Annotated in this window: 44 protein-coding genes and 1 pseudogene; 21 read left to right on the top strand and 24 right to left on the bottom strand. The window is 69.4% G+C overall.

All coding sequences use genetic code 11. From position 1 onward, the window contains the following. Positions 1-2: 2 nt before the first annotated feature. The 11 genes from ADL05_RS18610 to ADL05_RS18560 form a co-directional block, all read right to left on the bottom strand. A complete protein-coding gene (locus ADL05_RS18610) occupies positions 3-368 on the bottom strand; it encodes a hypothetical protein (RefSeq protein ID WP_053618263.1) in 366 nt (121 codons plus the stop codon). A gap of 270 nt (positions 369-638) precedes the next feature. Continuing rightward, entirely contained in the window at positions 639-1,292 is a 654-nt protein-coding gene (locus ADL05_RS18605; protein WP_053618262.1) for a hypothetical protein, read from the bottom strand. A gap of 177 nt (positions 1,293-1,469) precedes the next feature. Beyond that, a complete protein-coding gene (locus ADL05_RS18600; protein WP_053618261.1) occupies positions 1,470-2,675 on the bottom strand; it encodes a hypothetical protein in 1,206 nt (401 codons plus the stop codon). A 142-nt stretch (positions 2,676-2,817) separates the two neighbouring features. Continuing rightward, on the bottom strand, positions 2,818-3,675 hold the full coding sequence (locus ADL05_RS18595; protein WP_053618260.1) for a phosphoadenosine phosphosulfate reductase family protein: 858 nt from the start codon (positions 3,673-3,675) through the stop codon (positions 2,818-2,820). A gap of 82 nt (positions 3,676-3,757) precedes the next feature. After that, on the bottom strand, positions 3,758-4,450 hold the full coding sequence (locus tag ADL05_RS18590) for a hypothetical protein (RefSeq protein WP_053618259.1): 693 nt from the start codon (positions 4,448-4,450) through the stop codon (positions 3,758-3,760). Between the two features lie 61 nt (positions 4,451-4,511). Beyond that, on the bottom strand, positions 4,512-4,937 hold the full coding sequence (locus tag ADL05_RS18585; RefSeq protein WP_053618258.1) for a hypothetical protein: 426 nt from the start codon (positions 4,935-4,937) through the stop codon (positions 4,512-4,514). Positions 4,938-5,007: 70 nt separating this feature from the next. Further along, positions 5,008-5,910 (bottom strand): hypothetical protein, encoded by a 903-nt coding sequence (locus tag ADL05_RS18580; protein WP_053618257.1) that lies wholly within the window; start codon positions 5,908-5,910, stop codon positions 5,008-5,010. A 104-nt stretch (positions 5,911-6,014) separates the two neighbouring features. After that, entirely contained in the window at positions 6,015-7,625 is a 1,611-nt protein-coding gene (locus ADL05_RS18575; protein WP_231640808.1) for a DNA cytosine methyltransferase, read from the bottom strand. Positions 7,626-7,703: 78 nt separating this feature from the next. Continuing rightward, entirely contained in the window at positions 7,704-8,204 is a 501-nt protein-coding gene (locus tag ADL05_RS18570; protein WP_053618256.1) for a hypothetical protein, read from the bottom strand. A gap of 855 nt (positions 8,205-9,059) precedes the next feature. Next, a complete protein-coding gene (locus ADL05_RS18565; protein ID WP_053618255.1) occupies positions 9,060-9,608 on the bottom strand; it encodes a hypothetical protein in 549 nt (182 codons plus the stop codon). 185 nt (positions 9,609-9,793) lie between these two features. Next, positions 9,794-11,056 carry a hypothetical protein gene (locus ADL05_RS18560; protein ID WP_156365918.1) on the bottom strand — a complete coding sequence of 421 codons (1,263 nt, stop codon included), beginning with the start codon at positions 11,054-11,056 and terminating at the stop codon, positions 9,794-9,796. Between the two features lie 68 nt (positions 11,057-11,124). Here ADL05_RS18560 and ADL05_RS32170 point away from each other — a divergent pair, with 68 nt between their 5' ends. Then, on the top strand, positions 11,125-12,354 hold the full coding sequence (locus tag ADL05_RS32170) for a MinD/ParA family protein (protein WP_082376554.1): 1,230 nt from the start codon (positions 11,125-11,127) through the stop codon (positions 12,352-12,354). A gap of 6 nt (positions 12,355-12,360) precedes the next feature. Here the strand turns inward: ADL05_RS32170 and ADL05_RS18550 are convergent, their stop codons facing one another. Both ADL05_RS18550 and ADL05_RS18545 read right to left on the bottom strand, forming a co-directional pair. Continuing rightward, a complete protein-coding gene (locus ADL05_RS18550) occupies positions 12,361-13,413 on the bottom strand; it encodes an NlpC/P60 family protein (RefSeq protein WP_053618252.1) in 1,053 nt (350 codons plus the stop codon). A 1-nt stretch (position 13,414) separates the two neighbouring features. Beyond that, a complete protein-coding gene (locus ADL05_RS18545) occupies positions 13,415-14,029 on the bottom strand; it encodes a hypothetical protein (RefSeq protein WP_156365917.1) in 615 nt (204 codons plus the stop codon). 109 nt (positions 14,030-14,138) lie between these two features. Here ADL05_RS18545 and ADL05_RS18540 point away from each other — a divergent pair, with 109 nt between their 5' ends. The 14 genes from ADL05_RS18540 (at position 14,139) to ADL05_RS30630 (ending at position 39,533) form a co-directional block, all read left to right on the top strand. Continuing rightward, complete coding sequence (locus tag ADL05_RS18540) at positions 14,139-14,612, top strand: hypothetical protein (protein WP_053618250.1); 474 nt, start codon at positions 14,139-14,141, stop codon at positions 14,610-14,612. 2 nt (positions 14,613-14,614) lie between these two features. Next, positions 14,615-14,911: a hypothetical protein gene (locus ADL05_RS18535; protein WP_053618249.1), complete on the top strand. Its 297-nt coding sequence runs from the start codon at positions 14,615-14,617 to the stop codon at positions 14,909-14,911. After that, positions 14,911-15,639, top strand: coding sequence for a hypothetical protein (locus tag ADL05_RS18530; RefSeq protein ID WP_156365916.1), 729 nt, complete (start codon positions 14,911-14,913; stop codon positions 15,637-15,639). The genes ADL05_RS18535 and ADL05_RS18530 overlap by 1 nt, the downstream gene beginning before the upstream one ends. A 47-nt stretch (positions 15,640-15,686) precedes the next feature. Then, on the top strand, positions 15,687-17,087 hold the full coding sequence (locus ADL05_RS18525; RefSeq protein ID WP_053618247.1) for a hypothetical protein: 1,401 nt from the start codon (positions 15,687-15,689) through the stop codon (positions 17,085-17,087). Then, on the top strand, positions 17,087-18,562 hold the full coding sequence (locus ADL05_RS18520) for an SCO6880 family protein (RefSeq protein WP_053618246.1): 1,476 nt from the start codon (positions 17,087-17,089) through the stop codon (positions 18,560-18,562). The genes ADL05_RS18525 and ADL05_RS18520 overlap by 1 nt, the downstream gene beginning before the upstream one ends. A 12-nt stretch (positions 18,563-18,574) precedes the next feature. Then, positions 18,575-20,104, top strand: coding sequence for a hypothetical protein (locus tag ADL05_RS18515; protein ID WP_197285848.1), 1,530 nt, complete (start codon positions 18,575-18,577; stop codon positions 20,102-20,104). Beyond that, the gene (locus ADL05_RS18510) at positions 20,101-21,906 is read left to right on the top strand and encodes a type IV secretory system conjugative DNA transfer family protein (RefSeq protein ID WP_053618245.1); all 1,806 of its coding nucleotides are present in this window, start codon (positions 20,101-20,103) and stop codon (positions 21,904-21,906) included. Before ADL05_RS18515 ends, ADL05_RS18510 begins: the two co-directional genes overlap by 4 nt. Beyond that, on the top strand, positions 21,903-22,469 hold the full coding sequence (locus tag ADL05_RS18505) for a DUF4913 domain-containing protein (RefSeq protein WP_156365915.1): 567 nt from the start codon (positions 21,903-21,905) through the stop codon (positions 22,467-22,469). Before ADL05_RS18510 ends, ADL05_RS18505 begins: the two co-directional genes overlap by 4 nt. Before the next feature lie 107 nt (positions 22,470-22,576). Next, the gene (locus ADL05_RS18500) at positions 22,577-22,945 is read left to right on the top strand and encodes a hypothetical protein (protein ID WP_053618244.1); all 369 of its coding nucleotides are present in this window, start codon (positions 22,577-22,579) and stop codon (positions 22,943-22,945) included. Between the two features lie 14 nt (positions 22,946-22,959). Next, the gene (locus ADL05_RS18495) at positions 22,960-37,119 is read left to right on the top strand and encodes a DEAD/DEAH box helicase family protein (protein ID WP_053618243.1); all 14,160 of its coding nucleotides are present in this window, start codon (positions 22,960-22,962) and stop codon (positions 37,117-37,119) included. Next, complete coding sequence (locus ADL05_RS18490) at positions 37,116-37,520, top strand: DUF6292 family protein (RefSeq protein WP_053618242.1); 405 nt, start codon at positions 37,116-37,118, stop codon at positions 37,518-37,520. Before ADL05_RS18495 ends, ADL05_RS18490 begins: the two co-directional genes overlap by 4 nt. 40 nt (positions 37,521-37,560) lie before the next feature. Then, positions 37,561-37,869: a type II toxin-antitoxin system Phd/YefM family antitoxin gene (locus tag ADL05_RS18485; protein WP_053618241.1), complete on the top strand. Its 309-nt coding sequence runs from the start codon at positions 37,561-37,563 to the stop codon at positions 37,867-37,869. Between the two features lie 9 nt (positions 37,870-37,878). Further along, positions 37,879-38,388, top strand: a complete 510-nt coding sequence (locus ADL05_RS30635) for a hypothetical protein (protein WP_156365914.1) — start codon at positions 37,879-37,881, stop codon at positions 38,386-38,388. 446 nt (positions 38,389-38,834) lie between these two features. Continuing rightward, entirely contained in the window at positions 38,835-39,533 is a 699-nt protein-coding gene (locus tag ADL05_RS30630) for a hypothetical protein (RefSeq protein WP_156365913.1), read from the top strand. A 605-nt stretch (positions 39,534-40,138) separates the two neighbouring features. Here the strand turns inward: ADL05_RS30630 and ADL05_RS18475 are convergent. Continuing rightward, positions 40,139-40,645 carry a hypothetical protein gene (locus tag ADL05_RS18475; RefSeq protein ID WP_053618239.1) on the bottom strand — a complete coding sequence of 169 codons (507 nt, stop codon included), beginning with the start codon at positions 40,643-40,645 and terminating at the stop codon, positions 40,139-40,141. Between the two features lie 223 nt (positions 40,646-40,868). Here ADL05_RS18475 and ADL05_RS18470 point away from each other — a divergent pair, with 223 nt between their 5' ends. The 3 genes from ADL05_RS18470 to ADL05_RS18460 all read left to right on the top strand — a co-directional run bounded on the left by ADL05_RS18470 (position 40,869) and on the right by ADL05_RS18460 (position 43,378). After that, positions 40,869-41,612: a hypothetical protein gene (locus tag ADL05_RS18470; RefSeq protein WP_156365912.1), complete on the top strand. Its 744-nt coding sequence runs from the start codon at positions 40,869-40,871 to the stop codon at positions 41,610-41,612. 14 nt (positions 41,613-41,626) lie between these two features. Further along, complete coding sequence (locus tag ADL05_RS18465) at positions 41,627-42,940, top strand: hypothetical protein (protein WP_053618237.1); 1,314 nt, start codon at positions 41,627-41,629, stop codon at positions 42,938-42,940. 126 nt (positions 42,941-43,066) lie between these two features. Further along, complete coding sequence (locus tag ADL05_RS18460) at positions 43,067-43,378, top strand: hypothetical protein (protein WP_053618236.1); 312 nt, start codon at positions 43,067-43,069, stop codon at positions 43,376-43,378. A gap of 270 nt (positions 43,379-43,648) precedes the next feature. Here ADL05_RS18460 and ADL05_RS18455 read toward each other — a convergent pair whose 3' ends face one another. Then, positions 43,649-44,260 carry a hypothetical protein gene (locus ADL05_RS18455; RefSeq protein WP_197285847.1) on the bottom strand — a complete coding sequence of 204 codons (612 nt, stop codon included), beginning with the start codon at positions 44,258-44,260 and terminating at the stop codon, positions 43,649-43,651. 230 nt (positions 44,261-44,490) lie between these two features. Between ADL05_RS18455 and ADL05_RS18450 the strand changes: the two genes are divergently transcribed. Continuing rightward, complete coding sequence (locus ADL05_RS18450; RefSeq protein WP_053618235.1) at positions 44,491-45,159, top strand: hypothetical protein; 669 nt, start codon at positions 44,491-44,493, stop codon at positions 45,157-45,159. Positions 45,160-45,217: 58 nt separating this feature from the next. On the opposite strand, the gene ADL05_RS18445 is transcribed toward ADL05_RS18450, so the two are convergent. The 8 genes from ADL05_RS18445 to ADL05_RS18415 all read right to left on the bottom strand — a co-directional run bounded on the left by ADL05_RS18445 (position 45,218) and on the right by ADL05_RS18415 (position 52,414). Continuing rightward, positions 45,218-45,697: a hypothetical protein gene (locus tag ADL05_RS18445; RefSeq protein ID WP_053618234.1), complete on the bottom strand. Its 480-nt coding sequence runs from the start codon at positions 45,695-45,697 to the stop codon at positions 45,218-45,220. Between the two features lie 170 nt (positions 45,698-45,867). Continuing rightward, entirely contained in the window at positions 45,868-46,002 is a 135-nt protein-coding gene (locus ADL05_RS32165) for a hypothetical protein (protein ID WP_255351849.1), read from the bottom strand. A 575-nt stretch (positions 46,003-46,577) separates the two neighbouring features. Beyond that, the gene (locus ADL05_RS18440; RefSeq protein WP_053618233.1) at positions 46,578-47,516 is read right to left on the bottom strand and encodes a hypothetical protein; all 939 of its coding nucleotides are present in this window, start codon (positions 47,514-47,516) and stop codon (positions 46,578-46,580) included. A gap of 347 nt (positions 47,517-47,863) precedes the next feature. Beyond that, positions 47,864-48,184, bottom strand: a complete 321-nt coding sequence (locus ADL05_RS18435; protein WP_053618232.1) for a hypothetical protein — start codon at positions 48,182-48,184, stop codon at positions 47,864-47,866. Positions 48,185-48,261: 77 nt separating this feature from the next. After that, positions 48,262-49,905 (bottom strand): 3'-5' exonuclease, encoded by a 1,644-nt coding sequence (locus ADL05_RS18430; RefSeq protein ID WP_197285846.1) that lies wholly within the window; start codon positions 49,903-49,905, stop codon positions 48,262-48,264. 130 nt (positions 49,906-50,035) lie between these two features. Then, on the bottom strand, positions 50,036-50,506 hold the full coding sequence (locus ADL05_RS18425) for a hypothetical protein (protein WP_053618230.1): 471 nt from the start codon (positions 50,504-50,506) through the stop codon (positions 50,036-50,038). A 97-nt stretch (positions 50,507-50,603) separates the two neighbouring features. After that, a complete protein-coding gene (locus ADL05_RS18420; RefSeq protein WP_156365909.1) occupies positions 50,604-51,524 on the bottom strand; it encodes a hypothetical protein in 921 nt (306 codons plus the stop codon). 140 nt (positions 51,525-51,664) lie between these two features. After that, a complete protein-coding gene (locus tag ADL05_RS18415) occupies positions 51,665-52,414 on the bottom strand; it encodes a hypothetical protein (protein WP_053618228.1) in 750 nt (249 codons plus the stop codon). Positions 52,415-52,634: 220 nt separating this feature from the next. Between ADL05_RS18415 and ADL05_RS18410 the strand changes: the two genes are divergently transcribed. Continuing rightward, on the top strand, positions 52,635-53,552 hold the full coding sequence (locus ADL05_RS18410) for a hypothetical protein (RefSeq protein ID WP_156365908.1): 918 nt from the start codon (positions 52,635-52,637) through the stop codon (positions 53,550-53,552). Between the two features lie 383 nt (positions 53,553-53,935). Beyond that, positions 53,936-54,070, top strand: coding sequence for a hypothetical protein (locus ADL05_RS32160; RefSeq protein ID WP_255351848.1), 135 nt, complete (start codon positions 53,936-53,938; stop codon positions 54,068-54,070). 629 nt (positions 54,071-54,699) lie between these two features. On the opposite strand, the pseudogene ADL05_RS31185 reads toward ADL05_RS32160, so the two are convergent. Continuing rightward, positions 54,700-55,589: pseudogene (locus ADL05_RS31185) on the bottom strand (hypothetical protein); the annotation flags it as partial.

The following is a 55,589-nucleotide window of genomic DNA, read 5'->3' as shown; positions in this document are numbered from 1 at the left end:
GTCTAAGGAAGGCGGGGGCTGGCGAACAGGCCAACCCACTTCTCCTGCTCAGGGTGGTCGTGGTGCTGCTCGTAGTGCGGCTTGATCTCGCGGCGGGGGTGCTTGAAGTCCTTGTGCGCGAGGACGTAGTGACCAGGGCCCAGGCAGTTCTCGCTGTGGGTGTAGCTCCACCAGGTCTCCAGTACGTCCCAGCCGGTGATGTCGCCGTCCGCGTCGACGATCGGCTTGGTGGCGCCGAAGTACTCGACCCAGCGGTTCTGCCCCAGGTGCTGGTACCAGTCGCCACGCCCGATTCCGCTCTCCCAACCGTTGTCGTCGGCCAGGGACCGAAAGCCCGCGAACTCCTCGGGGATGAAGGGAAGGTACATGGTCACGCTCCTGTCTGCTGCGGTGGTTCGGGTTGGGCGGCGGGGTGGTGGGCCCGCCGCCTGGGGCGGCCTCGTGGCGGCGCGGGGCCGCCCATGAGGCCGCGTGCTTGGGGCGCGAGGGTGCCTCGTTTGTCCACTGTTGAGTTCTCAAAAACCATGCGCACGTGGCGCCTCTGAGCTGGTGTTTTCCCTCTCCTGCTCTATGTACAGTTTAGCCCCTTTGGGGGTGGTGGTGCAACCCGGAAACCGTGCCAGTCCCCGGGTGAGTGTTCAGTCCTGCTGTGGCGCGGTCCCGGGCTCGGTCCGGCGTCCCTTGCCGGGGCGCGTGCGTAGGAACGCGGCGACCTTGGCCGGGTGGTAGGTGGCGGCGCGGTCGCCGGGCTGGCCGGTCTCAGGGGCGGGGAACTCCACGACAACGCCGCCCACTTTGCGGGGCTTGCCCTTGGCCACCCGCTTGGCGCTCTGCTCGCGCTCCCGGCGGATGTCCCGGGGCGTCATCTCGACGACCTTGGCGATATCGGGCAGCCTCATGGGCTCGGTCATCGCCGCCAGAGCCTCCAGACCGGGATTGGGCTGCGGGCCCTGCGGAGCGTGCTGCGCGGCCCACGCATCCAGCTCACGCCGGGAGTGGATCGCGGGAGCGATGGGCTTGAGACCGTCCTCGCGCGGTGCCGGGGGCGGGGAGGCAATGGCGGGCCGGGGCTTGGGCGTGTCGTTGCTCCGGTAGGGCCACCGCCGGATGGTGGCGGCGCGGGCCTGGAGCTGCTCGGGGTCGGTGATGCGCTCGGCCTTCGCGCGGTGCAGGCACCACTCGTCCCACGTGGTCGCGTCGTCGGGGAAGGCGGGGTCGTCGGCGACCGAGTCGTCGATGTCGTGGGTGCGCAGGAAGGCAAGGCGCGTGGCGTGGTCGGCGGTGCGGTTCATGGGTTCGGTCCTTCTTGTACGCTGGTGGATGAGTCATCGTGCGCAACGTTCTCCGTTGCGTGTGGTGGTTCGGGGTAGGCGGTTCCGGGGTGGTGGGTCCGAAAGGACTTCCCGGGCCGCCGCTTTTCGTTGTGGGGGCCGCCCGCTGGCCGGGCGGCCCCCACACGTGTATAGCGCCTAGAACAGGGCCTGTTGGGCCTGGTCGGCCCACGCCCTGGGGAAGGTGCGCCCCACCTTGTGGCGGGCGGTGGCCGGCGCGGTGGTGTAGAACTCCTCGGCTCCGGGGCCGGCCACCGAGCTTCGGCGCTGGACCCACGCCCTGGGGTGGTCGGCGTCGCTCATGTCGACCTGGACGGTGTGCTCGAAGGCGGTGGCGGCCAGCTGCGCGCGCATGCGCCCCCGGCTGCCGGTGGCCATGATCTCCACCGCGCGCGCGGCCCGCCCGGCGCGGGCGGGTGCCTCGCGCTTGGGCGGCCACACGCGGCGCACCCGGTACAGGGCGTGTTCGGCGTCGGCGACCTGGGCGGCGAACCGCTCCAGTGTGGCGCCCATGCTGGGGAAGCCGCGGGCGAGGTCGATCAGGCGCGCGGTGGGCAGCAGCCCCTGGCGGGGGTTGAGCGCGGTGGCGGTGTGCTCCATCCGCAGCGCCAGGCACGCCGGTTCGGGCTCGGTGGTGAACCGCTCCAGGGTGCGCGCCCGGCCTTCCTGGTTCGACAGTGAGAAGGGGCAGAAGCTGCATGCGCTCTTGGGCCACCACTGGCCGGTCTCGGCGAAGATCCGCTCCAGACAGTCGGCGCGGTCCCACTTCCAGGTGATCAACGGGTACTCGCCGTGCCGCTGGTCGGTGTCGTAGGTGCGGTCCTTGTCGGCGCGGCGGCACTCGCCCGACTCGAACCCGAGCACGTGCCGGTATGGGCGGCTGCCGACCAGGTGCGCGATGACCAGGTCATTCGGCTCTCCTTTGGCGTGGATTGAGCAGATACGCGTGCCTCCCGTCTGAGGTACCGTGCCCGCCGCGAACATCTCGTCCGAGAGCTTGTACGTGCCCTGGCTGTAGAGCGTGCGCGGCGCGCGGGAGTCGTCCAGGACGACCACGCCGTCGCGCGCCAGGGACGGGCCCCGGCGCGCGACCTGGACCAGGCGCACACCGGCCGCGCGCAGGCGCGGCAGGATGTGCTCGGTGACCAGGGCGCCGGTGTTGGCCCACTCATCTCCGGTGTGGGCCACGACCACGGTCAGGTGGCTGAGCGGGAAGTCGCGGCTGGCCGGTTCGCTGAGCCAGCGCAGCAGGATGGCGGTGGAGTCGACGCCGAGCCCGTAGCTGAGGATCACGGGACGGTCGACGTGGGCGGGGACAGGCGGGATCGCGGTCGGATCGAGCACGAGTTCCTCCGAGGGTGTCGCGATGTGTGGTTCGGGGCGGGGCGGGGTGGTGGGCCCGCCCCCGGGGATGTGCGATCAGCGTTGGTCAGGTGTGCTGGAGGAGCCGCGCCAGGGTGGTGCCTGGCGCGGCCGGATCAGGGGTTCAGCACAGGGTGAGCTGTCCGTGTGCGGGCTCGTCGCCGCCCGCGAGGGTGTCGGCCAAGGAGCGGTGGTTCTGGAAGCGGTGGCCGATGCGCTCCTCGATCTCCAGGTACCGGTCGCCCTTGGCCGGGTTGAGCCGGTAGGCGCAGCGCAGGTCCTTCGCGGAGGCCAGCGGGCAGTAGGTGCAGCTGAGCCTCGACATCCCTTCGTCGTAGGCCCAGTGGTGGCGGGTGCCCCCGGCCTTGATGCCTGCCCAGACCTGGCGCAGCGACCAGGCGTGCACGGGCAGCCAGACGTCGACGTGGCGGCGGCCGTTGCTGGCGCGCTGGTCGTGCCGGTAGGGGATCTTCTTGGCGCGCTCGCCGGACTCCTGGGCGCGCATGCCCATGATGTTGAGGACGCGCACCGGTCGGCCGGTGACCTTGCCGGACTCGCGCATCTCCTTGACCAGGGCCGTCATCAGCTTGGCGGTTGGGGCCGTCTTGTGGTCCGAGGTGCACCACCGTGCCAGCTTCGGGCCGGGCCACCGGCCGCGCGCTTGGCTGCGTTCCAGGATCGTCTCGACCTGTCCGTCGGCGCGGTAGCGGCCCACGATGTGCAGCGCGCGGTCGTAGTGGCGGGCGTGCTCGGCCGCCAGTGCGCGGGCGTCCTCCCACTCGGCGTCGCCGAGGTCGGCATGGACGACGATCAGCCGCTCGGGGACTCCGGCGCGCTCGAAGGCATGCACGGCCTGGGCGAGGGCGACTTGAGAATCCTTCCCGGCCGATATTTGGGCCATCCCGAGGTCGTAGTCGGCCGGGTCCGGCAGCGGGCCCGAGGTGATGGTGGCCGGCGCGGGGCGGTTCTGGGGTGTGGGCATGCGTCCCTTCGGAAGCGGGTGTGCGGTTCGGGGTGTGCGGCCGGGGGCGGGGTGGTGGGCCCGCCCCCGGCCGGGGTGTGGGTCAGGTCCGGAGCGGGCTCCGGGCGGCGGTGGTGATCGCGGTGACCGCCTCGCGCACGTCGCGGACGGCGTCGGTGGACCGGGAGTCGTAGACGGTCTCCCAGCAGCCGAGGTCGTCATCGGGGTAGCGGCAGACCAGCAGCCCGGTGTGCTCCCGGGCGGGGTAGCCGATGCGGGTGCCCTCGGGGTCGGTGATCAGCAGGTGCGTGCCGTCCCTGAGGTCGACGTACACGCCGGTGGTCCCCCCGCCCAGGGACGTGAACTCGCCGGTCAGGCCAACGGGGTCCAGTGCGTTGATGAGCAGGGTGCTCACCGGCGGCACCTCCAGCGGGCGGGCCGCCTCGGCGACCACGGCGCGCAGCATCGCGGCCATGTCGGCCAGGACGGCGGGAAGCTCTGCGTGGCGCAGCGAGTCCGGGGTGCTGAAGACCACGCGCTCATGCTCGGTGTCGGTCGCCCCGGGGTCGTCGGGATCCACGTGGTGTCCGTAGCGGCAGACCAGCAACCCTTCGTACTGGGACAGCGGGGTGTGCAGGTTGTCGCCGTCAGGGTCGTTGATGACGATCACGGTGCCGTCCTGGGCGGTGACCAGCACACAGTTCTCGCGGCGGAAGTCGTAGAACCTGGGGCGCAGCCCCTGGTGCTCCAGTGCCTTGTGCAGCACGTCCAGCACGGTCGTCTCGGGTACGGGCATGAGATCCCTTCGTCGTGTGTGGTCCGGGGTGCGGGGCGGGGTGGTGGGCCCGCCGGGCGGTTCAGTCGTGTGCGTAGAAGAGGGCGTTGTCGAGCTGGTCGATGGTGCGTTCGGCGTCGGCGCCTCGGGCGGTGAGCGCGCACATCAGGTCGGTGGCGAACTCGGCGGCCGTCACCAGCGGGTCAAGCTCCTCAGGCCAGGGCCAGCCGTTCAGCCAGGTCCGGCGCTGGATGGCCAGCAGCGGCGAGCGCGCTTCGTTGACCAGGTAGGAGAACGTCCACTCCAGGTCGGGCGTAGGGGGACCGTCCATGAGGAGCAGGTCGTAGCGGCCACCGGCTTCCCAAGCGACGTCGGGGTCGTCGGCGCGTTCCAGGACGCGCTTGAGCAGGTCCGACAGGCCGGTGATGTCGGTGGCGCAGCCCACGGCGGCGGCCAGTTCCTCGACGGCCCGGACGCGCCGGTCACGGGCCTGGACAGAGGTGGTCATCGGGTCCTCTCCGGGGTGTGGGCCGGGCGCCCCGATGGGGGCGCCCGGACGGTTCAACGCAAGGTCGGGTTCAGGCGCACAGGCGGCACGCCGGGTGCCGGTGGTCGAGGCCGGCGCACACCCCGCACGGGTCGTAGAAGCGCCACCCACCCGAGTGCGGCGGCGCGGGCAGGAGATACAGGACTTCGTCGGTGAAGATCGGGCCGACGAACTCTTCTTTTCCGATCCGGGCGGCGCCGGGCCAGGACACGCTGTGGCCGCAGCCGGTGAGGTCCTCGGCGGTGGCATCCGCGATGTTCTTGGCGACGTAGCCGGTGGTCTCGTCCCACACCTGCAAGGTCAGCATCACCCGCTCGGCGTAGAAGGCCGTGGGGTTGTAGGCGGCCAGGGCGTCCCGGTAGGCCAGCAGCGCGTACCGGTCGAACATCAGGTAGGGGAACCCGGTGGCGGTCTCCAGCGCGTTGACCAGGCCGGTGATGGGGCCGGTGACGCCGGGGATGTGCATACGCCTGGGGACCCAGACCGCGTTCAGCGGAGCGCTGGGGTCGCCCGGGTCACGGCTGGAGACGGCCATCAGGGTGGTCGCCTCGCTCAAACGCGGTTGGACGTGGTCGTAGGTGCCCTGGTCCACGATGGTGCCGTCGTGGGCGACCGCGCAGTAGAGCAGGCAGCCGTCTTCGTGGCCTTCGGCGCCCTCGACGGTGCCGCACAGGCCGCTGGCCTGTACGCGGTCCAGCGGCGGCACCGGGATGAGCCCTTCGGCCTCGTAGGTGATGGGCGGCATGGGCGCGTCGTCGGTGATGAAGGTCCGGGTCGCGGTGCGCGGGTCGGGCCCCTCGACCTGGACGGTCCGGATCATGTCCTCGTCGCCCAGACAGAACCATGGCTCGCGCAGACGGTCCTGTTCGGCTCCCACGTGGCGGATCTCGGTCCAGTGGTGACGGGTGAGCAGGTGGAGCTGGTAGACGGTCATCGCGGCCTTTCTCGCGTGTGCGGTTCGGGGCACGGGGGCGGGGTGGTGGGCCCGCCCCCGGGTGGGCGGACCACCCGACTGGGTGGTCCGCCCGTGGGTGTTGGTCAGGCGGCCAGAACCATGCGCTCGTAGGCGTCCCAGCCGGACTCGCGGTACTCGCCGGTGATCGCCTCGACCAGCGGGGAGAGCAGGATCTCGGCGGCGGGCGGGGTCACGGCATTGCCCAGAAGGCGGGCCTGATCGCGCTTGGAGTACTCCAGGAGCCGGTACGCCTCATCGAAGGCCATGGCCCGCTGGATCTCCTCGATCGTGAGCATCCGGAACAGCACCCGGTCGATGTCCACCGGGCCCGGGGGCGGGGTAGCCACGCCGTAGCGCTCCTTGGTGGGCAAGGTCCCGATGGGACCGCTGGCCGGGAGCGTGCGCCCCTTGCCGTAGTACTGCACCAGCAGCGGGTCGACGCCCCGGGGGCCGGTGGCCAGACCGTGGTGGAAACCCCCGGCCGTGACCGTGTGCAGCGGACGGTCGACGCCGTAGGCGTTGTGAGCGTCGCCTCCGCCCCGCAGCGGTGTCACGAACGGCGGCGGGAAGGCCACCGCGTTCTCCTGTCGACAGGTCTGGGTGCGGATCGGCGCCTCGACCGTGGTGGCCTGCTTACCGTCGCGGCCCTCCATCGGCACCACCAGCGGGGGCACGGCGAGCCCGTCACTCTCGCGGGTAGTGCGGGTGGGCATCGGCTGGTCGAGCCGTACCGCGCCATTGCGCCAGGTCCCCCCGGTGGGGGTCAGCAGCGGCTCCCAATACCGCTCCATGCCCACCCGGATGCGGGCCAGCGTCTTGTCCTTGAGCGGGCGGGTGCGCTCCCCGATCGGGGTGCCGGGGTTGGACCAGTCGATGACCGCTGAGGCGGGCAGCGCCTCGGGTTCCACGACCCTGTTGCGGCAGCTCACGCGGGGGCACCGGTAGACGTACTGGGCGCGGTAGCGGCCCATGTCCGCACCGCTCCGTTTGAAGCTCTGGATGCACCGGACGTAGGTCTCGCAGTCCGGGCACCAGGCCACCGGCCGCAGCCACCGCCCGAATTCCGGAGTGCGGGCCAAGCTCTTGTGCCAGTAGGCGACGTAGAGCCGGTCACGCGACTGCGGGCACCGGGGGGAGCGCGGGGCTAGTGCGTGCATCGAGTTGAGCGCGATCACGCGCACCTCGTAGCCCTCGGCTCGGATCTCGCCGATCCACCGGTTCCACTCGTCCCACTTGCGGCACTGGATGACGTTCTCGACCACACCGACCAGCACGGGGTCGTTGGTTGCGTTGCAGGCGCGCAGGTAGTTGACGACCTCCTCCATGAGCGCCCGGGATCGGGTGGCCTTGGCCTCCTCCTCGGTCATCGGGGCGCCCCACAGAGCCAACTGGTTGGTGCGGTCGAAGGTGCGCTTCACGCCCCGTGCGTCGCTCCAGGCAGGGCAGGCGGGGGAGGCCCAGTAGACCTTGACGCGGGGGAAGACGTCGGCGACGCGGATCTTCTGCACGTCGCCGGTGTAGTGCTCCACGCCCGGGTGGTTGGCGCGGTGGGTCGCGATGGCCTGCTGGTTGTGGTTGGCGGCCCAGACCGGCACCAGGCCGGGGACCTGGGTCGCCCCGGCGGTGCTGCCTCCCATCCCGCAGAACTCGTCCAAGTAGGTCAGTTCGTCACGGCTGTGAACCTTGACGGGCAAGGAAACTCCTCGTTGCTGTGTGTGGTTCGGGGTCGGGCGGCGGGGTGGTGGGCCCGCCGCCCGGGGGCGGTGTCTGGCTCAGTCGGTCCACAGGGCGTTGCGCAGGTGCTGGACTCCGGCGAGGAGTTCCGCGTAGTCCTGCATGCGCAGCTCGGCGATCACTGAGGTCGGGTGCGCCTGGCAGCCGCTCAGGACCTGCGGGGGGTGGGTCTGTCCGCTGAGCAGTGTGAGTCCGGCCAGGACGCGGGCGGGGTCGATCGGCACGGCCAACAGGTCCTCGCGCGGGTCCGCCGGGGTTGCCTCCATGTCGCATGTGTCCCACTCGTCGGTGAGGACGATGAACTCCGCTTCGGCGGCGATGTCCTCCCTGGGGAAGCCGGTGGTGGCCTCGGCTGCGGCCTCGATCCTGGCCACGAACCCTTCCGGGTCCGTTTCCATGCCCATGGCTTCCATCAGGTGCAGGGTGCGGGCGGCGCGGATGATGACCGGACTGTCCTGCGGTTCGAGGGGCGGCCACCAGGGTGCGACTCCGGCGGGGCCGCAGTGCGGCTGGTCGAGAAGCTGGGTTTCGTGCTCCATCGTTCTCCTTGCGGTCGGTGTGTGATTCGGGGTTGGGCGGCGGGGTGGTGGGCCCGCCGCCCGGGGCGGCCTCGTGGGTGGCGCGGGGCCGACCACGAGGCCGCGCGTCTGGGGCGCGAGGGTGTCTCGTTTTCCACTGTTGAGTTCTCAAAAACCACGCGCACGGAGCGCTTCCCGAGTGGGAGTTCGGGGGGCTTCCCCCTCCCTCCTGCTCTATGTACAGTTTAGCCCCTTCGGGGGGTCGGTGGCAACTTGATATGGGCTCTGATCTGGGCTTTCTTGGGTCTGACCTTTGGGAACAGGGCAGGCAAGGGGGCGGGGCGCGGGGGCTCTGCCCCCGCGCCCCGCCCGGGGTGCCCCCATCCCGTCGCCCGTCATCCGCGCGTAGCGCAAGCGCGCCGCGTGGCGGTCTGCCACCGAGCGCAGCGAGGCGTGACCCCCAGAGCGGTGCCGGGTGACCGGGTGGAGCGCGACGCTGTGAGGCACGAGCGGCGGCGCGCGGAGGCCGCAGCGCCCGGTGCCGTGGCGGGGGTTGGCTGGCCGCCGCGCGGTGTGCTGGTCTGTGACCGGATGACGGGTGGCGGGATGGGGGCACCCCCTACCTCAGCCACGCGCCGTGCCGCACCCGACAGCGCTCCCCCTCCCCCATCTTGGCCGCTCGGGGCTTCCCCGCCGGAGGCTCTTGCGCAGCCGCGGTGAGAAGTCTGGGGAGGGAGGCGCGCACGGCCTGATGCGGATCGCTGTCAGGGCTGGGCCGGCGCCGGTCGCTCCTTCGGGTATCCGCTGCTGCCGTACATGGCGGCCGCGGTCCACGGCGCTGCGGCTAACAGGAACTCGTGGGAGGGTGCGCGCTAGTCAGGTGGGTGTGCCGCCTGAGCATGTGGCAGTGGCGCGTTCGCGTACCAGTTTCGCGGTGGTGGGGTAGCGGCTGTAGAGCGCGTTGAGTTCGCGTTGGGCCGCGGTGTCGTCCTGCGCACCCGCGATCTGGGTGTCGATGGCACGGCGTACTGCGGTGGCGAAGGGTGGCGGCCATGTCACGGCAGACCGCGCGGTGATCACCCCGCTCAGTGCGTCGACCAGGTCGATGACCACGGGGAGAGGTCCGCCTGCCGCAGGCAGGCCGGGCGGGTACTCGGTCTCCTGGCGCGATGCCTGCCAGACGCCTTCCATCCATCCGGTGCCCTCGAACCGGACCGCCAGGATGAGGACGTCGGGTTGCTCGACCAGGGCGAAGCGTGGCGGGCCAGTGCGCCCCTCTACCGCCGTGATGAGGTGCTGGTCCGGGGCGTTGAAGCACAGCAGCAGTTCGGCCTCCCGCTGCGGGGACAGTCTCCACGAGGCCGTTTCCGGGTAGCGGGATCGCCGGGGATCGTAGAGTTCACCGACTGCTGGACGCTGGGGCACGCGTCCATCTTGGTCTGCGCGGCCATGGCCCCGCTGGAGACACGCGGCACGCTCGGTGCCGGGCCGCGATGCCCTGCGGGGCCGGGGCCGTGAGACACCGCAGATGCGTGGTGTGGAGCCTCTGGGGCTTGTGGATCCCGCGTCCCTGCCCCTGCGCCCCGCAGGGACAGGGACGCGGGCGGTGATCAACGACCAGTGCCTGCTCCCCGGAGGGGTGCGGGGGCCGTGCCCGTGCGCGGACGGCCGCCGCCTACGACATGGGGGGCCTTCGGCCTGGGCTTGCCTCCACTGAGGCGAGGCCGGTGCCCGCTCTTCCCGCGAGAGCCTTTGGCGGCCGCGGGAGCCGACTTGGGGCCAGCGGCCGTTTTGGGGCCGGTGGGCGCGGGGCCGGCGGCAGCCGCAGAGGCCGGTTTCGGGGTGGCTGGCTTGGGGCCGGCGGCAGCCGCGGAGGCCGGTTTCGGGGTGGCTGGCTTGGGGCCGGTGGGCGCGGGGCCGGCAGCGGCCGCGGAGGCCGATTTCGGAGCAGCAGACGCCTTGCTCGCCCGATCCTCCTGGATGTCGAACTTGGCCTGCTGCACCGCAGGGGCGGGCTTGTACTTCTCGGAGAAGACGTTGTCGACCATCTCCTTGGGATAGACCTTCTTGCCCTCAGCGTCGGTCCGGTTGCCGAACTCCTTGCGGAGCTCGTCGTTCGACAGAGCAGGCTTGCCCTGTTCGGCACGCGCGCGCTGGGCCTGGTCGACCTGGTCCAGGAGGTGCCCCTCCAGCCTGTTGGCCTTGGCCCCCTGGCGGCTCTTGTCGTAGGTCTCCATGGCGGCGCGGAACGACTCACCCGCCGCAGGGTGGGCGCTGACCGCCTGGGTCATCGCCTCGCCCCGATCGGCCCCGTTCTTGCGTGCCGCGTCGTAGCTCTTCATCAGCTCCGGATCGAGCTCGCGCATGCGGCCCTCAGCCAGCGTCGTGGCGTGCTCGGCGAAGCGATGGTCCTTAGCTTCCTGAGCGCACAGCCCCCACACCTTGGCAGCACCATCGATGTCCACGTGCGGCATCATCTTCTCGACGGCCTTTCGGGCCAACGCATCGTCAACTTTGGATGACTTGCCCCGATTCTTGCCGTTCGACTCCTCTTTCCCCTTCTTCTCATCTGGTCCATTCTTCTTATCTTCTGCCCTTCCTCGTCGTTCTTCTACAGCTTTGCGGAAGCCTTGGACCGTAGACTTCCCCTTGCCGAAGAGGTCCCGGATCGCCTTGAGGAGGTCTGCGACCTTCTTTGCAGCGTCCCGTGGATCGAACCCTCGTTTAGAATCGGGCGCCTTGAGGCTCTGTACTGCGGCGGCGAGGATTTTTCCCGTGGTCACCCCGGCAGTGGTGGTCTGCACTGCCGCCTCACTGAGAGGTTCGTGGTGTTTCTCGACGTGCTTGTTATCCAAAGGCGTGGTGTCTGTCATGAGGTCACTCTACGAGGGCACGCTTTCAGGGGCGGAGAACACGGGTGGAATCTGTCATTATCAGTGCTATGACTTCTCACCTCGGCCTGCCAACGGCCACCCCTGTCGGTGATGCGTACACCCCACCTTTGAAGAAGACGTCCGTTTCATCCACCTCGCCCCCTCAAATTCCGGAATTCCAGCACGACGAAGTCGAATCGGCCGGGCCAGCCCCGACGCCCCCCAGTTCGACGGTCGACACGTCCACTCGCGCTGAGGCCGACTCGCCCCCTCCGGCCCGCGTCCCTGCCGCGCGCCCGCATCCGACGGCACCCGCCCCCCGCCCTGCCAAGGGGCGGGAAGAACGCCCGGGGGCCACGACCGTACGGGCGTCCGCACCGGCATCTGGCGAGCAGCTCTTTGTCAGCACCGCGCCGTCCGGCAGGGCCGGTTCGTGGACCTCGCCTCGTTGGTGGCTCTCCAGCCTGTCCGGAGGTCGTATCCCCCCGGAGTCACGCCGCCGGGCACGGCTGCGTGCACTCAACGAGCAGATCACCATTCCGCTGGGCGAGCACCACCGCACGGCGGTACTCAGCCTGAAGGGCGGGGTGGGCAAGACGACCACGGCCGTCGGCGTGGGGTCAGTGCTGGCCTCCCTCCGAGAGAGCAGGGTGATCGCCGTGGACGGCAACCCGGATCGCGGCACCTTGGGAGATCGTGTCAGGCGCACCACCGACCTGACGGTGCGCGACCTCAACCGATCAGTCCATGAGATCCAGCGCTACACCCGTATGCGGGCCTTCACCTCGGTCAACGATTCTCGCCTGAACATCCTGGCCAGCGGTACGGCAACAGCGGGGCACGACCAATACGACGCGGACTCGTACAAGGTCACTGCGGACCTGCTCGAGAACTACTACGACCTGGTCCTGACCGACTGCGGTACCGGCCTGCGCCATTCGGCAATGAGCTCAATCCTGGAACTGGCCCACCAGGCCATCATCGTCCTGGAGCCGGCGGTCGACGCGGCCCTGTCCGCCTCCTCCACGCTGGACCTCCTCCAGGAGCTGGGGCACGAAGACCTGGCCGGGGGCGCGATCGTGGTGATCTCGGGTGTGAACAGCTCCACCAGGCGCGCGGTGAACCTGGACGAGATGGTGCATCACTTCAAATCGCGGGGGCACGGGGTGGTCCAGGTGCCCTTCGACGACCACCTGGACGCTGGCGGCATCTTCGAGTGGGACGCCCTGCATGCTGCGACCCAGGAGGCCTACATGGAGGTGGGAGCTCTGCTCGTCCGTCGGCTGACCGAGGGATGAGTCGCCTCACCCCTGCACGGGAACCACCCGGCGAACCTGGCCGGCCCACCCGGGGGAGAGGTGGTAGCCGGTGTCGACGATCTCGACCGGCCGGCCCGGGCGGGGGGAGTGGACGGTCTGCCCGCTGCCGATGTACATCACGACGTGTTGGGGTACCCCCCGGCTGTCATGGGTCGCGGAGAAGATCAGATCGCCGGGTTGGATCTCGTCGAGGTCCACCCGGACCCCGTCATGGACCTGGTCGCCGGTCCATCCTCCGATGGTGATTCCGGCGTGCTCGTAGGCCGCCCGGATGAGAGAGGCGCAGTCGCAGTTGTGGCTCCAGGTCTGGGCCCCTCCGGGGATGTCGCCGGGCCGGCGGGGGTCGTCGCAGGTCCCGCCCCAGAAGTAGTAGACGCCGACTTGGGAGGTGGCCCAGTCGATGGCCTGTGCGGCGATCTCGTGGGCGGGCTCCAGGGTGTGTGCGTAGCGGCCCGCCATCGCCATGACCTTGTCCACGTACCACCAGGCGTGGTTGTAGCCGTACAGGGCCGTACGGATGTCCTCCAGGGTGCCGCCGTCGGCGCCGTGGTCGCACAGGTAGTTGGCGGCCGCTGGGATGGCGTCTGCGGGGTCGTAGACGCTGGTGACCCCGTCGTCGTCGCCGTCCATGCCCCATCCCTGGTCGGGCCGGTCGGCGGTGTCCATGATGGGCTGCCCACCCCAGGAGTTGCCCGCGGCTGAGCCGTCCAGGGCACCGAACTGCATAGGGCCCGCGGCCCCCCAGTCGTTGTGCCCGCTGGTGATGCCCTTCCCCGGCCAGCGGCCGTGGTCGCTCTCGATCTTGCCGACCGCGGCCAGGACCGCCCACGGGATGGGGCAGCTCTGGGAGGTGGCGGCGTCCTGGTACAGCACCAGGTAGTGCGGGGGGATGTCCTCCAGGGCGAACTCGGTGGGTGCCCCGCTGAGGCCGCCCCGCCCTGAGAGCGTCTCGTCCTCGGGGATGAGGGTGAGCAGGAGCATGAGGCACATGAGCGCGTAGACGAGGCCGCAGACGCCGAAGATCTTGAAGAGCGGCATCTCAGCGGAGGAACTCGTTGACGTACCAGGCGCCGTCGTGGTTCACCAGGGACAGCACCTGGGTGGGCAGCGGTTCGGAGCGTTCGCCGTCACCTGTGGTGATGGTGCGGGTGCCCTCGATCAGCAGCATCGTCATGAGGTCGTTGGGCTCGGGGGCTGAGGGGTCGCGGTAGGCGCGCGGCTCGGTGATCTGCACCAGCTCGTCGTTCTCCTGGGCACGGGACCACTCGGCGGACGGGGGGCGCGCCCCCTGTTCCTGTGTGAGCAGTGCGCTGGTCGCGTAGGGGCGGATGCGCTCGGTCCGGCTGTCGGCTGTGTCGCTCCGGGCGTCGTAGGACCAGTAGGCCACCACGAAGGACTCGGCGACCTCGGTGGCCGAGTCGGGGTCGCTGGCGGGGATGCGCACGCGGCCTTCGGGCGGCGCGGAGGTGGGTTTGGGACTCGGTGTGACCGCGGCGGTGGCTGTGGTGGCGGAGGGTGCGGGGTTCGGCGGCGGCACGGTGTGCGTGTGGCACCCGCTCAGCGCGGCCACGGCCATGAACACGGTCACCGACCAGACCCTCCTGCCGGGCCGCCCCTGCCGGGTCTGCCCGGGGGACCAGGGCGAGCTGAACACGAGCACTCCTTGCGCAAACCGTCGGTGACATCGGTAGGCTACCGCCTGAATCACTGTGAGTAATCATGGAATTTCATTCTGTGATGCTTGTCCGTATGGGAGTGGGTTCATGGCAGAAGAGACCGGTTCGGAGCCGGATGAGGCGCCCGGCGTCGTCATCGTGGGAGCACACGGCGGTTCAGGGGCCAGCACGCTGGCTGCCATGCTGCCGGACCCCGTCTACGACGTGGGACCGCTCATGGCCCCCGACGGCCGGGTTCGAGGCGTTCACGCTCACGGCCGCCCCATCGTGCTGACCTCGCGCAACACCGTGCGTTCGGCCGAGGCGGCCTCGGCCGCCATCAAAGGGCTGCGCGAGCAGGGCCTGGAGGCCGCCTGCCTGGTCGTGGTCGCCGACGGTGTGGGAAGCGAGCCGCGCGAGGCGCGCGTGCGCTTTCGCATGCTCGAAGGCCACACGACCGTGCACCGCATGTCCTACCTCTCGCTGCTGCGCACCAGCGAGAGCGTGCCGCCGCTGGAGGAACTGCCTCGCAAATCCCAGTCCGAGATCAGCCAAGTGCTAGAGATTGTCCAGAAAGCCTAGCGATGATCGATATTCTCTCGACCCCCGTGGATTCCTCCCTCTTCTACTTGGCGGTCCCCAATCCCGCCCCCGCTGTTCCAGAGGGCCTACAAGGGCCTGTGAACCAGGTGATCTCTTATGCCAAATGGATCGTCATGTCGTTGGGCATGCTGGGGATCCTCTACTGCGCTGGCCAGATGATCATGGGTCGGCGCAATCGACACCAGATGTCCGCGGACGGCGCCATGGGAATCCCCTGGGTTATCGGAGGGATTTCCCTGCTGGCAATCGGCGCGCCACTGATCAACTCGTTCCTGTGATGCGCCGATCGACGTTCGCGCCCTATGAGACCCCTGGGCCGGACAAGAAGAAGATGTGGATGCTGGCTGGGGCCGCGCTGGTGGTCGTGGCGCTCGCTTTCGGTGTCGGACGCACCACCGCAACCGCGCCCACGCAGGAGAACACCACCCAAGCGGACACCGAGCAGACCACCTCCACCGCCCAGGAGGAGACGCTCGATGTCCAGGGCCTGGCCTGGCGCGAGCACGGCGGCATCACCCTGCCCTTCTCCGCCGAGCACGGGCCTCTGGAGGACGACCAGGGCTGGGTACGCGGGTTCACCCGCACCGAGAGCGGCGCCGTCCTGGCGGCGCTGCACATCTTCTTCCAGGGGGACCGCAGCGCCGACCTGCCAGAACAGGTGATCCGTACCTCGCTGGAGGAGCAGTGGACGGGAGAGCATACCGAGGAGCGCATCGCCGCGATGGACCGCCTCGGCTTTGAGCCCAACCCCGATCGCGGATCGCTGGAGCCCCACGGCTACCTCGTGCACGAGTACAGCGAGTCAGGTGCGGTCATCGAGCTGGCTGTGAACGCGCACACCGAGCAGGGAGACGGTTCCCCCACGACGAGCGGAATGCTGGTCACCCTGCTGTGGGCCGATGGCGACTGGCGCAGGCTCGTCCCCGAGAGCGACATGGACCACGTGCGCCTGCTGGATGCCGAAGAAATGATCACCCACGGATTCACCGAGTTCGCCCATGAATAGCGGTCGCCATGCCTGAATCACTCGAAGAGTGCCAAGGCGGAGACATCATGGTGAACCTCGGAGACTGCCTTTCCCTGCACATGGACAGTCTGAGGGAAACCGTCGAGGGAAACCTCCGGGATGCTGTGACCAACACGGTCAGGGGGGAGGCTGAAGCCGCCATGGAGAACCTGGCACAGATTATCAACGAGGGTGTCGCCACCGTCCTGAACCTTCTGGTCGGTTGGATCGTCGCCCCGGATAGCCTCAACCTCTCGACGGGGGCAGCGGGGTCGACTATTGACACGATGGGCGGCTACCTATCGCCCATCATCTATCTCGTGGCGGCCCTCGGTGTTGTCGTCGCCGCCGGGAAAATGGTGCTGAGCAGGAAAGCGAATCCGCTCCTGCCCCTGGGTACCGGCCTGTTGGTGCTGATCGCCGTGCAGGTCATCGGTCTGCCGGTCGCCAACGCCTCGATCAACTTCGCCGACCAGCTATCCCAATGGGTGATCCAAGGCACCCGCACCGAAGAACTCGAAGACCGGCTCGTGTACGTGCTGACCTTCGGCCAGTACTCCGGGGGAGAGATCGATCCCGACGCCAACATCGCGGGGTTGTGGGCCGGTCTCGGCATGATCATCATCTTCGGCCTGGTGGTGATGGTCGTCGCCGCGGTCCAGGTCATTCTCCTGGTCTTCCGCGAGGCGGTCATCATCATCCTGGCCGCCCTTTTGCCGCTGGCGGCGGCCGGGATGTTGATGAAGGCGACCTCCCCGTGGTTCCACAAGGTCACTGGCTGGCTCCTGGCGCTGATCCTGTACAAGCCCACGGTCGCCTTCGTCTACGCGACCACCTTCACCTTCATCGTCGAAGGCGAGGACCTGACCACATACTTCTCCGGTCTGATGATGCTCCTGGTCTCACTGGTCGCATTGCCCGTCCTGACGAGCCTGTTCTCGTGGGCGTCCGGCTCTGTCGCCGGCCCGGGAACCCCGGGGATGGGCGGCGGGGGAATGGCCGCGGGCGCGCTCGGTGCCTCAGCTTCCTCCGGGGGTGGTGGCGCCTCCCAGCAGGCGGCCTCCACCAACCAGCGTCTGGGCAGCGCCGAACAGACCCACTCCACCGGCCGCGGAGGCCTGGGAGGCGGCTCTCAAGCAGGAGGGACCGGGCCCACCGGCGCCAAGGAAGACGCCTCTGGCAAGCAGCCCACCCAGAGCTCCGATACCCCGCCAGCGGGCGCCAAGCCCTCTTCCTCCTCCACCGGAGGTAATCGTCCCCACAATCCGTCGTCGGGGTCGTCGGGTTCGAGCGGCGGGCTCACCAAGGCGGCCTCGACGGCGGCCACCAGCGCCACACCGCTGGCAGCAGGAGCCAAAGTCGCCCAGCAAGGCGCTTCCTCAGGCGTCAACTCAGCCAAGCAGGCCGCGGGCTCATCGAGTGCAACAACAGGAAAGGGCGGAAAGTAATGGAGGACTCCTCCCCCCCACGCACCTACGGCGGGTGGCGGCGCAGCCGCGGCGTCGGCTTCTTCGGGCTGGGCATGGGCGGCACCCTCACTCTGTTGGGTGCCTTCATCGTGCTGATCCTGACCGCGCAGATCTCACCGCCGCTACTGCTGTGGGTGACCCCGCCGGCGCTGCTGGTGGCCGCCGCAGTGCTCATCCCCGTCCACGGAGAGCCCGTCGGCATGGTCCTGGTGCAGCGCCTGCGTTGGGCCATGTCGACCATGCAGGGCCACAACCGCTACAAGTCCGGGGTCCTGACCGATCACCCCCACGCCTTCCAACTCCCGGGACTCTTGGCTCCGTTGCAGCTCAAGAGCGCCAGCGATGGCCTGGGCTCCGACTACGGGGTCGTCTGGAACCGTCGCACCGGTCATCTGACCGCGACGCTGAGGGTGGCTCCCTCCTCGATCTGGCTGGCCGACGTCGACGAGGTGGACACCTGGGTCGCGAACTGGGGCAACTGGCTCAGCGGCCTGGGCCACATGCCTCAGGTGCTGTGGGTGGCGGTCACCGTGGACACCGCGCCTGAGGCCGGCTCCGTCCTGGCCGAGCGGGTGTACGCCTCGCTCTCGCCCGAGGCCCCCGAACGGGCCCGCGACATCATGACCGAACTGGTGCACACCGCTCCTGCTGCGGCCGCCGACGTCGAGACGAGGGTGACGATCACCTTCGACCCCGGCCAGTTCCCCGCCCGGCCCAAGACGATGGAGGAGGCCATCGGCGAGGTCGGCCACAGCTTGAGCCAACTGGAGACGTCCTTGGCCGGATGCGGGGTGGCCGTGGTGGGCCGGGCCAGCGCCGCCCAGGTGGCCGCTGCGGTACGGGTGGCCTTCGACCCGGATGCGCGCGGCCCAGTGGACCAGGCCTTGGACGAGAACCCCGACCATGTCATCTGGGAGGACGCGGGTCCCATCGGCGCCCACGAGCACGCACGCCACTACGAGCACAGCGGCGCCCTGAGCGTGAGCTGGGCCTGGAACGAAGCGCCCAGGCAGAACGTGCAGTCCCAGATCCTGGCCGGCCTGCTCTCACCGACCCGCGACCCCAAGCGAGTCACCCTCTTCTACCGCGCCTACAGCGCCCAGAACGCCGCTCGCATCCTGGAGTCGGAGGTCAACGCGGCCGACTTCCGGGCCGCGGTGCGCTCTCAGCAGGGCCGCGATGAGAGTGCCCGCGATGCCGTGGACCAGGCCAGGGCCCGCCAAGCCGCCCAGGAGGAAGCGGCCGGGGCCGGGGTGAGCCTGATGACGGTCTACGCCACCGTCACCGTCACTGACCCGGAGCAGCTGCCCCGCGCCGTCGCGGAGATGGAGGCGTCCGCCGAGACGTGCAAGATCCGCCTGCGACGCCTCTACCACTCCCAAGCCGCGGGGTTCGCGGCCACACTGCCCTGCGGCATTTTCCCGCCCGCGCTCGCCTACGAACTGCGCAACTAGAAAAGGCCAGACGTGTCCCTGCTACGTCGCCGCTCCGAGAAGCCCGCAGCCTCGGTGCAGCACCCCAAAGACGCCCCGCCCCTGTCGCACCTGGACCCGGACGTGGATCTGTCCCACGTGGCGCCCCTGTGGGGGTGGCGCCATCCCAACAGCGGCCGGGTCGCCCACATCACGCCCGGAGTGGAGATCCAGGGGACGACCACGCAGCTGTGCGGGATGTTCCCCTTCACGGCAGGAGCGGGGACCCCCACCGTCGGCACGCCGATCGGCCGCCACCAGTTGCACGGCGAAGTCGTGTGCATGGACCCGCTGGAGTGGCTCCGGGCCGGGTTGGTCACCAACCCGGGGGTGTTCGTACTCGGCCAGCCCGGCACCGGCAAATCGACCTTCGTGAAGAGGTTGATCACCGGCGCGGTGGCCCGCGGCACCCGGGCCCTGATCCTGGGCGACTCCAAGCCCGACTACACCGACCTGGTCGACTTTTTGGGCGGTCAGGTCATCAGGGTCGGCCGCGGCCTGGACCGGATCAACCCCCTGGACGCCGGGCCATTGGGTCGGGCCCTCAAGCGCATGGAGGGCCCCGATGCCGAGAAACTGCGCTGGGAGGTACGCTCCCGGCGGCTGTCGTTGCTGCTGGCGCTGTGCACACTGGTCCGGGAATCACCGCTGACCAACGCCGAAGAGGTCCTGCTCGGCAGGGCCATCGACCTGCTCGACGCACGCTCCGACGAGTCCGAGCCCACCGTGCCCGACGTCCTGCGGGTGATCGGCGAGGCCCCCGATGACCTGGTCACCTCCTCACGCTCCCGCACGCGGGAGGACTACCTGCGGCGTACCGATGAGCTGGTGTTCACCCTCGACCTGCTCTGCACCGGGTCCCTCGCCGGCGTCTTCGACGATCAGACGACCCGCCCCATCGACCTGGACGCCCCCCTGGTGAGCGTGGACATCTCCGCTACCGGCGGCGCCGGGGACAAGCTCCTGACCGCCGCGATGCTGTGCACCTGGGCCTACGGGTTCGGCCTGGTCGACGCCTCTTCGGCCTTGGCCCAACTCGGCCTGGCCCCGCGCCGCTTCTACATGGGCGTCATGGACGAGCTGTGGCGGGCCCTGCGCGGCGCCCCGGGCCTGGTCGAGCACGCTGACGCACTGACCCGGCTCAGCCGCTCCAAAGGGATGGCGTCGGTGATGGTGACTCATTCCCTGGCCGACCTGGACGCCCTTCCCACTGAGGAAGATCGGGCCAAGGCGAGGGGGTTCGTGGACCGCTCCGCGATCACCGCCATGGCCGGGCTGCCCCCGCGCGAGCTGGAGCGCGTGCACGCGATCATGCCGATGACCGCACGGGAGCGGGCGATGATCACCCGCTGGGCGGCGCCCGACTCCTGGCAGGCTGAGGCGCGCCACCCCGGGCGCGGCAAGATCATGCTGAAGGTGCAGGGCCGCCAGGGCCTGCCCATCGACCTCACGCTCACCAACGCCGAACGCCGCCTGTACGACACCGACCAGGCCATCCGCGCCACCCCCGGGGAGGCGGCGTGAGCGGCTCCCTGGGACCCAAGAGCGGGCCCCTGCACTCCCAGCACGGGCCGTGGATCGTCCTGGGCCTGCTGTGGGGCGTGGTCGGCCTGTTCGCGTGTGTGTGGGCGGCCGCGTGGGTCGCCGCGGCCCTGACCGGCGGTAGTGTCGCGCCTTTCAGCGGGCAGTGGGTGGGCGCTCTGGTTCGCGGCCACACCGAGCAGACCTGGCCGGGGACCCCTACCCCTGCGGTGATCGCGACCGGGATCGTCGTCGTCGCTGCGGCTTCGACCCTGGTGTTCTTCGTGATGCGGGCGGTCCTGTCGCGGCGCAGCGCACCGGACGACCCGGTGGCCGCGATCAACCGGGAGAACACGATCGTGTCCGAAGCCGGGTACGAGGCGACCCGAAAGCGCGCCGTCAGCTTGCGCAAACCCCTGTCGCAGCTACCACCGAAGGAACAGGCCAAGCTCCCCGAAGGCAAGATCGGCCTGGCCCTGGGGGACGTGAAGCTGCCCGGCAAGCGCCGCGGGCCCACGATCTATGCCTCCTGGGAAGACACGATCCTGGCCATCATGGCCCCCCGAGCGGGGAAGACGACGTCGCTGGCCATCCCGCACATCCTCTCCTCCAAGGACAGCCCCGTCCTGGTGACCTCCAACAAGCCGGACGTGTGGCAGGCCACGGCCCGGGTCCGCGAGCAGGACACCGGCGGCCTGACATGGCTGTTCGACCCGCAGGGCATCACCCACACCCCGCAGCAGTGGTGGTGGAACCCGCTCCAGGGGATCACCACCGTGGAGGACGCCTTCCGCTTGGCCGGGCACTTCGTACTCACCGTGGACGACGGGCAGAACAAAGACCTCTGGGGGCCGGCCGCCGCCGACCTGCTGTGCGCCTTCATCCTGGCCGCGGCCGGCGCGAACCTGGACATGAACCGGGTCGCGGAATGGCTCGATGACGAACTGCTGCCCACCCCCGTGGAGATCCTGAAGGCCATGGGCCAGCACCCCATGGCCTCCTCCCTCAAGGGTGCCCAGGACGGCGCCCCCGAGACCCGGGCGGGCATCTACCAGACTGCGCGCACGGCCGCGAAGTGCCTACGCGACCCGCAGATCATGAAGTGGGTGACGCCTCCCACGGAGGACCTGGACTCCTTCGACCCGGACGTCTTCGTCACCTCGAAACAGACCCTGTACCTGATGAGCAAGGCCGGAGCGGGTGCGGCGGCCCCGCTGGTGGCCGCCCTGACCGACCGGGTCCTGCGCGCGGGGGAGAACGCGGCCGAGCGCCAGGGCGGGCGGCTGCACAACCCCCTCATCGCGGTCCTGGACGAGGCTGCCAACATCTGCAAGATCGCGGACCTGCCCGACCTGTACTCCCACTTCGGCTCGCGCGGCATCATCCCGGTCACCATCCTGCAGAGCAGGAAGCAAGGCGTCGGGGTCTGGGGTGAGAACAAGTTCGACGCGATGTGGGGTGCCGCGACTAGGAAGATCGTCGGCGCCGGCATCGACGACCCGAGCCTGGCCCGCGACCTGTCGGTGATGGTGGGCAAGCACGACGTGGCCGTCTCCAGCGTCACCTACGCCGAACGCACCAGCGAGTCGGTGTCCCTGCGCCACCAGGAGATCCTCGACGCCGCCGACGTGCGGTCCCTTCCGCGCGGGTCGGCTCTGGTCATGGCCACCGGTATCAAGCCCGCGCTGGTCGACCTCAAGCCCTGGTACACCTCCGCGCGCGCCAAGGAGATCGGGGCGGCGTTCAACCTCGCGGAGTTGGAGACCGCCCAGCGGGCGGCGGAGAAGGCAGGAAGCGCACTGTGAGCACGACCGTGACGGTAGAAGAGTCCGAATCCTTCTGGGATCAGTGGTTCAGGGACATGGGCGAGGCCGCGGCCCGCGCAGAGGCAGCGGAGTTCGAAGAGGAGTTCACCCCACCCCAGTGGGAGGAGCCGCCGGAAGCCGACGCCACGGCCGAGGAGTCCGAAGAGTGGGAGGTGCCTGCGGAAAGTGGCTCCGAACCCGCTGAGGAATCCGGGGAAGAGGAGGAGGCCGAGCCCTTCTACGACTCCCTGGAGGAGTGGGTCAACTTCTACTTCCTGGATGTCTTCGTCCGGATCGAGGGCGGCGAGAACAAGTGGTGCCGCGAGTGGTGGCGCCACCCCGAGGGCATTGTGCGCCTGGACGCGCTGTGGCGGTCCTGGGAGAGCCTACGGCTGGACGAGCAGACGGGGATGAGCACCTGGCTGCGCGATCATGCAGACCACCACATGGGTGTCCTGATGGGGCAGAACGGGCCCTTCCGCATGTGCAAGGGCGACGTCCACCGTGAGGGATCGCCCCTGGGTGCGGACTGGGCCCCGGACGGGTGGTGGGACGAGGAGTGAATTGAGCACTACGAGGGAGGTGACGGACGCATAGGGCTCGGGGGCGACCATGGACGGTAGCGTCGATCAGCAGCAGGCACTGGACTTCGACACGGTAGGGGGCGGGGATGAACCAGTACGGGCAGACCGTGAAGGCGACCTGGGAGCGGATGCAGCCCAGCGAGGTGGCCGAGATGCTCGACCCGGAGATGTTCTTCACCCGGATCGGGGAGGAGATCGCCTCCGAGATCGCCCAGCTGTGGCCCCAGATCGCGGGGGACGACCCGCCGGGGGAGACGCACCCGGAGAAGGCCCGCCGGCTCCGGACCGCCCAGCAGGCAGCCGAGGCCCAGGTGATGCGCGCCAAGCTGGAGGAGCTGCTCGGCGACCGGGAGGAGGAGGGCGGGGAGGAGACCACGGAGGTGTTCGAGGAGGAGCCTCTGGAGGACTCCCGGGACTGGCTGGCCCGGGAGATGGGCATGCCCCGCAGGAAGTAGGGCCGCCCCGGTTCGTGCCCAGCGGCCAGCACGACCTGGCCCAGTCCGGCGCCAAGACCCGGGTGCGCAACAACCTCGCCGCCCTGCGCCTGCTCCGTGAATCGCAGGGCCGCACCATCGACGCCACGGCTGCCGAGCAGAAAGTGCTGGCCCGCTGGTCGGGGTGGGGCGCGGTCCCCCAGGTCTTCGACAACGACAACCCCGACTTCGCCAGCGAGCGCGCCGAACTGCGCGAGCTGCTGAGCACCGCCGAGTACGGTGCCGCCGCGCGCACCACGCTCAATGCCCACTACACCGACGCCGCACTGGTGTCGGCCATCTGGGACGGGATGAGGGAGCTCGGCTTCACAGGCGGCAACGTCCTCGAACCCGGGTGCGGCAGCGGAAACTTCATCGGCCTGGCCCCCACCGACACGCCTGTGCCCACCCGCATGATCGGTGTGGAGCTGGATCCCATCACAGCAGGCATCGCCGCACGCCTGTACCCCGAACCACACGCCCAGGTCCTCAACGAGAGCTTCGGCGACACCCTCATCCCCCTGGGAGAGTTGGACGCCGCCGTCGGCAATGTCCCCTTCGGCGACTACCGGGTCTACGACCCCGTCCACAACCCCGACCGCCACTCGATCCACAACCATTTCATCAACAAGTCCTTGGACGCCGTGCGCCCGGGCGGGGTGGTCGCGATGATCACCTCCCGCTTCACCCTGGACTCCGAGAGCAGCGACGCACGGGATGCGCTGGCGTCTAAGGCCGACCTGCTCGGCGCCATCCGGCTGCCCGCCTCCGCGCACCAGAACGCGGCCGGCACCCGGGTGGTCACCGACATCCTCATCCTGCGCCGCCGCGGCGAGCACCAGGCACCCTCAGCCCACAACCACTGGTCGACCGCCCTGGACCTTGCGGACAAGGACGAGAACGTCACCAAGGAGGTGTGGGCCAACGAGTACTTCTTCGCCCACCGCCACCACGTCCTGGGCCGCCTCGGTGTCCGCCAGGGCCAGTTCGGGCCCGAGCTCGACGTCACCGACAGCCCTGCGGACCTGGCGGGCGCGGTGCGCGAGGCCTTCGTCGACATCGCCGCCACCGCCCGCGAGCGGGGCCTGGAGCCGACGCCGGCGCAGGACTTCGCCCCCATCACCGTGCCCAGCGCCGAGCTGGGGCGCCTGGAAGGGCTGCTCCAGATCGCCGAAGACGGTGCGATCACCAAGATGGAGCGGGGCGTCGCCCACCCGCACACGGTCTGGCCCGCCAAGGACGAGCGCGAACTGCGCCAGCTGATCGGCCTGCGCGAGACCTACACCGCCCTGCTGGACGCCGAAGCCTCCAGCGCCGAGGACACCGACGAGATGGCGCAGCTGCGCGCCGACCTCAACCGCCGCTACGACACCTACGCCGAGCGGTTCGGACCGCTCAACCGCTTCAAGTACAAGACCAACGGCTCCAAGCAGTTCCCCCACCAGGGGCAGTTCCGCCAGGACCCGATGTGCTCGGTGGTCTACGCGCTGGAGAGGTTCGACGCCGAGACCCAGACGGCCGAAAAGAGTTCGGTGTTCACCCGGCGGGTGCTGGCCCCGCGCCGACCCGCCGAATTTGCCGACAGTCCGGCCGACGCTCTGGCACTGTGCCTGGACAGCCACGGCCGGGTGGACTTGGAGGAGATCGCCCGCCTGCTCAAGGCCCCCAGCGCCGATGCGGCCCGCGAGGCGCTCGGCACGCTGGTCTTCGACGACCCCGAGGCGCCCGAGGACGATCGGGTGGTGGCAGCAGCCGAATACCTGTCCGGGGACGTGCGCCGCAAACTGCGCACCGCCCAGGGACTGGTGGCCACCCAGCCGCATCTGCAGGCCAACATCGAGGCCTTGGAGGCCGTGGTCCCCGCCGACCTGGTCCCCGACCAGATCGACGCCAAGCTCGGCGCGTCCTGGATCGACCGCTCCTACGTGGAGCAGTTCGCCCGTGAACTCCTCGATGACGAGCACGTGGTCGTGGAGAACCCCGGCGGCGGCATCTGGGCGGTGCGCGGCCCCGAGAACCCCGAGGCCACCCAGACCTGGGGCACCGATGACTTCAACGCCTATGAACTGCTCACCCTGACCCTGAACCAGAAGCGCGTCGTGGTCACGCGCACGACCGGTGAGGGCAAGGACAAGCGCACCGTCGTCGACCAGGTGGCCACCGAGACGGCGCGGGGCAAGGTCGAAGAGCTGCGGATGCGCTTCTCCGAGTGGGTGTGGGGGGACCCTGAGCGGGCCGAGCACCTGCAGGAGGTCTACAACGACACCTTCAACGGCATCGCGCTGCGCTCCTACGACGACGTCCACATGACCCTGCCGGGCCTGGACAAGGACTTCATCCCGCGGCCACACCAGTACGCGGCGGTGGCACGCATCCTCAACGAGCCCTCCACGCTGCTCGCCCACCCGGTCGGGGCGGGCAAGACGGCCGAAATGGTCATGGGCGCGATGGAGATGCGCCGGCTGGGTGTGGCAAAGAAGCCCGTGGTGGTCGTGCCCAACCACATGCTGGAACAGGTCTCCCGGGAGTGGCTGCAGATCTACCCCCAGGCGCGCCTGCTGGTCGCCGACGGCAAGAAGATGAAGCCCCAATATCGGGCCGACTTCATCGCCCAGTGCGCCAACGGCGACTGGGACGCCGTAGTGATGACACACGCCCAGTTCGAGAAGCTGCCGATGTCACGGGCCAAGCAGGCCGAGTACATGCAGCGGCGCATCGACGAGCTCCAGGGGTGGATCGACGGCTCCGACGCCTCCCACGACCGGATCACGGTCAAGCGGCTGCAGCGCATGCTCGCCACCGCCCAAGAGCGCCTGGAACGCCACCTGGACAAGAGCGATCCCGGCCTGTGCTTCGAGCAGTCCGGGATCGACGCCGTCATCGTCGACGAGGCCCACAAGTTCAAGAACGGGCAGATCAACTCCAACATCCAGGAGGCGGCCAAGGAGGCCGCCGGGCGCGCCGACGACATGCTGATGAAGACCGACTTCGTCCATGAGCAGGGCGGCCGGGTGGTCTTCGCGACCGCCACTCCCATCGCCAACTCGGTCTCCGAGGCATGGATGATCCAGCGGTACCTGCGCCCGGATCTGCTGGCCGAGCGCGGCCTGCTCGAGTTCGACGTGTGGGCCTCCACCTTCGGTGAGGTGCGCCCGATCATCGAGCGCAATGTCGACGGCGACATCCGCGAAAAGGACCGGTTCGCCAGTTTCGACAACCTGCCCGAACTGCTGCGCATGTTCCACACCTTCGCCGACATCAAGACCGCGAAGGATCTAAACCTCCCCGTCCCTGAGATCGGATACGCCGACCCGAACGACCCGGACACATTCGTTCAGGGGCCGCAAACACTGATCGTCCCTCACACACCGGAGCAGTGGTCCGCGCAGCTCGAAATCCAAGCGCGGGCGAAATCCATCACCGGGAGCAATCCCGGGGAGCACCTGGTGGTACGCAACCACGCCCGCTTCAACGCCCTGCACCGCAACCTGGCCCCCCAACCGCCGGACCTGGCCGACCTGTCCCCGGAGGACGTGCAGCGGGCCATCGGGCAGATCGAGGAGTTCAACCGGCTCCCGCCCGACGAGCGCGAACGGCGCATGAAGGAGTACTACCTCCTTCTGAAGACCCCTATCGAGGAACGGGGTGAGACTCCCGGATGGTTCCAAGACCTTTCTCTGGGGGCCACTAAAGCCGATTTCGCCGCCCACAATATCGCCCAGACCTGGGAAGCGAACAAGGACACCGTCTACGACGAATCCGAGCGGCCCGGCGCCCTGCAAATGGTCTTCTGCGACCTGGGCACGCCGCTGGACGAGCAGAAGAGGAAGAATTCCAGCCGCACCTTCAGCGTCTACGAAGACCTGCGGGACAAGCTCATCGCCCGCGGCGTCCCCGCCGAAGAGATCCGGTTCATCCAAGAGACCTCCGGCGATGACCGCAAGAAAGCGGAGCTGTTCGCCGCCTGCCGGGACGGGCGGGTGTCGGTGCTGATCGGCTCGACCGAGATGATGGGCGTAGGCACCAACGTCCAAAAACGCGCGGTAGCCCTGCACCACCTGGACTGCCCCTGGCGGCCGGTGGACATCGAGCAGCGCGAGGGCCGCATCGAGCGCCAGGGCAACCTCCATTCCCGGGCGCAGATCTTCCGCTACGTCACCCCCGACAGCTTCGACACGGTGCTGTGGGACACCAACGTCCGCAAGGCCCTGTTCATCGCCCAGGTAATGACCGGCCAACTCACCACCCGCAGTATCGAGGACATCAGCGCCGAGGTCTCGGGGTTCTCGCTCACCCAGTCCATGGCGGCCAACAATCCGCTGGAGCAGCGGCTCGCCGAGAACCACAAGACGCTGTCGCGGTTGGAGAAGCGCTACCGCGGTTTCGTGCGCAGCCGGGCCGCCTCCCAGCACACGATCAAGCACGCGCCGGCCCGCATCCGCCAGGTCGAGGCGGCCATCTCCCGTCTGGAGGCCGCTCTCGACCGGCGCGTCTCCACGCGCCCGGGCACCTTCACGATGGTGGTGGAGGGGCGTGGCTATGAGTCCCGCAAGGACGCGGGCCAGGCCCTGCGGCAAGTCCTGCTCAGCGAGCGCAATCAGGCGTTGGCCCTATCCAACGGCGGGGAGATGACCCGGGTCGGCTCCGCCATCGTGGGCGGCTTCGGCCTGGACGTGTCGCTGCAGGCCAAGCGCAACATGGAGGGGCGTGTGGTCCGCAGCGCCCTGATCGAGTTCACCGACCTGCCGGACGAGAAGGGCTCGGCCACCACGAGCTACCTCTTCCTGCGCAGTACTCAGGAGATCCGGGAGTTCTCCCCCCACGGTCTGGTCACCCAGCTGACCAACAAGATCGACAGCCTCGACGACCGTCTGCGCATCGCCCAGGCCCAGCTGCCCAAGGAGCACAAGAAGCTACGCACGGCCCAGGCCAACTTGGAGCGGGCCTTTCCCTGGGAGCAGGAGCTGGCCGAGGCCCGCGAGCTGGACGCCTCGCTGCGCGCCGAACTGGGCATGAATGAGGACAAGGGCGAGGCCGAAGAAGACGTCGAGGTCGCGGTCGGCGCCGATTCGGCTGTGGAGTCCGCTGTCTCTGCTGCCGCGCCAGCGCCCGCAGCCAGTTCTTCCACACCGAGCTCTGCCACGCCCCCGGCCTCGACGCCGGAACCCCCCGCGGCGGGACCGGCCGCATCGGCTGTCCGTGACCCCTCGGGCTCGGCGTCCGCAGCCACACCGGAGAGCGACGCGGCGTCCGAACACGAAGTCCTGCTGCAGGCCGCTCGCGAACAGGGTTTCCTGATGGAGGGCACAGTGGGGCCCGCGAGCGCTGCCCCCTCGACGCCCCCGCCGCCTGCTGCGGCACAGGACCGGAAGGTTGCGGCCGCCCCGGACTGGACGCCGGAGGAACTGGCGGTCAAGGACGCCATCGACGAGCTGGAGCAGGCCTCCGCCCTCCAACGCCGACCGGCGCGCGATCGGGTGCTGCTGCGCCTGCGGCAGGCCAAACCGCACACCGACGAGATGACGCTGCGGCACCTGGTCGGATCGGCGCACTTGGCCGACCCCGGTGGCCCTTGGGACAAGGCGGACAAGCTCGCCGAGATGGGCCTGTTCCCCAGGGAGACCGCCGTCGAGCAGTCGACTGAGCGTGAAGACGCCGCAGAGGTAAAGGCGCCAAGCTCCGCAGCCGGCGAGGGGACCTTCAAGAAGGCGCGCATCAGCTATGAGCGGGCCCCGGACGGCTCAGTACGGGTCGTGGCCACCCCCGTGAACGAGGGACCGTCTCCGGAGTCGTCTCCAGCCCCCGGCAAGGGCACCGCTGTCGACTCTGCCGTAGTGGACATGGAGTCCGACGAGGTCCAAGCCCTGGGGCATGTGGTGGCCACCGGCAGGGCCTACCCCGTGCGCTGCCGCCGCGGCGACGGCGGCCGGGTCCAGGTTCGTATGAGTCCTCAAGTGCTGGAGCGGCTGGCCAAGGACTTGACGGACATGGTCGACGAGGACTCCCTCGACGTCTCCGGACCCGGGGTGCCCGCCTGGCCGACCTTCGAGTCCGAGACCCACTCCGAGGCGAGCACCGTCACAGGGATTCGGAAGCTCGGATCCGACTCCTCCATGCCCCTAGTGCCCGACGACGACGGCCTGGTCCCTCTGCCGCTGGCCTTCGACGCGCTCCAGGACCTCCAGCATCAGGACTTGGCACCTCTGCCTCCAATCGGAGGTGACCACGACCAGGCCGAGGAGCGCTTTTCTTCAGCCCGGCAGCGCCTCGTGTCCGCTCTGAGCGACCCCACCGACCAGGGCTCCGTCAGGCGGACCATGGCTCTGCGCGAAGACGCCGAACAGGAGTTGGAGTCCTACCGCAAGTCCTACCGCACCGGAGCGAGGGCGGGGTCAGAGCGCCTCGCCCAGATCGAGAACCTGCGCGATGCCGTGGATCATCTGGTCGGCGCCGGTCAACTGGAGTTCGCCGAGCGGTTCCTCAACCGGGCCCGCATCGCCGCAGCCAACACCGGTGAGACCAGGGTCTGGGAGAAGGAGATCTGGGTGTTCCGCAGCGCCCTGATCACCAGCTCCGACCTGCTGCCGAGCAGGATCAAGGCCGGTCAGGGTGCAACCGTCGTGCGAGCCGCCTACGGCCTGGCACGCGATCGCCTGGCCCAGACCCACCCGTCCTTTCACGACGACCCCGGCGAGCGCGGCCTCGACTACTTCAGGATCACCCGGGGCTCGGCACTGGTCCCCTGGTTGCGTCAAACACAGCAGCGCATCGAGGCGGTGGAGCAGGCGGGTCTGCGCTACGAGGCCACCCGGCTGTACCAGAGGGCTGCCGAGCAGCGCGCCTCCTCAGGGGAGCGGGATTACTGGGCCGCTCAGGTGATGTACGGCCACGCCGCACCGGAGTACCGGAGCCTGCTCTTTCAGAGCCTGGAGCGTATGCGGGGCAAGGAGGGCACTGAGGAGCACGCCCGGCTGTACCAGTCGGTGGCCAACGCTATGCACCGTCAGGTGCGTGAGAGCCAGCGCTTCGAGGACGGCACGGATCCTGGGTTGCAGCGCCTGCACGGCGAGAACGCCTGGCAGCTCTTCCAGGTGCTGGAGCACATGAACCCCGAGGCAGCACAGGGTTTGCTCTCGGATGTGGAGGAGATCCGGGACGCCTACAACCTGCAGGCGGACAAGCTGTGGCAGACCACTGTCTACGCCGGCGAAGACCCCTCTTCCATCGTGCAGGCGAGCCAGCGAGAGGTAGAGCTGTCCGTGGAGCGGCTGCGCCTCCAGGGCCAGTTGCGCACCGCGGTCGAGGCCATCGACACCCTCCACCAGCACCTGGAGGACCATGGCCTGGCCCGTGCGCCCGAATTCCTCGGCGACGTCGACTCGCGGCCCCTGGTGGACCTGCGCAAGGACGTCCTGACCCAAGCCCAGCAGGTGAGCACGACGCTGGCACAAGAGGGTCGGGACGCCCACGCGGCCGGCGACCAGGAGGCCGAGCTGGACGTGCTGCGACAGATCTGGGAGGCCGTGCCGCAGGTGCCCGCGGACAAGGTCACCGAACAGATCTCCCGGCTCGAAGCCCGCATGTCCGAACCCTCTTCTGCGCCTTCCTCGCCTGCGCCAGCCTTCCAAGAAGCACCGCAGGAGCGGGGGGTTGAGGCCAGGGGCTCCGGCGCTGAGACCGGCCCGGCGCCTTCTCTGGCTGCCTCTCCGCCCTCGATTCCGTCCGTGGAGCCGATGGACGTGCGTCCCTCCGCAGTCGATGGGGACGTGGATCTGCTGGACCGTCTGTCCGTGGCCCAGCACAACGCGCGTACCGGGCTGGCCTTCGACACCTCCGTCCTGGACCCGGCGGGGGAGCGCGGCACCGCCACCTCGGACCTGGGCCGTGCGCGTGCCGACGTCGCTGCGGCCGTCGACCAGCGCCTGGAGGCCGAGGACTTCGTCGGTGCCTGGCGCCTGCTCGGTGCAGCACAGGTCATCGACCCCGCCTCGGTCGAGCGCCACACCCAGGACAGGGCTCTGCTCACCCAGATCGCCCGCCACGCGGTCGCCGAGGGGCCGACCGATACCGACTCCGCGCAGGCGGCGCTGGAACAGGCCGACCGCCACCTGCTCACCTTCACGCTCTTCAACCCTCCCGTCGACAATCGCCGGGTGGATGGCACCGTCAAAGCCCTGCTCGATCAAGGGCTCTTCCGGCACGCCGAGCAGTTCCTGACCCTGGCGGGGCCGGTGGCGACCCCGCGCTTCGTTCAGCTGCAGATCGATCAGCGCTGGGTCGAAGCCCTGTCCGGCCAACATCAGGACGTCGCCTTGCCCGCCCTGCTGGGCGAGGACGGACTGGACGCCCGCCTGATCCAGCAAGCCCGCACCCACTTGGAACCGTCCCGCAACGCCGGCATGCGCTACAGCGAGCGAACCATCAACCGCGTTGCGCGGGCCCAGTTCAACGACGTCATCGCCCAGATGACCCTGGTGGGCGCCCAGGGCCGCGCCACGGCCCTGGCCCTGCTGACCCACGCCAACCACCTGGACATCAACGGGTGCTGGGACCGTGCCGAGCAGTACTCCCGGCTGCGCTACCCCGGGGCGGCGTTCGCCGACGGTCTGCCGTCCAACATCGTGCGGGTGGAGCATTCCGAGGAGGGCACCCGGCTGCGCGGTGTGCCCCGGGCTCCCAAGGGCAGTCCGCTGCACACCGCGCTCACCGGCGCCAAATTCAAGTACTCCACCAAGAAGGACTACTGGTACCTGCCTTCGCCCTGGAAGGTGTGGACCCGCCAGCGGTCGGTGAACCAGCTCCTGAACGACCTGGACAAGCTCGACGTCCCCTACATCACCGAGGCGCGCTGGCAGGCGTTCGCTTCCGGGACGGCGGCTTCCGACGACGAGCGGCGCCGCAACCACTACGCGGATGCCACGACCCGGGCGCTGGCCACGGGACAGGGTGTACCGGCCGCCGACGGCGTGCTGGCCCTGGATGAGTACGTGCGCCGGGAGCGTGAGAGCCAGGGGGTGCACAACACCCACGACGCCTTCGGAGTTCGGGCCCTGCGCGAAACGGTCTCCAAGCGCGCCTGGTCTGAGGCCGATGAGGCCAAGCGCCAGTACAGCCGCGCCAAGCGGGACGGGGCTGATCCGGCCGCGCTGTTGGACCTGGCCGACGAGGTCGCACGTACCCACCCCGACCCCGAACGGATCCAGGATCTGGAGGCGGTGCGCGAACAGCTGCGCGCTGAGGTCGCCGCCCAGGTCCAGGCGGCCCCGGACGGGCAAGCCCTCGACCCCGCTCAGGTCCAGAAGGGCCAGCCGCTCACAGCGACGCCCTCGAACGCCGCGGACCACTTGAGCGCCGACGACGCCGCGGTCCTGCGGGCCTACACCTCTTCGCCCGAGGCCAGCGTCGAGCGCCTGCACGCCCAGGTGAAGCTCAGCGACGCCGTGCACGCGGCCGCTACCTGCGGTGATCCGGCAACCGCCCTGAGGCTGCTGGGCGGCGCTGAAGAGGCCATGACCACCCTTCAGGAGCGAGATCTGTGGAGGCGCCACCACCGGGCACTGACCGACGCCGCCGGCCAGATCGGCCAAGGCCTGGACGCGCCTGTTGAAGGCCAGGAGGCCCGTGCGCGCCTGGCCGCCCTGTACACGCTCGAATGGGGCCGCACCGACGCCCCCGAGCGAGGGCGCGGGGAACCGCGGGCACTGATGGAGCAGGTCCTGCGCGCGACGGAGGCCGCCTCCCCCCAGCAGGCTCTGGAGATGATCTGGGAGGCACGCCGCTTCCAGAAGAACGAGCACGGCGCTGGGGAGCTGTGGGACGGATTCAGCGCCGAGCTCCGGGAGCGCAGCGCCGCCCACCAGGTCGCCCAAGTCGAGCAGATGTTCATCGACACCTTCGCCAAGAGGGGCATCCACATCGCGCCGGGCAGCGACCTCGCCGGCGACTACCCGCTGGCCTACACCAGCATCGAGCGGCGCCACCTGTTGCCGACCGAGGAGGACTCGGACCTGGGGCCGCTCTCCCACGAGCACCACATGCGGCGGCTCAACATCATCTGGCACATCCGGATGCGGGGCTGGGCGAGCCCGGACGGCGTCGAGAAGGCGCTGGCGGCAGCCGAAGCGGACCTGACACGCGGCTATACGGGCGATCACGCGCAGTTCACGCTGGGGGACCCGCGCATCCCCGCGTGGGCGGGTCCCATCACCCCCCAGGAGCGTCTGTTCGCCCACGCCTGGGCCCGCCATACCGGTGAGGACCTGCTCCCTCCCACCGACGCCGAGGTGCTCGGCGAGGCCGAGCGTGATCTCCAAGTCGCCCCGCACAGGGCTCTGGCTTGGATGGACGCCCACGTCGAGCAGGTGCGCGACCTGCCCCCGGCGCTGGCCGGGCCCGAGCGCCACGCCACAGGACCGGAGTTCACTGAACTGCACGAGCAGGTGGCCCGGGCCGCGGCCGCCGACCTGCAGGGCGCCACCGACCTCTACAGCGCCCACATGAACGGGCAGGGCGACCCTGCGGACACCGCCCACGGCCTCTACCGCCACGGTGAGGAGGTGTTCCTGCCCCCGGTCGTGCGGGACACGCTCGCGCTTCGGCAGTACTGGGCCCGTCATGACGCCGCCTACGCGCGCGCCGAGGCGCTGTGCGGGGAAGGCGAGCTGCGCCAGGCCGCACAGGTCATCGACGACTTCCGCCAGGGCGTCGTGGCCCCGCTCCTGGCGGGTGTGGCCATGAGCTTTGAAGCGGACCGCCGCGGCGAGGCCACCCTGGGCGGCCTGGACCAACGCATCGACCTGCTCGTCAAGGACAGTGTCGGCCGCCCGGTACGCAACCGCATCGTGGAGGCCTTCGATCGGGGCGACCTTCCCCGGGCGGCCTGGCACCTGGCCGAGTACGAACGTCTCGCCGACCCTGAGAGGCCCCTGTACTACCCGCTGTCCGTCGACATGGTGCAGCAGATCCGCGCCGTCGACCCGGTCGCCCCTGAACAGGCCCAGGACATCCGCGAGGCGGTGGAACAGCTGCGGCCCACCGTGTCCACCCTGGTCGAGCAGGCCCGCGCCGAAGGCTCCTTCCGCGAGTCGATCACCGCCATCGCGGACATCCACCAGGACCTCGCGACCCAGGGCCTTGACGACGTACGTCCCGGTCACGCCTTGCCCTTCCAGGAGCAGCTCGCGGAGTTGGAGAAGGAGGGGCGCTTTCTGGCCGTCGATCTCCACGAGGCCATCAGTCGCGAGGTGGAGGCGGAGTCCCCTGACACGAACACGGCGCTGGCGATGTTCACGCGCTTCGCACGCGCCGTCCCCGAGTCGGCGCGCTCCGACGAGGACCTGGACCAGATGCGGGCCGGCTTGGTGCACACCCTGGAGAAGTCCGCCTCGCGGCAGGGCGCCTCAGCCGATCAGGCCGCCGTGAAGGTTCTGCCTGCCGAGGAGAGGCCGGCCCCACCGCAGCCGCAGAACGAGCAGGACCACGAGAAGAACACTCCGGAGGCAGCGGACGCCCGGCAGGACGCGCCCGCGGCCGTAGAGACCGAACCGGTCACCGCTACCCACCCCGAGGAGGAAGCCCAGTTCCTCGCCGAGGAGGCCGCCAGGCAGGCCCACGAGGAAGCTCTGATGGCCGAAGCCGCGGCCCTGGGCCTGGACGAGCCCGAAGAGCCGCAGGTCGGGCCGTGGGCGCGGGTACGTGTCCACCTGCTCATGACCGGCAAGGACTACCCCGCGCTGCTGGACACCACCACCCGGGATCCGCACACCGTGCGCCTGGCAGAGCAGACCTTGGCCGAGATCGGGCACGACCTGGAGGCAGCCGACGCACTCTTCGAGAGCGACCGCACCGCCTTCGCACGCGACCCTCAGTACCCGCCGATCTCACAACCGGACCTGGTGCCGGTCAGGGTCGAGAAGTCCGAGTTCCCCGGGCAGGAGTCGGTCTGGCTGCTACGCGGAGCACCGAAGTCGCTGAACAACCAGACCCAGCTCGTCGCCGACGAGGAGGGCCTCTACGCCTGGAGGCGGTCCTGGGACGGCATCACCCCCGACGGCCCCGCGCATCCAGGGCTGGAACAGGCTCTGGATCCGCGTGGCGTTGACGCCGAGCCCTATCCCGAGTGGGGCCGGCCCCACCTCACGGACATCATCAATGAGCCCGACCCCTACCCCGACGAGGCGCCCTTCCAGCCCGAACCGCAGGAGGACTACAGCCCAGGAAGGGACGATCTGTACGACCACCTCAACAGCGTGGACGAGACGAGCCGGTGGGTGCACACCCTCATCGCTCGGGGCCGCCTCCACTACGCCCACGACGTCATCAGCGGCCTGATCGCCGACGCGAGCCAAGCCGGTGCAGTCGCCGACAGCGGCGTGTGGCACCGCCACCGCCGGGCGCTGCAGGAGGCGACCGACCGCATCGGTGACGAGCTGGCGGACCAGCAGGAACCGCCCGCTCTGCGAGCACGGTTGAGCGCCGAGTACCAGCTGCACTGGTATCGACTGCACGTGCCCGGGTCCTCGGGGGTCGAGCAGGACCGCCACGCCCGGCCCCTGCGCGACGCGCTGGTGGAGCTGCACGCCCACGATCCGGTGGCCGCTCTGGACCTGCTGCGCGAGGCCGACACCCTGAGCCCAAACCGGGCCTGGCGAGAGGTGCACCGGCACATCCTGGACCAGGCCGCGCGCGGTGACACGATGCTGGCCCGGGCGTTGGCCGCGCGCGGGCACGACTACGACGCGCTTCTGGGCACGGAACGCATAGGAGCGGGCCCCTACCTGTACGCGCTGCGCCGGTCCAACGAGTCGCCGCTGTCGCCGCAGGTGCGGGCGGTGCGCTTGGACATGGCCATCACGATGATGACGGAGGGCTGGCACGTTCCTCACCCAGCGACCAGGGCAGGAGCGTCCGCCCACGCCGCCTTGACCACGGCCTCCCAGGACGGACGCAACCTGCTCGGTGTGCGGCTGAGTCCCGACGACGTGCTCTGGGCCAACGAGTGGCTACGGGCCTCCCCCGTGGACGTGCAGCCGCCCGCCATCGGCGAGATCCTCGACATGGTCCACTACCTCGAGCAGAGCACCACCCTGGGGCCCTCGGGCATCCCCTCACGCAACGCCTCGGTGAGCCCGCACGCCATCGCGCGTCTGCTGGAGCGCTACGAGCACGCGTGCGAGAGCCTGCCGCCTTCGGCGGCTCGTGAGGACCGCCAGCCAGCAACCGACCTGCGCTTCCAGGCCGCCCGCGAGCACTGGCAGCAGCGGGCCGACGAAGACCTGCGCGAGCGGTGGAGCACCTACGCGACCTGTCGCGACACGGGCGACCACCGCGGCATGAGCCAGGCCCTGGCCATGGACGGTGCTGAACTGTTCCTACCTACTGAGGAACGCCGGGAGATCGAAGCCCGGCGCTACTGGGCCGAGCACGAGATCGCGTGCGAGCACGCCCTGGACCTGGCGCGCGCGGGCCAGCCCAACGAGGGCCTGGACCGGCTGAAGGAGTTCACCGACCGCTGGCCCGCCGAATGGGGCGAGCGCTTCACACCCACATGGGTGGGTGAGTCAGCAACCGCCCCGCGGACGGTGCAGAGCGTGGCACGCGAGATCGCCCACGCCCAGCGGGGAACTGCCCAAGGCGCCGTCCAGCAGACCGCTTCCACAGCCCCGGTCGATACCGCTGCGCCCCAGGTGAGCAAAGCGGACTGGCAGGCGGCCACAGACGCCTTCGAGCGCGCGGGCAGGGCCCGGCAGAGCCACCAGTACCGCACCGCGATCAAGGAATTGGACCGGGCGCGCGAGCTGGATCCCACTCGTGAGTACCTGTGGAAACACGCCCGCAACGTCGTGCGCGCCGACCAGGCCTCCGAAAACGCCGGGCACATGATGCGCAAGGGCAAGTTCGTCGCCTCGCTGGCCTCGTTGAAGGAGGCCCACCGCCTCGATCCGAGCCGGGCTGAGCTCTGGGAGCGGCGCCGGGTCCAGGTGGAACAGGCCCGGGGAGCGCACCAACCCGCCACCGCTTCGAGGCTGGTTCGGCAGACGACCTCCAAGCCTCGTCCAACCAAGCCGGAGCCGCCGGCGGCGACGCCAGCGCGGCCAGCGCGGCCAGCGCCAGGACGATCGGCCACCCAGCACACGAAGGAGGGACCTCGCCGATGACAGCACGCACCGACCACAGCCACTACACCGCGGCGGTGCACCAGGCACTCAACGAGGCTGGTCACACACCCGACTCGGTGATCGCGATCCATGAGAACACCGGGCTGCGCCGTTCCCAGTTCCGCCTTCGCGCTCTGCGGGTGCTCTGGGAAGAAGAGAAGGGGTGGTCGGCCACGCAGGAGAGCGGAGGCGGGAACCGGTGGTGGTGTCCCCATCCCGTCGTCGCTCCCCCTGAACATGTGGCCCAGTGGGTGAGCGACGTACTCGCCGGGGACAGGGCTGCGCAGGGCGTCGAACGGACGGAGATGGTGAGCCCGGACCTGGAGGCGGCGTTGACCTCCTACAACGCACCCGCCTGGCGCGCGGATCCCGATCCGGAGACCGATCCCGCATGGACCTAAAGGGGTACACCATGGTGTACATCATCGCTAGAGTGGAGGCATGACGAAAGCAGAATTCCTGAACCCCCACGGCATCAAGGCCGTCCGCACCGAGTTGCCCGCGATCGTGGAGAGGCTCCGCCAGGGCGGCCGCCAGGCTCAACCACTGGTCTTCGGCCGCTACAACCGGCCCGAAGCCGTACTGATCAGCGCCGAGCAGTACCTCGCGCTCGCCGAGTACTTCGACGACCTGCTCGACGAGCCGACCTTGGAGGAGCGACTGTCCAACGCTCCGGCCGACGACGATCTGGAGCTGACCACCGTGGAAGACTTCGCGCGAACTCTTTTCCAAGACAAGAAAAACGAATAGGTACCACCCGTGCCAAAATACGAACTCGGCTTCTACGAAGGGGTGAAGGAGAGGGATATACCGAACCTCCCCGAGCACCTGAAAGAGCCTTTCATATACAAGCTTCAGGAGCTGGCTTCCGGAAAGGAAGAGGGGCAACCCCTCCACGGAAAATCATTCAAGGATAGGGGGTGCAGGAAAGTTCCCCTAACCAGCCCAGAGATGGGGGCGAAACTTCTTAGAAACCGAGAAAAGGGCCGCGACCCCAACTCTGGGCTGGGTGACGATGTCGGATACCGCATCGTTTTCAGGAAGGGAGAAGTACGCGGAAAAAAGGTGATCGTCATCGTCGCCGTTGGCCCACGCAAAGGCTTCAAGGCTTACAAGTCAGCCGAGCACCGGCTCGTGAAGAATGCCAACAGCAAGAAAATGCCCTCGTTGACTTCCAGCAAGAAACCAACTCCTCGCGCCCCAGCGCAGGAGCCAACGAAACCCACTCCCCAGAGGGCTTCGGGTGCCCAGACAGGAAGAACTCGCTGATGCATCCCTCCGCAGAAACCCGGATTCCTTCGCTGTCATGGGTGATTCTGCGACTGGGTGGGGGTGCGGGTTCTGCCAGCGCACCATCCCAGGCCCCTCCAGGCTCCGCCTACCAGCGAGGGCCGACCCGCTACTCCAGAGCGCGGCGGGGAACAGGGAAAGCCCCGCAGGCGGCCGCGGGGCAGTAGGGAGCGCTCTCAGGCTTCCTCGGTGCCGGTGTCGTCGATGGTCACCTCTGCGCACGCTGACCTGCGAAGCGAAACCTCTTGCGTCACCACCTCGTCGCCTTGGTGGTGCGCAAGTCTTTGCGCGCCACCGGCCGAAGGGGTATGAGCGGGCAGGACGACGAAGTCGGGCGATTCGGCGGCGACCGGAGGACCGTAACACCCTTGCGACGGTTCAGCGGAGGGCTCGCCGTGCGGAACTGTTGCGGCCACGATAGTCCCATGACGATCGAGTACAGCCGCGCCCCCGAGGAGACGATCGACCTCGGCAATCCCTTGCTCTATCAAGAGGACCTGGTCCAGATCGCGAGGATCGTCGCCGATGAGTGCGGTGATGACTTCCTCATCGAATTCCATGACGACCGCGGCGCCAAGGCGCGTGAGCCTGAAGGATTTTCCGCGTACGCCGGTTCTAACGAAGTGGTTGCTCTGACACGTGTCACGGTTTCCGGCCATAGGGGTGATCTTCGCATAGTGGTCACGCTCACTCCCCGGGAAGCGAAAATCAATCTCACGGCCCCTGATAACGGATTGCGCGGTGCAGCCGGTCAGGTCAAAGACATCTGTCGACTCAGAAGTCGCCCAAGTTTTAACAGAGAACTGGCGGCGATGGTTACGTCTGGCATTCTCATTGCCACAGTATCTATCTTCGTAAACGTACTTGACCAAGGCGTGGTCCCGTTGGTTGCCGCTGGTATCGCGGTTGGCGGTGCTCTTCTTGGATATATGAGGGCCCAGAAAGGTCGAGCAAGCGAACTCGCTGGGGCAAAGCTGATCAATGCGCCGCGCTCGGAAAGCCCGACGCACTGGGAAAATCATCGAGTGGTCTACATCTCCAACACGATCACCGGTGCGATCACGCTGGTGCTGGGCGGGGTGATCGGATACTTCGTCAACCAGATCCCCGGCCTGGGCGGATGAACCGACTCTCGCGCCCAGACGGCGGCCGCCGACTCCGACCATTTTCGTAGACACTCGACCTGGGCGTGTCCACGTCAGATCGCACGCTCACGGGCGAGCGCGGAGTCGCTCGGGCCTCCCACTGCACACGGCCCTGCCGGTCGACCACGGACCACTGAGGAGGTTTTCCGTCCGCGAGACCCCGCCCCGAGCCTCACGGGACCCGCCCGACGCGCTCAGCCCGCCATAGTCGCCCCTTATGGCGGGCCTGAACGCGCAGGAGTCTGCGCTTTCACCTCGGATACGCAGATACCTGCGTGGAGATGCCCGAGGCGTCGTCATTCGCAGCCTATTGCGCGTCTCCTGACAGGGTGGTGTTTGGGCGCACATGGGTGCGCGCGACACCGCCCGGGCCGCCTACTCGGCTCTGAAAGGGTCGGCCTGGTCACCGCAGTGCCGGGCAAAGGCCGGGTCGTCGCCGCCAGTGAGGCGGGCCCGGCGCGGCAGCAGACAGGCGGAACACAGGCCGAGTAGCGTCACGGCCGTGAACGGCCCGTGGCGCCAGCCGCGACCTCGGCGGTCTCGGTCTGAGAGTGTCAAGTCTGTCCTGACGCCCGGGTTGGGCCTCAGCCGTTGGTCGGGCGGAGTCGGAGGGCGAAGCGCGCCTTCGGACCTTCAGGCGGCTTTCCCTGGAGGACGTAGTGGACGGCCACGATGTCCCAGAACTGAGGCGGGGTCTTGAGTCCTGGCCCGCGTAGAGCCAGGAGCGGTACCTCGTCCCCCACGCCCGCGAGGATCGCCCGCATCTGCCCGGCGGTTATCGGTTCCTCGGAGGCTACCTCCACGTCGTCGCTGAGCCCGGAGTAGAAGTCATCGTGGGCGTTGCAGCACCAGGTGCAGAACATTCCCCCCACGGTGACAGGCGTGCTCCGGCACCCTATGCACACCGGGCCGTCGCACCCGTGGCAGATGAAGGAGTGCGAGTCGGTGGAGGAGCTCTCGCCCCGCGCGTTCTCGATAGCCACGCACCCGATCGGGCAGCGCTGTGTCCCTGTGCGCGCGTCCGCTTCAGCGACCTTCTCGGGGTGGTCCACAGCCGTCGGCTTGGGCGGGGTGCCCCAGGTACGGGTCACGGGCTCGGTGTCCTCTCGATCGAAGTCGTCGGCGACCTTCTGAACGGTGGGGTGAGGGTCGCGGACACGGTAGCCGGGCTCCGGTCAGGACCGCAGAAGGTTCACCGAACCGCAACCCCGCACGCGCTCACGTCACTAAGGACCGAACACCCTGCGCCGCACGGCCGTGCGCGTCCTCCACCCAATGACCGCCGGGTGCAGGCGAATGCGCACCAGGGAGCGAATGGCAGCTTCACGCAAGTACCCGCGCGACGCTGGCGCTGGTGGCAGGATGGACCCCATGCTCTCCGACGCCCTGAGCACTGACGCCATCGCCCGCGCCCAACAGGTCGTGGTGCCCGCGGTAGCCGCCAGCGAACGGACCCTGGACTTCGCGGCCCTGGACCGGCTGGCCCACGATCTGCCCGGCCCCGCCCACCTGCGCTGGCAGCGGGCCGCCATCGCGGCGACCATCCTGCTCTGCGGCCGCCTCCACGGCCGGACCACACCCGGCCGCGCTGCCGGTGACCCCGCACCGCTGGAGGACTCCGCGCCTCTGGCCGAACAGACCACCCACCTGGTCACCACCTGGTGCGACCACGGCCCCGGCGGGCTGCGCCACCTGATGCGTACGGTCGACCCCTACCGAGCTCGTGCTCTGACCTTGGTCCTGATCGTGGCCAACGTGCGCACCCGCAGACCCCGGCTCAATGACGCCGCGTTCGACGCCTGGGCCAGGCAGGTGATAAGCCACGCCAGCGGTCTCCGTCCCCCCGCCTGGTTGAAGCTGGCAGGCGATCTACTGTTCGGAGTGCGTGGCCTGATGGGATGGCTTGCGGTGATCGTCCTGGTCGCGGTCCCCCCCGCAGCCACCTACGCCCTGACCTCGGGGACGCCGGACGTGCGCCTGGGCTGGTCGCTGACCTCGCTGGCTGTCGCCGTCGCTGTCTGCGCACTGACCCACCGCGCGCTGACGCGTGCCCACTGACGCAGGAGACTGGCGTGGACATTGACCCGACCACCCCGCGGCCCGGCGGGGCAGGCAAAACCCGCACCACGGCTTCCCCCCTCCACCCCCAGGACGAGCACGCCGACACGCTGGTCGCCCTGGCCCGCACCACGCCCGCCGGGGAGCTGAGCCCGGCCGTCGCCCGAGCCGCGGTGCGCCGAGCTCATCTGACCGATCCTGAAAGCCTGGCCGACCTCGCCGCCGCTGCCCGCGCCCTGGCCGACCAGGCCCGGGTGGTGGAAGTGGCTGCGGGCAGCGCCGCCCGCGCCGCCGGGATGGAGCCGCAGCAGCTTGCCGACCGTGTAGGGGTGAGCCTGCGCACCGTTCAGGGCCGCTACCCCCATCACCAGGTGCACCTGGACCGGCCCGGCGCGGGCCTGCTTGCCCTGGTCGACCGCGACCCCCAGGGCCGACTGCGCCCGGTGGTCCTAGAGCTGCACCTGCCCACCGGCAAGGTCTCCTTCGCCCACCAGGGTGCCGCACCCGCGACCGGCACCCTGACGGGGCGCGTGTGGCGTTGGCCGGTACCGCTACTGACCGGCCCGGGCGCCGCCACGCTGCTGGAGGTCGTCGCCCCCCTGGCCCTGCGCATCCTGACCGGCACCGACACCGTTGACGGCGCCCGCGTGCCCGACACCGACGCGCGCACGGCCGCCGCCCAGGTCGGCCGGGTGTGCAACCAGGCCGCCACCACCTACCCCGTGCTGACCGAGGCCGACGCGGACACCCTGTGGGCCGACCACGACCCGGCCACCATGGCGGCCGCGCTGGGCCTTCCCACCGGGGCCGGGCACGACCAAGTGGCCACAGCCGCCGAGCTGGCACGCACCAACGCGTTGTCCCGCCTGGTGCTGCTCACCGGCGCCGAGGCCTACCTGGCCTCAGCCGTGGCCACCACCTCTGCTGCTTCCCCGCCTACGACCGCGCCGACGGTCCGGGACTGGGCGAGCTGGGATCCTCCCCTGCCCCCGGCGAAGAAGACGGTCGACACGGTCCCAGCACGTCCAACCGATGAACCGGATCCCGCGCTCGCACCGCAGCTTGCGGCGTTGGTGGCCGCGCTGCGCCCAGCGCTGGCAGCAGATCCAAGCCCGCTCAACCACGACGCGCTGCACCGGGTGTGCACCGACCTGGTCGACGCCGTGGAGGAGGCCGACCAGGCGCGCCTGGGGCGCGCCTTGGAACGGCTGGTGACGCTGGAGGAGGCCGCCACCGCTGGGCTGCACCGGATCCCCTCTCTGGCCCGGGCCTGGGAAGCGTTGCTCTGCGTCCACCGCACGACCGTGACCGGGCGAGTGAGCGTGTGAGCGGCACCTGGCCCCTGTCGTACCACTCGGGCACGATGGCGCAGAGCGCGGTCTGCGAGCCGCTTCGACGATCGAGGATGGAGACCTCCGTATGACGCTCGTTCCGGCTGAACGGGAGGAGCAACCATGACCTGGGTGTTCTCCCTTTTCCTCGGCCTCGTTGTGTCCGTCCTGGCCATCGTGAACTGGCGAAAGCCGGGTGTGCTTCTGCCTGAGGGGTCAGACCGGTGGTTCAATGCGGCCATCCTCATGATCGGCGTGGCCCAGATCGCCACAGGCATAGGTCTGGTCGCTTCCGGCCCGGCCCGCGTTCTGTTCCTGGTGCTGGCAGCCGCGCTCTTCGCCGCGATGGGCGGAGTGATGGTCGCCGCCTGCATCGCCAACGTGAAGCGGCTCCGTGCTCTCAAGGCCGTGGCCGAGACCGCTGAGGAGGTATGAGGCGTCCTGTGTCCCCCGACGACTTCCGCCGTGTGGGATCCGACCCGCACTGGGACCACGGCCGAGCACATGTGCATGTGCGCTTTCCTCCCGGCCAGTACTCGGTGCTGGCCCAGGCCTTGGGATGGCCCCACTGGTGGTCCTGGCGGGTGCACGGCATACCTCATCCGCCCATGCCTGATGAGGCGATGAAACGAATGACGCTGACGGGCGAGCAGTGATGGACGAAGATCTGTCCACCGCCGCGGCGTTGCGGCCCCGCCGTGCCGCTCAGGAGTGGTGAACTGCCTGCACCTTCCTGGCCGTGGCCTTGATGAACTCGTGCACGAGAAGCAGAGCCTCGTCGCACTGGCGCCCCACCACAGCCACGTCACGGCGCTGGCGTCCCCGACTGCCCTTGCCCGAGGGGTCGATCAGGTCGAGTTCGTGGGCGACCTGATTGCGTACGCAGAAGAAGTCGTCATGCTTCTCAAGCTCTTCATCTGTCAACGCACCACTGTCGATCCCGAGAGCTTTGCGGCACCGACCGAGCTGTGTTGAGCCCTGGATGCTCCCCTTGGTGAGGTCTTCGACATACAGCGCGATCAACTCGGCACGGGGATCGATAGCGGCGATGGCGTCCTTGACGTCCTTGTCCAGGTCGCCATCGAACCGCCCGTCACGCTTGAAGACGTACCCCTTGAACGCACTGTGTGCAGAACCTTCTTCGCGCAGCAGTGTTTCCAGAGCATCACGCAACAGCGTCCGCAGACAGGCGTCCACGCCCGCTGCGGTGAAGACGATGGCAGCGCGGGCCAGGTCCCGGTGCTTCTCAGATATGGACCCCTGCGGGTTCTTTTGTGCGGCGCGCTGCTCGTTGAAAGTGGCGAAGAGCTCCGACACCGACCGGTGCGTGGCCACGAACCGGGCCCGGCTGCGCTGCACCTCCTCCGGACACCCCCGCGGCCTGCGCGGTAGCGCAGACAGCTCTACCTGTGCCACCCCAGAGGGCTTCCGGCTCGTCATATCCCTCCTGTACCCCCTATGCAGGTTCCCTGATCTGGCCGATCGCCTGATCGGTGACCGAGAACGTGCCAGCATGGCCCCATCCGATCGCCCCGGCAGGAGGCAACATGGCCAAGAAGAAGACCAAGTCCACGAGTGCCAAGGACACCCGGAAGAAGAGGGCACAGCTCGCCGCGGTCCGCCGCTCCCACGCCAACGCTTACGACTTCCCCATCGACTTCGGGGCACTGCGTCAGGGCCCGATCGATGTGGACACGCTGGCCGAGCACCTGCCCATGCCACCTGCCCACACCCATCACGATCTCGCCAGCGGCGAGCAGCGGGTTCTGGCACACTCGCCGGCCCGCACGTGGTTGGAGGTGGAGCAGGCGGGTGTGAGCGAGAAGTCTCGCGACGTCGTGGCGCGATGGCCGTTCCGTATCGTCGGGGAAGGCGTGAAGGTGCCCCGGGAGCATGGGTGGACGTGTCTGCGGCTGTTGGCGTTGCAGACCAAGCAGACCGTAGAGGAAGTCAGCCAGCAGCTCGTGGAACTGGAGGACGCGGCGCTGCAGCACTGGCACTCCCGCACCAACGTCTATGTGCTCCCCGCTGATGCCCCCGACACGTCGCAGATGAGCGTGGAGGAGGGGTTCGCGGCTATCGACGCCTTCACCGCGCAGCGTGCCGCCGAGCCCGCGGCGCGACGTGCCGCGCGTCGGTGGACGCGCGTGAGTGTGGAACACCTACCCGAGCCTTCCGACCTGGCTGGAGAAGGAGAGCAACCCGGAGCGCACTAGCCTGCCGCGCGTCCGGGCCCCGCCGCTATGCCAGCTCTGGCCAACCAGGACACGGTTCCTACGGCGCGTCCTCGCCCACGGTGTCGTCGATGATCACCTCAGGTGCGGGATCGTCCTCGCTCCGGCGAGGGCTGATCTGGTCCACCACCTCCGAGATCGCGGTGTAGACCCGGGCGGCCGCTGCCTGCTCTTCGTCGGTGGCGCTGGCCGCGAGACCCACAGTGTGAGCGTCACGGTCAAGGTCATCCAGGTACTCGACGAGCTGGGTACCGGTCAAGTTGACGCGCACCAGACCGCGGTCGCCTTCCTCGCCCTCCAACGGAGTCGGCTCCAGCTCACGCAGCTCGCTCCCGCTGTACTCGGGCTTGGTCTGCTCCCACAGCCCCAGGGGCAACACGATAGTGATCGAGGCAGTACCCGCTGCTCTGCTGAGGCGTTCGCCGTGTTCGGCCGGAGTGTCTGTGCAGCCGGACAGGACCAGGGCGAGCGAGATTGCCAGGGCGGCGCCATAACGGCGCGGGATGAGGGTATTCAGCACGAGGCGATGTTAGGGAGACCATCGCCTGTCAGGCGGCGGAATCCCAAAAGAGGACCCTTTGAGCTGCCAATATCCCTTTTGGGTGTATGCGGCTTCCGCCCTCGCTTGCGGCCGGGGCCCGGGTCCGACCTTAGGACTCGGGCCCCGGTGATCAGCGGGCTCGGCTCGTTCTACGGCACGGCGGCGACGGCGTAGACGTCCACGAAGCCCGCGCGGGGTGCGGGGCGGCCAGTGGACAGGTCGAGGAGCTTCCCCTGCCGGATGGCGTCCACGCGGGCAGCGACGTCCTCTTGCTCTCCGCGCATGCGGATCTTGACCCGAGCGCGCTCTGAGGCCGCTGCAGGGCCGCCGCGGGCGGTGCGCGGCGGCCTCAGCGAGTAGGCGTGCCTGCCGGATGGCCACCTCGATCTGGCGTAGGGCGTGCAGGGCCGCCGTGGGGTGCTCCTCCGCCTCTCCCAACAGCCCTGCCACGGCCGCGAGGGTCCTGTTGAGAGGCTGGTCGGCGTTGGTGCCGGGCACCTCCCTCGCCAGGTGTCCCCACCAGGTGTGCAGATAGTGGTCCATCCAGGCGTCCACGACCGGGGGCGGGCCCGGGTCCAGCAGGTGGTCTCCCAGGCGTTGGCCGTGCTCGCGGGCGGCCGCCACGCGGTCCCAGCCCACCGCCTGCGCGGGCAGGCGCGGTGGGGCGGGCGCGGGGTCGACCCACCCGCACGAACAGCCGGTGCGCAGCCCGGCGGCGCCCGGCGCGCCGTTGGCGAGCCACTGTTCGATGTCGCTGTCGAGGACCTGCCCTGTGGCGGCGGGGTCGGTGAGCAGGTGCTCGTGCTCGATGTGCTGCCCGTCAGGGGCGGTTTCGATCCATCCCACGTTGACCGTCCTCTCACAGGAATCGGGCGCGGGCCCGGACACCGGCCAGGGCAACCCCGTCGGCCAAGGCTTCTTCCGGCGGCGTCGCGTCCTTCAGGGGGCCGCAGAGCAGGACGGTCTCGGTCGTATCGACCAGGTCCCACCAGTGGTCGGGCAAGGTCACCTGCTCGGCCGCCTGGAAGAGGCTGATGTCGTCGAACCCGTCGGCGTCGATGTGGGCGATGCCCTCCAGGGAGCGGGTGGCGATATCGAAGCGCACCCGCCACCGGGCGTCCGCCGGCGGCAGGGTGGTGGCGTCCCAGACGGGCAGGCCGCAACGGTGCAGGAGATCCTCCAGCCCGGCGTCGCCGCTCTGGGGGTTGAGGATGAGCATGGGCAGCCGCTGGGAGCCCTGCGGGCCGGTCGCCTCCAGCTCGGAGAGCGTCACCCCGTACACCGGGTCGCTGCCGTCGTCGGGCTCGTCCAGGGTGATCGTCTCGAACACGGGAGGCTGGGCGGCTCCGGCTGCCCAGAAGTCCACAGTGGTCTCCAGGAGGTCGCGCCGGTGGTCGGCGGGCATCAGGCTCAGCACGTGCACCGGGGCGGCATCGTCGGCCTGCTCGTGCAGGACACGCACCCACGCGCGGGCGGGGTCGGGCAGGGCCGCTGCGAGCACGGGGGGCAAGATGCCCAGTGCGCCGCCGGCCAGGGCGGCCACCGTGGCGGCCGAGTCGGCCACCTGCGGGATCAGAGTGTCCAGGCAGGGGCCGCACCCGGCGCGGGCGGCGCCGACCAACGCGGTGGCCCGGTCCAGTTCGATGCGGTGTCCCCGGGTGTAGGGCAGGTCAGCGAGCGAGGCGAGGTCCGGGGCGGGGTGGGTGTGGGTGGTGGCCGCGTTGGCGCTGGTGTAGGCGGCTCCGGTTCGCTGCTGGGCGCGGCGGGCGGCGTTCTTTCGGGCGTGGTCCTTCGGCACGACGGGCCTCGTCTCGGCGCGGCGGTCCCATGACCCGCGGCGCGCGTGAGGTGTACGGCCGTCGGGAGAACGTGCTGGAGGGGCCGGTCCACGCGAGGTGAAGCGGCGGCTGCGCCTGGTGCGGCTGAGCCGGACCGGTTGGTCCGGGCACCTTTGCCTGGTGTCCCGTGTCATGGGCACGGGGCGGCTTGGGCCGATGCGCTCGGCCGCTGTGGGCAGTGTAGCGCGCGGTAAGGGCCCGCACCCGGTGCATGCTCGGGGTGCGGGCCCGGATGCTGCACGGGATCGCTACGGGTGTGGCTGTGGGCAGGGGTGGGGGAATCGGACTCCGAGAGACCGTGCAGGGATCAGGCGAAGCTCCTGGTTCTGCCGATGCCCGCAGTCTGGGAATTCAGTGCGGCGACGGCAGCCTCCAACTCCTCCAGTCGCGTCTGGAGGTAGGCGTCCATCTCGGCCCGGGCTGCGGCCAGCTCGGCGACGGGCATGGTGTCGGCGTCCGGGCAGGTTCCGACGTGGGCGGCCAGGTGGATCCACTGGTCGCTGTAGAGCACGGCGTGGCTGCGCGGGGGGATCGCGGTGTGCGCGACCTTCTCCCCGGCTCGGATGGGAACGCCGCAGTCGTGAGCGCAGCGGCGCGGGCGGCGCGCAGTACGGATCGTGGTCATCATCGGGCGGCTCCCGTCGTTTGGGTTATGGGTGGGGCCGCCGCGCGCTGGCGACGGCCCCCGAGTGGGCAGGCAGCAGGTCAGCGGCGGCGGGTTGTACGCGCGGGCGCCGCGGTGAAGGTGCGCACCAGTTCCAGGGCGGCGTGGGCATCTCCGACCGCCCGGTGGTCGCCGCCCAGGGGGATCCAGCGGCTCACCCGCAGGTAGTCGCTGCGCGCGGCCATCGCGCACGCCCAGGCCTCGTCCTTGGCCAGGCGGCCGGGGTCGATGCCGTACCGGGAGCAGTCGAAGAGCGCCCGACCCCGGTCGAAGGGGGCGTTGTAGGCAATGATCTGGCGGTCGTCGATGGCTGCTTCCACCTTCGGCCATATCTCCGCCCAGGTGGGGGCACCTTCCAGGTCGGCGTCGCTGATGCCATGCACGGCACCGGCCTGGGCGGTGATGGCGATGTCTCCAGGGTGGACCAGGCTGTGGAACAGCACCGCGCCGGTGGCCGCGTCGACCACGGCGATCTCGATGATCGCGCCGTCCAGGCCGGTGGTCTCCACATCCACCACGACCGCGTGGCCCGGCTCGACCGCCCACCGGGCCCACCGGATGATCCGGCCGACCGCGGTGGACAGCTCGATGTCGTCGGTGTGCACAGCGGCTGGATCGGCGGCGAGCTTGGCCTTGACCTGCTTCAGCGTCGGAGTGCCATCGGGCAGCTGTTCCCAGTCGATGGCCCACACGTTGGGGCCTGCGACCCAACGGGGCCAGACCTCGATGCCGTGCTCGTCGCTCAGGCGGCGAGTGAAGGCGTGCACGAGCTGGGCGCGTGTGGTGGGCAGGCCGGCGACGAGGTCGCGCAGGGGCGAGCGGTCGCCGGGAGTCACCGCGTGCAGGTCCGCCCAGGGCAGGGTGGTGTCCGCTGCCAGCTCGTCCAGGTCCCCGGTACGGAACAGGTCGATCTCGACCCGGTTCCACCGGCTGACCGTCTTGTAGGCCACGTCGCACGGCTCGACCAGGCCACCGGCGACCAGGTAGTCGAAGTCCAGGCGCCGGATACCCAGGTGCTCGGCCGACTGGTCCGGTCCCAGGGTGCGGTCGGCGAGCACCTGCGCGCACAGCTTGTCGTCGCTCGCCAACCGGTCCAGGGTGCACAGCGCCCACCGGTCGAACCGGCCCGGTGCCAGGTCCAGGTCGGCGGCGACGCGCTCGAACTCGCGCTGCCGCCACCCCAGCCGCTGTGCGGTCTCAGGCGCGGGCAGGCTCGCGGCCACCCACTCCTGACGCTCACGGACGATCTCTGCGACGGTGTCGGTGTCCAGTTCCTGGGCGGCGGCCACGTCGTAGAGCGGCCATCCCTTGTACTCGTCGACCGCTTCCAGGATCCCGCGCTCCACCAGTTCTTCGACGTCGGCGCGGGCGACGTCCACGCCAGTGGACTCGGCCAGCAGGCCGGCGAAGCGGTTGGCGCCCAGCTGCTCGGGGCCGCGCTCGCGGCGCAGTTCCGCCTCGGCGCTCACACGGTCACGGATAGCGTCGTTGCGCTCCAGAGCCCGGGCCGCGAGGCTGTCCACGACCGTGGCCGACCACCGGCGCTCGGCCACGTCCCCGGGCGGGATCAGGCCGTGGCGGAGGCCACCTTCCCAGTTGTCGATTCCGGCTGCCCTTGCGGCCTGTACTGGCCCGAAGTCCTTGGGGGCGCGGGCCCGGTCCGGTTTGGGTGAAGTCTGTGACATACGCTTTCTCCTAGTCGTGGTGATCTGCGACAGGGGTGGGGCGCCGGTTCTTGACGGGATAGGCGTCCCACCCGTTCTCAGGTGGCGTGCTTGTGGAGCACGGTCAGCGTTGGTCGGGGCTTCCGAGCGGTCACGCCTGGGCCGGTCCGCGCACGGCATCCAGAAGTACGCCCAGGACCTGGTCGCCGCGGTCAGATCCGGTGTCCCACCGGGGGTCGTCGGGATCGCCGACGAAGCCCTGTTCCTCGGCGTGCCGGTTCATGACCAGGTCCGTGATCCCGCTCGTGGCGTGCAGTAGGGCCCCTCGGTCGCCGTCCTGGGCCTCGGCCAGTCCTTCGGTGAGCATCTCGTGGACCTTCTCGTGATCGCCTGGACGTACGGCCACCCCTGCGGCGGCCATCGCGTCGTCCCACAGGCCCCAGACCGCAGCGCGGATCCGGGCCTCGGCCACGGCCGCGCGGGCCTCGTTGAGGGCGGCCTGCAGGGAGTCGAGGTCGGCGTCGTAGCGCGCGCAGTCGGCGAGGGTGTCGCAGAACCCTCCCCAGGTCACGCCGCTCGTGGCCGAGCGCACCTGGTCTTTGGCGTCCTCGAGGTCGCTCATCGGTGTCCTCCAACGTGATGGTCGGTGTGTCGGTGCGGTAGGAACGGGTCAGCAGCCATAGTCGGGAATCGTTCGGTAGCCGTGGACTCGACCAAGGTCACCACGGCGGGTCGAGGGGGGCGACGGAGTCGAGCGGCACCGTGCTGGGGGTGTCCTGGGGGGTGAGGGTGGCCAGCGCCCCGTAGGCGGTGTCCCCGCTCCCAGCGGCGACATGGGTGTCCTCGGCGTCGAAGGCCTGGGCCGTGACGAAGTGCGCTGGGCCTTCTTCGGGGGCGCGGTCGGCCTCATCCAGGACCAGCTCGATGCGACCTCCCCGGGCCAGAATCTGGTCGGAGTCCACGGTGATGACGGCGTCCTGGAGGGCGCCGGAGGCCTGCCGGTGGGCCATGCGCAGCGCGTCCTCCAGGTGGGCGGCGGCGTTGGACAAGTCGTCGGTCACGGCCCAGGGGTCCGCGGAGGTGCGGGCCAGTGCGGCGGCGACCTGCTCGCCCGCGTTGACGATCCCGTAGAGGGTCTGGATCTCGGGGCGGGCATCGTCGTGGACGTCGACCACCGCGGCGAGGTGGGACAGGGCACCGCGCAGGCGTGCCAGGTCGGCTGAGGGGCCGTCCTTGTGAATGGCGGCCAGCTCCTTTTCGACGTGGCGCCAGCGCCGGTGGGCGCTCTGGCGTTTCTTGCCGACGGCGGTGGCGATGCGCTCCCAGCTCACGCCCTGGCTGCGCAGCAGGCGGACCTCGGCGGTGAGGGGACCGCGATCGTCGGACTCGGCGGCGATCTCGTGCAGGCGCAGCTCGGGGACCTCACGATGCAGGTGTCGGGCCCACTCGTGCACGAGAGCGCGCTCAGGCGGGTGGTAGTGGTCGGCGCTCTGCCACCCGCAGCAGCAGAGCGCGCGCCAGATTCTGCGGTACTCAGTGGCCGCGCCGGGTTCCCAGGGGACGAGTTCCCCGCCTTCGCCCGTGTGGGCGTAGACGGTTGCGGTGTGCCCGTTCGCCGGGCCAGGACCCTGCCATTCCATGAACGACCTCCGTGTCAGCTTTTTGCTGACACAAGTTTGTCAGCAAAAAGCTGACACCGCAACTCCGTTGAGTGAGCCGGGCGCAGGTCCGCCACGTTGCTGGGCGGCAATCGGGCCCATGACGCCAGTTCGTCGACCACCTACCGATCCCGGTAGGACAGGGCCTCGCGGGCACGAGCGAGCGCGCCGGCGGCGGCCGGAGACCGAGCCGCGTCCTCGCCGAGCTCTGCCAGAGCCAGGGACAGGTGGGCGGCCAACGAGGGCATCTGATCAGGCCGCAGCGGATCCTCCTCCAGGAGCTGGATCAGGCCGTGCAGCCAGTCCTGCGCGTCCTCGGTCAAGACGAGGTCGTGGCGCACTCCCAGCAGTTCTTGAGCTGCTGCCCGAACCCGCGAGTGATGGCGCCGGGCCTGCTCCACCTCGACCACGCGCCGGCGCGTCTGGGCCTCCCGCTCGGCCATCAGCTGGCGTCCGTGCCAGGGGGTACGCGGGCGGTGGTGCCGTGCGGCGTAGAGCCGGTCCCGCCGTTTGCTGACGGCCCCCGGGGTGTCGAGCACCAGCACGTCGGCAAGTTCGGTCAGGGTCAGCAGGTGCTCACTGCGCCGTGCGCCGGGTGGGCGGGCCTGGTCCAGGGCGCCGAGTTGCTCGGTGTCGATCAGGCTGTAGAGCAGGCCCGTCACCTTCAGCCGGAGCCGGATTTGCTCGCGGCGGGCCGGGCTCACCTGCTCGGGGGGCAAGGCGCTGTGGTGAGCCCGGGTGTAGGCGAGCACGCCGATCGCGTCGCCGTCGGGCCACAGCTCCAAGTGCGGGTCTTGGGCGTTTTCGTGCAGGTGGTAGAGGTGTGCGAGCAGGTCGGACAGTCGCTCGGCGGGTTCGACGTCTGGAGCCATGAGGCCCACCTTCCTGGACTTTGACAGTTTGTCAAAGTCGGCCCGGAGGCGTGCCCGCCCGGCGCCGGGCACGCCAGCGGTGCCGCGCTAGGGGGAAGGATCCAGCGCCGCCCGGGCCCGCGCGCCTGCGGACCGAGAGGACGCACACCACGAAGGATCTTCTGCACACAGGGGTTGATCTGCAACAATGCAGGGCCATCCTCCTGGAATGGAGTTGTCCGTGAGCGCACCAACCCCTGACGCGTCCACCCCTGAGGGCCGCTTCCTAATCGCTTATGGCTCCTACCAGCACGCCCGGATGACGGCCGGATTCTCCGTGATGGCGGCACCGCCGGCGCAGGTGCTGGCGCTGGTCACGCACATGGTCCACTGGACCGTGGAACTCGACCAGGTCTGGGAGCAGCTCGAAGGCACCACCTACACCTCGGTCCGTGACGCGCACGCGGCCCGCGGCGTGCTCTCGGCCTTGCGCGTCGTCCGCGAGCGCGTAGGCGTACTCTCCGCAGTCGTGCTGACCGAGAACGGGCCGATGTGGCGCCCCAGCCAGGATCTGGCGTTGGGTCCGGTGGACCAAGAGGTCTACACGCAGCACCTGGCCGAGCAGAGCGTGTTCGACGAAGCCTCCGTGCTGGACCTGTTCATCAACGGATCCGGACTCGACGGCGGCCTCGGCCGGGAGTCCATCGCCCAGGCCCAGTCCCCGCGGTGGACAGCCGGGGACGAGGCCCCGCACGAGTCGGACCAGGAGGAGGAGAAGGTCCTGGCCGACGCCATGGACGAGATTAAGATGCTGAGCACCCATACGCCCGAGGAGATCGAGTCGTACCACGCTGAGCGTGGCGGATACTTCCTGACCCTGGTGGTCGGCGACGCAGACGTTGAGAACCCTTCTCCAGGGCAGGTGGACGGCCCCCTGGGCGCCTGGTACGCACTCATGCGCCAGCTCAGCGGCGGCAACTACCCCTCCATGACCATGGGAGGGAGCAGTCCCACCTACCTGTTCAAGGGCGAACACGCCCGAAACACGGTCCGAGAGCTGGCACAGGTCGCCCGGGTCCTTGACCCCGGCCACTGGGAGGTCGTCGAGGGATACCGGCGCCCCAAGGAGACAGAGGAGACCGACCCCCGCCAGCTCTAGCCCTCACACCGCCATCTGGGACGGCGAGCTCACCGAGCCGTCACCCCCGGTCCGGCTGCGTGGGACGGTCGTGCCGATCCCGTTGCCGACGGGCTGGCGGTCGGGCACAGGCAGGGGGCGGTGCCCGGCGAGGTCAGCATCTGTCGCGATTGAAGGAAACATTCTTCCCGGCGCGACGGTGAAAATACGCTGGTCAGCCCGCCCCTGAATGGACCCAGAAGGTTCCTTATGTTTCCCCGACCCACTTTGGTATTCCACCAAGCAGGGAAGGATGCGGTACCTTGTAATTCTTCCTCCGCGACGGCCCGGCAAGGGTCGCTGTCCCGGGAGGCGACCATTCCCGTGCCCACACGGGGCGCGGGCGGCTCCACGGAGGAGGGACTATGGGTGACCGACCTGAGCGACGGCGAGCGACCGTCGTCTTCGAGGTGATCAGGACACTGCTCGCTGGAGTGCGCTTCGTACTCTGGCTGACCAGGTTCTTCGGTGATCCCCCGGCCAACGGGCCGCAGCTGTAGACGTACAGCTGGCGGCCCGCGCCGGACGAGCGGGGCTGTGGTGTTGCGTCCGACCAAGAGCGCACCATGGCCCCGTTTTCATGTCTGAGTATAGGCCACAACATCACCGGTTTCTACTTCGGCTACTTGATTCGGCAATTAATTCCTATCGGATTCGTTTAGCCCATCTCTTCATTTTCGGTTTTCCTGCTGGGCTTCCGGGTGATCTTTCGGAGTCCCGCGATTGCGTGGTTGATTCCGGTTCCGGTTTGGTTCGACCAGACTTCGACCACGGGTTGGGTCCTTCGACCACCATTATGCGATCCATCGCCGCCGGTCCGCCTGCCAATGAGGCTGGATCCGGGCTCTGACCAGGCCGGATGCACGTACCGGTACCCGACCTGGGCCCGGTTCCGACCAGTCGACCAGGTTGGTCGACCAGGCCCAGCGAACTCCGACCACCTCGCACGGTGTCGACCACGCCCCCTGGAACCCGTATGCCCTCGGACCAGCATTTCTGTGCTTGCCTGCGCCTCGGACCGCACGCGGAAACGTTTCGCCACCGGTGGCGAGGCCGAGCTCGAAGGCGCTTCTCGGACAGCGCCAGCACCTGGCCGATAAGGGCTGTATGGGATCGAGGCACTACAGCCTCACGTGCGGCGTTCCTCGCCGGTCGGCGGCACGGAGGCGTCATCATCGGTGGAGGGGGACCCTGTGTCCTCTGCTGTCGGCTCCGATCGGGCGAGGTGGCGCTGAAGGATGTCCCGCACTTCCTGGGAGGTCTCGCCCGTGTCCAGTGCCCTCACCGCTATCCGCAACCCACGCCGTGCGTCTCCTCGGCCCCGACGCAGCAGCTGGCACTCCTCCTGCAACTGCGTGTGCTGCTCAGCGAGTAGCTCGGCCCGGCCCGCCTGGCGCTGCAGGTCGGCGATCTGCGCGGCGTGCTCCCGGGCGGTGCGCTCCTGGGCGTCGGTGTGGGCCTGCTGGAGCTCATCCAGGCGCTCGGCGTAGTCGGCACTCAGCTGTTCGACCTGGCCGGTGAGCCGGGTGCGCTCGGTGGCCCATTCCTTCCGCTCAGTCTGTAGCTCGTCACGGAACCGGTCGCGTTCCTTGGCCACGGTCTCGTGTCGGGCCTCGGCGCGCTCGGCCCGTGCCGCCGCGGCGTCGGCCCTCGTCTGGAGTTTGGTCGCCTCGGCGAGCAGCCGCTCGTTCTCCTGCTCCAGGCGCTCGGCCGCGCCCTGGGCCACCGCGACGGCGCGGCGGTCGTCGGCGGCCTCACCCCGCGCCCGTTCGGCGACCCTTTCCGCTTCGCGGGCCTGGACCCGGGCTTCGTCCCGCTCCTCTTCGGCGTTCTGGCGGCCGCGGTGGGCCGCCGCGGTCTCGGCTTCAGCGGTCCGGGCCCGGCCTTCGGCTTCGGCTCTGGCCGCGCGGTCCTGCTCGGCCTCGGCCAGGGCGGCGCCGGCGCGTTCGTCCACCTCGGTGCCCACCCGCTCCAGGACCGCGGTCAGGTCCGTAAGGGGTTCTCGGGCGGTGGCCACGG

The sequence above is a fragment of the Nocardiopsis sp. NRRL B-16309 genome (assembly GCF_001279585.1).
Lineage (GTDB): Bacteria > Actinomycetota > Actinomycetes > Streptosporangiales > Streptosporangiaceae > Nocardiopsis.
The sequence above is the reverse complement of the archived record's forward strand: the minus strand, read 5'-3'. Positions and strand labels throughout refer to the sequence as shown.

Excerpts from the sequence above, each read along its gene's own strand:
- ADL05_RS18525 (WP_053618247.1), top strand. The coding sequence starts at position 15,687 with ATGGTGAACCTCGGAGACTGCCTTTCCCTGCACATGGACAGTCTGAGG.
- ADL05_RS18540 (WP_053618250.1), top strand. The coding sequence starts at position 14,139 with ATGGCAGAAGAGACCGGTTCGGAGCCGGATGAGGCGCCCGGCGTCGTC.
- ADL05_RS18585 (WP_053618258.1), bottom strand. The coding sequence starts at position 4,937 with ATGACCACCTCTGTCCAGGCCCGTGACCGGCGCGTCCGGGCCGTCGAG.
- ADL05_RS18610 (WP_053618263.1), bottom strand. The coding sequence starts at position 368 with ATGTACCTTCCCTTCATCCCCGAGGAGTTCGCGGGCTTTCGGTCCCTG.
- ADL05_RS18580 (WP_053618257.1), bottom strand. The coding sequence starts at position 5,910 with ATGACCGTCTACCAGCTCCACCTGCTCACCCGTCACCACTGGACCGAG.
- ADL05_RS18530 (WP_156365916.1), top strand. The coding sequence starts at position 14,911 with ATGCGCCGATCGACGTTCGCGCCCTATGAGACCCCTGGGCCGGACAAG.
- ADL05_RS18535 (WP_053618249.1), top strand. The coding sequence starts at position 14,615 with ATGATCGATATTCTCTCGACCCCCGTGGATTCCTCCCTCTTCTACTTG.
- ADL05_RS18415 (WP_053618228.1), bottom strand. The coding sequence starts at position 52,414 with ATGGCTCCAGACGTCGAACCCGCCGAGCGACTGTCCGACCTGCTCGCA.
- ADL05_RS18460 (WP_053618236.1), top strand. The coding sequence starts at position 43,067 with ATGACCTGGGTGTTCTCCCTTTTCCTCGGCCTCGTTGTGTCCGTCCTG.
- ADL05_RS18570 (WP_053618256.1), bottom strand. The coding sequence starts at position 8,204 with ATGGAGCACGAAACCCAGCTTCTCGACCAGCCGCACTGCGGCCCCGCC.
- ADL05_RS18435 (WP_053618232.1), bottom strand. The coding sequence starts at position 48,184 with ATGATGACCACGATCCGTACTGCGCGCCGCCCGCGCCGCTGCGCTCAC.
- ADL05_RS18485 (WP_053618241.1), top strand. The coding sequence starts at position 37,561 with ATGACGAAAGCAGAATTCCTGAACCCCCACGGCATCAAGGCCGTCCGC.
- ADL05_RS18590 (WP_053618259.1), bottom strand. The coding sequence starts at position 4,450 with ATGCCCGTACCCGAGACGACCGTGCTGGACGTGCTGCACAAGGCACTG.
- ADL05_RS18470 (WP_156365912.1), top strand. The coding sequence starts at position 40,869 with ATGGCAGCTTCACGCAAGTACCCGCGCGACGCTGGCGCTGGTGGCAGG.
- ADL05_RS18560 (WP_156365918.1), bottom strand. The coding sequence starts at position 11,056 with ATGACAGACACCACGCCTTTGGATAACAAGCACGTCGAGAAACACCAC.
- ADL05_RS18595 (WP_053618260.1), bottom strand. The coding sequence starts at position 3,675 with ATGCCCACACCCCAGAACCGCCCCGCGCCGGCCACCATCACCTCGGGC.
- ADL05_RS18420 (WP_156365909.1), bottom strand. The coding sequence starts at position 51,524 with ATGGAATGGCAGGGTCCTGGCCCGGCGAACGGGCACACCGCAACCGTC.
- ADL05_RS18450 (WP_053618235.1), top strand. The coding sequence starts at position 44,491 with ATGGCCAAGAAGAAGACCAAGTCCACGAGTGCCAAGGACACCCGGAAG.
- ADL05_RS30630 (WP_156365913.1), top strand. The coding sequence starts at position 38,835 with ATGACGATCGAGTACAGCCGCGCCCCCGAGGAGACGATCGACCTCGGC.
- ADL05_RS18430 (WP_197285846.1), bottom strand. The coding sequence starts at position 49,905 with ATGTCACAGACTTCACCCAAACCGGACCGGGCCCGCGCCCCCAAGGAC.
- ADL05_RS32170 (WP_082376554.1), top strand. The coding sequence starts at position 11,125 with ATGACTTCTCACCTCGGCCTGCCAACGGCCACCCCTGTCGGTGATGCG.
- ADL05_RS18500 (WP_053618244.1), top strand. The coding sequence starts at position 22,577 with ATGAACCAGTACGGGCAGACCGTGAAGGCGACCTGGGAGCGGATGCAG.
- ADL05_RS18425 (WP_053618230.1), bottom strand. The coding sequence starts at position 50,506 with ATGAGCGACCTCGAGGACGCCAAAGACCAGGTGCGCTCGGCCACGAGC.
- ADL05_RS18550 (WP_053618252.1), bottom strand. The coding sequence starts at position 13,413 with ATGCCGCTCTTCAAGATCTTCGGCGTCTGCGGCCTCGTCTACGCGCTC.
- ADL05_RS18605 (WP_053618262.1), bottom strand. The coding sequence starts at position 1,292 with ATGAACCGCACCGCCGACCACGCCACGCGCCTTGCCTTCCTGCGCACC.
- ADL05_RS18520 (WP_053618246.1), top strand. The coding sequence starts at position 17,087 with ATGGAGGACTCCTCCCCCCCACGCACCTACGGCGGGTGGCGGCGCAGC.
- ADL05_RS18490 (WP_053618242.1), top strand. The coding sequence starts at position 37,116 with ATGACAGCACGCACCGACCACAGCCACTACACCGCGGCGGTGCACCAG.
- ADL05_RS32165 (WP_255351849.1), bottom strand. The coding sequence starts at position 46,002 with ATGCGCGGAGAGCAAGAGGACGTCGCTGCCCGCGTGGACGCCATCCGG.
- ADL05_RS32160 (WP_255351848.1), top strand. The coding sequence starts at position 53,936 with ATGGGTGACCGACCTGAGCGACGGCGAGCGACCGTCGTCTTCGAGGTG.